Annotated in this window: 51 protein-coding genes, 1 pseudogene and 1 riboswitch (1 of these 53 running past the window's edge); of the genes and pseudogenes, 33 read left to right on the top strand and 19 right to left on the bottom strand. The window is 43.4% G+C overall.

Annotated elements, in window-relative coordinates:
* From BU200_RS01885 to glnA, 4 genes are all read left to right on the top strand, one after another.
* Positions 1-619 carry the 3' portion of a phosphoglycerate kinase gene (locus tag BU200_RS01885; protein WP_075098541.1) on the top strand. It extends 581 nt beyond the left edge of the window, so only the last 619 of its 1200 coding nucleotides appear in the window; its start codon lies off the left edge, out of view; the stop codon is at positions 617-619.
* Positions 620-932: 313 nt separating this feature from the next.
* Complete coding sequence (locus tag BU200_RS01880) at positions 933-1445, top strand: FUSC family protein (protein ID WP_167740046.1); 513 nt, start codon at positions 933-935, stop codon at positions 1443-1445.
* Between the two features lie 84 nt (positions 1446-1529).
* Positions 1530-1889 (top strand): MerR family transcriptional regulator, encoded by a 360-nt coding sequence (locus BU200_RS01875; protein WP_075098539.1) that lies wholly within the window; start codon positions 1530-1532, stop codon positions 1887-1889.
* Between the two features lie 51 nt (positions 1890-1940).
* On the top strand, positions 1941-3287 hold the full coding sequence (glnA, locus tag BU200_RS01870) for a type I glutamate--ammonia ligase (protein WP_075098538.1): 1347 nt from the start codon (positions 1941-1943) through the stop codon (positions 3285-3287).
* Between the two features lie 401 nt (positions 3288-3688).
* Here the strand turns inward: glnA and rnjA are convergent, their stop codons facing one another.
* Both rnjA and BU200_RS01860 read right to left on the bottom strand, forming a co-directional pair.
* Positions 3689-5365 carry a ribonuclease J1 gene (gene rnjA, locus BU200_RS01865; RefSeq protein WP_075098537.1) on the bottom strand — a complete coding sequence of 559 codons (1677 nt, stop codon included), beginning with the start codon at positions 5363-5365 and terminating at the stop codon, positions 3689-3691.
* Between the two features lie 3 nt (positions 5366-5368).
* Entirely contained in the window at positions 5369-5599 is a 231-nt protein-coding gene (locus BU200_RS01860) for a DNA-directed RNA polymerase subunit epsilon (protein ID WP_075098536.1), read from the bottom strand.
* Between the two features lie 383 nt (positions 5600-5982).
* Between BU200_RS01860 and BU200_RS01855 the strand changes: the two genes are divergently transcribed.
* The 6 genes from BU200_RS01855 (at position 5983) to tsaD (ending at position 12611) form a co-directional block, all read left to right on the top strand.
* A complete protein-coding gene (locus BU200_RS01855; RefSeq protein WP_075098535.1) occupies positions 5983-6882 on the top strand; it encodes an Rgg/GadR/MutR family transcriptional regulator in 900 nt (299 codons plus the stop codon).
* Between the two features lie 455 nt (positions 6883-7337).
* Positions 7338-8630 (top strand): radical SAM/SPASM domain-containing protein, encoded by a 1293-nt coding sequence (locus BU200_RS01850; protein WP_075098534.1) that lies wholly within the window; start codon positions 7338-7340, stop codon positions 8628-8630.
* A gap of 168 nt (positions 8631-8798) precedes the next feature.
* The gene (locus BU200_RS01845) at positions 8799-10385 is read left to right on the top strand and encodes an ATP-binding cassette domain-containing protein (protein WP_075098558.1); all 1587 of its coding nucleotides are present in this window, start codon (positions 8799-8801) and stop codon (positions 10383-10385) included.
* Positions 10386-10487: 102 nt separating this feature from the next.
* Complete coding sequence (gene tsaB, locus BU200_RS01840; protein ID WP_075098533.1) at positions 10488-11174, top strand: tRNA (adenosine(37)-N6)-threonylcarbamoyltransferase complex dimerization subunit type 1 TsaB; 687 nt, start codon at positions 10488-10490, stop codon at positions 11172-11174.
* Positions 11171-11608, top strand: coding sequence for a ribosomal protein S18-alanine N-acetyltransferase (gene rimI / locus BU200_RS01835; RefSeq protein WP_075098532.1), 438 nt, complete (start codon positions 11171-11173; stop codon positions 11606-11608). Before tsaB ends, rimI begins: the two co-directional genes overlap by 4 nt.
* Positions 11601-12611 (top strand): tRNA (adenosine(37)-N6)-threonylcarbamoyltransferase complex transferase subunit TsaD, encoded by a 1011-nt coding sequence (gene tsaD, locus BU200_RS01830; protein WP_075098531.1) that lies wholly within the window; start codon positions 11601-11603, stop codon positions 12609-12611. The genes rimI and tsaD overlap by 8 nt, the downstream gene beginning before the upstream one ends.
* 673 nt (positions 12612-13284) lie before the next feature.
* Here the strand turns inward: tsaD and BU200_RS01820 are convergent.
* The 3 genes from BU200_RS01820 to aao form a co-directional block, all read right to left on the bottom strand.
* Entirely contained in the window at positions 13285-14907 is a 1623-nt protein-coding gene (locus BU200_RS01820; protein WP_075098529.1) for a hypothetical protein, read from the bottom strand.
* Positions 14908-14916: 9 nt separating this feature from the next.
* Positions 14917-15615 (bottom strand): ABC transporter ATP-binding protein, encoded by a 699-nt coding sequence (locus BU200_RS01815; RefSeq protein ID WP_075098557.1) that lies wholly within the window; start codon positions 15613-15615, stop codon positions 14917-14919.
* Positions 15616-16108: 493 nt separating this feature from the next.
* Positions 16109-17290 (bottom strand): aminoacetone oxidase, encoded by a 1182-nt coding sequence (gene aao, locus BU200_RS01810; RefSeq protein ID WP_075098528.1) that lies wholly within the window; start codon positions 17288-17290, stop codon positions 16109-16111.
* A gap of 158 nt (positions 17291-17448) precedes the next feature.
* Between aao and BU200_RS01805 the strand changes: the two genes are divergently transcribed.
* From BU200_RS01805 to BU200_RS01780, 6 genes are all read left to right on the top strand, one after another.
* Positions 17449-17940, top strand: coding sequence for a DUF536 domain-containing protein (locus BU200_RS01805; protein ID WP_075098527.1), 492 nt, complete (start codon positions 17449-17451; stop codon positions 17938-17940).
* Between the two features lie 146 nt (positions 17941-18086).
* Complete coding sequence (locus BU200_RS01800; protein WP_075098526.1) at positions 18087-20129, top strand: BglG family transcription antiterminator; 2043 nt, start codon at positions 18087-18089, stop codon at positions 20127-20129.
* A 1-nt stretch (position 20130) separates the two neighbouring features.
* Positions 20131-20415, top strand: a complete 285-nt coding sequence (locus BU200_RS01795; protein ID WP_075098525.1) for a PTS sugar transporter subunit IIB — start codon at positions 20131-20133, stop codon at positions 20413-20415.
* 256 nt (positions 20416-20671) lie between these two features.
* Positions 20672-22018: a PTS ascorbate transporter subunit IIC gene (ulaA, locus tag BU200_RS01790; RefSeq protein WP_075098524.1), complete on the top strand. Its 1347-nt coding sequence runs from the start codon at positions 20672-20674 to the stop codon at positions 22016-22018.
* Positions 22019-22021: 3 nt separating this feature from the next.
* Complete coding sequence (locus tag BU200_RS01785; protein WP_075098523.1) at positions 22022-22870, top strand: transketolase; 849 nt, start codon at positions 22022-22024, stop codon at positions 22868-22870.
* Positions 22867-23790 carry a transketolase family protein gene (locus tag BU200_RS01780; RefSeq protein ID WP_075098522.1) on the top strand — a complete coding sequence of 308 codons (924 nt, stop codon included), beginning with the start codon at positions 22867-22869 and terminating at the stop codon, positions 23788-23790. Before BU200_RS01785 ends, BU200_RS01780 begins: the two co-directional genes overlap by 4 nt.
* A 517-nt stretch (positions 23791-24307) precedes the next feature.
* Here the strand turns inward: BU200_RS01780 and BU200_RS11640 are convergent.
* The 4 genes from BU200_RS11640 to BU200_RS01765 all read right to left on the bottom strand — a co-directional run bounded on the left by BU200_RS11640 (position 24308) and on the right by BU200_RS01765 (position 26743).
* Positions 24308-24430, bottom strand: coding sequence for a hypothetical protein (locus BU200_RS11640; protein ID WP_282956227.1), 123 nt, complete (start codon positions 24428-24430; stop codon positions 24308-24310).
* 141 nt (positions 24431-24571) lie between these two features.
* Entirely contained in the window at positions 24572-25846 is a 1275-nt protein-coding gene (locus BU200_RS01775) for a hypothetical protein (protein ID WP_075098521.1), read from the bottom strand.
* Positions 25846-26244 carry a hypothetical protein gene (locus tag BU200_RS01770; protein ID WP_075098520.1) on the bottom strand — a complete coding sequence of 133 codons (399 nt, stop codon included), beginning with the start codon at positions 26242-26244 and terminating at the stop codon, positions 25846-25848. The genes BU200_RS01775 and BU200_RS01770 overlap by 1 nt, the downstream gene beginning before the upstream one ends.
* A 148-nt stretch (positions 26245-26392) precedes the next feature.
* Positions 26393-26743 (bottom strand): hypothetical protein, encoded by a 351-nt coding sequence (locus BU200_RS01765; protein WP_075098519.1) that lies wholly within the window; start codon positions 26741-26743, stop codon positions 26393-26395.
* Between the two features lie 390 nt (positions 26744-27133).
* Here BU200_RS01765 and BU200_RS01760 point away from each other — a divergent pair, with 390 nt between their 5' ends.
* Positions 27134-28195, top strand: a complete 1062-nt coding sequence (locus tag BU200_RS01760; RefSeq protein ID WP_075098518.1) for an acyltransferase family protein — start codon at positions 27134-27136, stop codon at positions 28193-28195.
* Between the two features lie 103 nt (positions 28196-28298).
* Here BU200_RS01760 and BU200_RS01755 read toward each other — a convergent pair whose 3' ends face one another.
* Positions 28299-28841 (bottom strand): GNAT family N-acetyltransferase, encoded by a 543-nt coding sequence (locus BU200_RS01755; RefSeq protein WP_075098556.1) that lies wholly within the window; start codon positions 28839-28841, stop codon positions 28299-28301.
* Between the two features lie 284 nt (positions 28842-29125).
* Positions 29126-29911 carry an L-threonylcarbamoyladenylate synthase gene (locus BU200_RS01750; RefSeq protein WP_075098555.1) on the bottom strand — a complete coding sequence of 262 codons (786 nt, stop codon included), beginning with the start codon at positions 29909-29911 and terminating at the stop codon, positions 29126-29128.
* A gap of 671 nt (positions 29912-30582) precedes the next feature.
* A riboswitch (glycine riboswitch) is annotated at positions 30583-30679 on the top strand.
* Between the two features lie 148 nt (positions 30680-30827).
* Between BU200_RS01750 and BU200_RS01745 the strand changes: the two genes are divergently transcribed.
* From BU200_RS01745 to BU200_RS01735, 3 genes are all read left to right on the top strand, one after another.
* Positions 30828-32159 carry an alanine/glycine:cation symporter family protein gene (locus BU200_RS01745; protein WP_075098517.1) on the top strand — a complete coding sequence of 444 codons (1332 nt, stop codon included), beginning with the start codon at positions 30828-30830 and terminating at the stop codon, positions 32157-32159.
* A 357-nt stretch (positions 32160-32516) separates the two neighbouring features.
* Positions 32517-33299 (top strand): mechanosensitive ion channel family protein, encoded by a 783-nt coding sequence (locus BU200_RS01740; protein ID WP_075098554.1) that lies wholly within the window; start codon positions 32517-32519, stop codon positions 33297-33299.
* Between the two features lie 12 nt (positions 33300-33311).
* Complete coding sequence (locus tag BU200_RS01735; RefSeq protein ID WP_075098516.1) at positions 33312-33917, top strand: DUF4352 domain-containing protein; 606 nt, start codon at positions 33312-33314, stop codon at positions 33915-33917.
* A gap of 674 nt (positions 33918-34591) precedes the next feature.
* Here the strand turns inward: BU200_RS01735 and BU200_RS01725 are convergent.
* Complete coding sequence (locus BU200_RS01725) at positions 34592-35491, bottom strand: cation transporter (RefSeq protein ID WP_158015083.1); 900 nt, start codon at positions 35489-35491, stop codon at positions 34592-34594.
* 583 nt (positions 35492-36074) lie between these two features.
* Positions 36075-37421: an NADP-specific glutamate dehydrogenase gene (gene gdhA / locus BU200_RS01720; protein ID WP_075098514.1), complete on the bottom strand. Its 1347-nt coding sequence runs from the start codon at positions 37419-37421 to the stop codon at positions 36075-36077.
* A 297-nt stretch (positions 37422-37718) separates the two neighbouring features.
* Here gdhA and BU200_RS01715 point away from each other — a divergent pair, with 297 nt between their 5' ends.
* The 4 genes from BU200_RS01715 (at position 37719) to BU200_RS01700 (ending at position 41950) form a co-directional block, all read left to right on the top strand.
* On the top strand, positions 37719-38654 hold the full coding sequence (locus BU200_RS01715; RefSeq protein ID WP_075098513.1) for a dihydroorotate oxidase: 936 nt from the start codon (positions 37719-37721) through the stop codon (positions 38652-38654).
* Between the two features lie 344 nt (positions 38655-38998).
* Entirely contained in the window at positions 38999-40279 is a 1281-nt protein-coding gene (locus BU200_RS01710; RefSeq protein WP_075098552.1) for a CapA family protein, read from the top strand.
* A 23-nt stretch (positions 40280-40302) separates the two neighbouring features.
* Positions 40303-41157: a Cof-type HAD-IIB family hydrolase gene (locus tag BU200_RS01705; RefSeq protein ID WP_075098512.1), complete on the top strand. Its 855-nt coding sequence runs from the start codon at positions 40303-40305 to the stop codon at positions 41155-41157.
* Complete coding sequence (locus BU200_RS01700; RefSeq protein ID WP_075098511.1) at positions 41138-41950, top strand: Cof-type HAD-IIB family hydrolase; 813 nt, start codon at positions 41138-41140, stop codon at positions 41948-41950. The genes BU200_RS01705 and BU200_RS01700 overlap by 20 nt, the downstream gene beginning before the upstream one ends.
* A 728-nt stretch (positions 41951-42678) precedes the next feature.
* On the opposite strand, the gene BU200_RS01690 is transcribed toward BU200_RS01700, so the two are convergent.
* A complete protein-coding gene (locus tag BU200_RS01690) occupies positions 42679-43212 on the bottom strand; it encodes a TetR/AcrR family transcriptional regulator (protein WP_075098509.1) in 534 nt (177 codons plus the stop codon).
* Between the two features lie 269 nt (positions 43213-43481).
* Here BU200_RS01690 and BU200_RS01685 point away from each other — a divergent pair, with 269 nt between their 5' ends.
* A complete protein-coding gene (locus BU200_RS01685; RefSeq protein ID WP_075098508.1) occupies positions 43482-45950 on the top strand; it encodes a YhgE/Pip domain-containing protein in 2469 nt (822 codons plus the stop codon).
* A gap of 202 nt (positions 45951-46152) precedes the next feature.
* On the opposite strand, the gene BU200_RS01680 is transcribed toward BU200_RS01685, so the two are convergent.
* Positions 46153-47118: a S66 family peptidase gene (locus tag BU200_RS01680; RefSeq protein ID WP_075098507.1), complete on the bottom strand. Its 966-nt coding sequence runs from the start codon at positions 47116-47118 to the stop codon at positions 46153-46155.
* Between the two features lie 438 nt (positions 47119-47556).
* On the opposite strand from BU200_RS01680, the gene BU200_RS01675 reads away from it, so the two are divergent.
* The 5 genes from BU200_RS01675 to dltD are packed head-to-tail and all read left to right on the top strand — an operon-like array spanning position 47557 to position 52053.
* Positions 47557-47688, top strand: a complete 132-nt coding sequence (locus BU200_RS01675) for a teichoic acid D-Ala incorporation-associated protein DltX (protein WP_075098506.1) — start codon at positions 47557-47559, stop codon at positions 47686-47688.
* Between the two features lie 6 nt (positions 47689-47694).
* Entirely contained in the window at positions 47695-49245 is a 1551-nt protein-coding gene (gene dltA / locus BU200_RS01670; protein WP_425328993.1) for a D-alanine--poly(phosphoribitol) ligase subunit DltA, read from the top strand.
* Complete coding sequence (gene dltB, locus BU200_RS01665) at positions 49242-50486, top strand: D-alanyl-lipoteichoic acid biosynthesis protein DltB (RefSeq protein WP_075098505.1); 1245 nt, start codon at positions 49242-49244, stop codon at positions 50484-50486. The genes dltA and dltB overlap by 4 nt, the downstream gene beginning before the upstream one ends.
* Positions 50487-50498: 12 nt before the next feature.
* Complete coding sequence (gene dltC / locus BU200_RS01660) at positions 50499-50738, top strand: D-alanine--poly(phosphoribitol) ligase subunit DltC (RefSeq protein ID WP_075098504.1); 240 nt, start codon at positions 50499-50501, stop codon at positions 50736-50738.
* The gene (gene dltD / locus BU200_RS01655; RefSeq protein ID WP_075098503.1) at positions 50731-52053 is read left to right on the top strand and encodes a D-alanyl-lipoteichoic acid biosynthesis protein DltD; all 1323 of its coding nucleotides are present in this window, start codon (positions 50731-50733) and stop codon (positions 52051-52053) included. The genes dltC and dltD overlap by 8 nt, the downstream gene beginning before the upstream one ends.
* A gap of 872 nt (positions 52054-52925) precedes the next feature.
* Here the strand turns inward: dltD and BU200_RS01650 are convergent.
* Together BU200_RS01650 and BU200_RS01645 are read right to left on the bottom strand one after the other, a co-directional pair.
* A complete protein-coding gene (locus BU200_RS01650; RefSeq protein WP_244912626.1) occupies positions 52926-53750 on the bottom strand; it encodes a formate/nitrite transporter family protein in 825 nt (274 codons plus the stop codon).
* Between the two features lie 89 nt (positions 53751-53839).
* Positions 53840-54409: a TetR/AcrR family transcriptional regulator gene (locus tag BU200_RS01645; RefSeq protein ID WP_075098502.1), complete on the bottom strand. Its 570-nt coding sequence runs from the start codon at positions 54407-54409 to the stop codon at positions 53840-53842.
* A 146-nt stretch (positions 54410-54555) separates the two neighbouring features.
* Here BU200_RS01645 and BU200_RS01640 point away from each other — a divergent pair, with 146 nt between their 5' ends.
* Positions 54556-55431 carry a cation diffusion facilitator family transporter gene (locus BU200_RS01640; protein ID WP_075098501.1) on the top strand — a complete coding sequence of 292 codons (876 nt, stop codon included), beginning with the start codon at positions 54556-54558 and terminating at the stop codon, positions 55429-55431.
* Positions 55432-55500: 69 nt separating this feature from the next.
* Positions 55501-56082 (top strand): DNA-3-methyladenine glycosylase, encoded by a 582-nt coding sequence (locus tag BU200_RS01635; RefSeq protein WP_075098500.1) that lies wholly within the window; start codon positions 55501-55503, stop codon positions 56080-56082.
* Between the two features lie 264 nt (positions 56083-56346).
* Here the strand turns inward: BU200_RS01635 and BU200_RS01630 are convergent, their stop codons facing one another.
* A complete protein-coding gene (locus BU200_RS01630; protein WP_075098499.1) occupies positions 56347-56913 on the bottom strand; it encodes an LOG family protein in 567 nt (188 codons plus the stop codon).
* Positions 56910-57230, bottom strand: a complete 321-nt coding sequence (locus BU200_RS01625; protein ID WP_075098498.1) for a MazG nucleotide pyrophosphohydrolase domain-containing protein — start codon at positions 57228-57230, stop codon at positions 56910-56912. Before BU200_RS01625 ends, BU200_RS01630 begins: the two co-directional genes overlap by 4 nt.
* Before the next feature lie 319 nt (positions 57231-57549).
* On the opposite strand from BU200_RS01625, the pseudogene BU200_RS10880 reads away from it, so the two are divergent.
* A pseudogene (locus BU200_RS10880) lies at positions 57550-57671 on the top strand (IS5/IS1182 family transposase); the annotation flags it as partial.

The following is a 57671-nucleotide window of genomic DNA, read 5'->3' as shown; positions in this document are numbered from 1 at the left end:
TCGTCCATTCGTAGCGATCCTTGGTGGTTCAAAAGTTTCTGATAAGATTGGTGTGATCGAAAACCTTCTTGAAAAAGCGGATAAAGTCCTTATCGGTGGTGGAATGACCTACACCTTCTACAAAGCACAAGGTATCGAAATCGGAAACTCCCTTGTAGAAGAAGATAAACTTGATATAGCGAAATCTCTTCTTGAAAAAGCAAATGGGAAATTGATCTTACCAGTTGACTCAAAAGAAGCAAATGCTTTTGCAGGCTATACTGAAGTGAAAGATACAGAAGGCGAAGCTGTGGATCCAGGCTTCCTCGGTCTTGATATCGGTCCAAAATCAATCGCGAAATTTGATGAAGCTCTTACAGGTGCGAAAACGGTTGTGTGGAACGGACCTATGGGTGTCTTTGAAAATCCTGATTTCCAAGCGGGAACAATCGGCGTTATGGATGCTATTGTGAAGCAACCAGAAGTAAAATCAATCATTGGTGGTGGTGACTCCGCAGCGGCAGCTATCAACCTTGGTCGTGCAGACAAATTCTCATGGATTTCTACTGGTGGTGGCGCTTCAATGGAATTATTGGAAGGAAAAGTCTTGCCAGGTCTTGCAGCTTTGACTGAAAAATAGGCAGGAGCTCAAGGGTTCTTGAACCTATTGTATAAATATAAAGTGGAGTGAAGCTGGCTGATGCCCAGCTTCATTTTTTAATACCCAATACTCGTCAAAAATCAAAATAGGAAGATTTATCCCTAAAGGGAGCCATACCTGTAATCAGCTAAAGCTGAAACAGTTATATCTCTTTTTCGCACAGAGTTTAGGGTGTGTTCAATTTGGGGCATACTGCTCTTGTTTTATTCTCTCGAAAAAGCTAGCGGGAGGCAGTTTGCAAAATTAGTGGTATAATAATAGGGAAGCCGATTTGCTAGGCGCAAGAGAGAGGATTTGTATGTTTAAACAATATCGATTTAATCCCAAAGAATTTAAATTAGGAATGCGGACCTTGAAATCAGGGGTTGCCGTTTTTTTAGTGATTTTGCTCTTTGGTTTTTTCAGTCGTCAGGGGGCACAGATTGCAGCCCTGACAGCTGTTTTCAGTCTACGCGAGGACTTTGATAAGAGTGTGCATTTTGGGGCATCACGCATCCTTGGCAATTCAATTGGTGGCATCTATGCTTTGGTTTTTTTCATTTTAAATCAATGGTTTCATGAGCATCTATTGGTGACACTCTTTGTTGTTCCGATTTGTGTTATGCTAACGATTATGACAAATGTAGCCATGAATAATAAGTCGGGGATTATTGGTGGGGTGGCTGCTTTACTGATTATCACCTTATCCATCCCGTCTGGAAATGCCATTCAATATGTCTTTATCCGTGTATTTGAGACGTTTGTTGGTGTCTTTGTAGCGATTTTGGTCAATTCAGACTTTGACAAGATAAAAAAACGATTATAAAACGAACAATGTCAGGAAATCTAACATAAAATATTGACGAATGAGTAAAATTCTCCTATAATGGTAGGCAGAAAGGAGCTTATCATGAGAGAGAAAGAATTTCGTAGGTCTTTAGCAGTTTTTCCGATTGGTAGTGTGATGAAATTGACGGATTTGACGGCTCGTCAGATACGCTACTATGAGGAGCAGGGGTTGATTCGGCCAGACCGCAATGAGGGCAATCGTAGACTTTACTCGCTCAACGATATGGACCAGCTATTGGAAATCAAGGATTTTTTAAATGAGGGTCTCAATATCGCAGCGATTAAGAAAGAGTATGCTAATCGTCAGGCTAGACCTCCGAAAGAGACAGAAACCTTGACAGATGAAGATGTACGTCGGATCCTCCGTGATGAACTCCGCAACCAAGGGCGCTTTTCTAACCCTACCAGTATCTTTCGTTAGCCATCCATACGGATAGGAATCTTATATTCAAACAATAAAAGGAGACCATTTATGTCAATTACAGTAGCGGATATCAAACGGGATATTCAAGAGAAGAACGTGACCTTCATTCGCTTGATGTTTACAGATATCTTAGGAATTATGAAAAATGTTGAGATTCCAGCCACTGATGAACAAGTAGATAAGGTGCTATCAAATAAGGCCATGTTTGACGGCTCTTCCATTGAAGGCTTTGTCCGTATCAATGAGTCAGACATGTATCTTTATCCTGATTTGAACACATGGACGATTTTTCCTTGGGGGGATGAAAATGGCCGTGTAGCAGGTTTGATTTGTGATATTTATACGACAGAGGGTGAGCCCTTTTCAGGAGATCCTCGTGGGAATTTGAAAAAGGCGCTACGCCACATGGAAAAAATAGGTTTTACCTCTTTCAACTTGGGACCAGAACCAGAATTTTTCCTCTTTAAAATGGATGAAAATGGCAATCCAACGCTTGAGGTGAATGACAAGGGAGGCTATTTTGACCTTGCTCCAACGGATTTGGCAGATAATACCCGGCGTGAGATCGTCAATGTTTTGACGAAAATGGGCTTTGAAGTAGAGGCTAGCCACCACGAGGTAGCGGTGGGACAGCATGAAATTGACTTCAAATACGCGGATGTCTTGAAGGCTTGTGATAATATTCAAATTTTCAAATTGGTTGTTAAAACCATTGCCCGCAAGCATGGTCTGTATGCAACCTTTATGGCAAAACCGAAGTTTGGAATTGCGGGCTCTGGCATGCACTGCAATATGTCGCTTTTTGATAGCCAAGGCAACAATGCTTTCTATGATCCAGCAGACCCTCACGGGATGCAATTATCAGAAACGGCCTATCATTTCTTGGGTGGCTTGATGACACATGCTTACAGCTATACAGCGATTATGAATCCAACAGTAAACTCATACAAGCGTTTGGTACCGGGATTTGAAGCACCTGTTTATATCGCTTGGGCTGGTCGTAATCGTTCGCCATTGATCCGTGTACCGGCGTCTCGTGGCATGGGAACGCGCTTGGAGTTGCGTTCGGTTGATCCGACTGCGAATCCTTACTTGGCTATGGCAGTCTTGCTAGAATCTGGTCTAGATGGTATCGAAAATAAGATTGAAGCGCCAGCGCCAGTAGAATCCAATATCTATGCGATGAGTGAGGCAGAGCGCCAAGAAGCGGGCATTGTGGACTTGCCATCTACGCTTCATAATGCGATTAAGGCCTTGCAAAAAGATGATGTTGTAAAAGCCGCTTTGGGAGAACACATTTACACTAATTTCGTTGAAGCGAAGAAGATCGAATGGGCGAGCTATGCGACCTATGTTTCACAGTGGGAAATTGACCATTATTTAGATTTGTATTAAGACCGATTCTAAAGGATACCGAGTGTATCCTTTTTGATTTTTCTTGAGTATAAAATGGATATAGATAGAATGTTGTTTTATACTCGTCAAAAATCAACATCTGACGTCGTTAATTCGCCTTGCTGAGTAAAAAGCTCCAGTGGAGGTTTTCAGCCTATTTCCTAAAGAACCATCGTCAGCTAAAACTGAAACAGTTATCGCTCTTTTTTGCACAGCTCGTAGCCCTAGTTCAATTATATAGCCGTTTAGTTTATTTTTAGTACTAGGCAACGAGTCGCAGGTAGTACTGGGGTACAGCAAGACGAGTTAACGAAGTAATAAAAATATAAACTAAATGACTATAACAAAATAAAGGGATGGGCAATCGTGGCTTCAAGTGCACGATTGCCCATCCTAGGGTCTTATTTATCTGGTGTGAGAATCATCGGAATGATGATAGGTTCACGTTCGGTCTTTTCATAGAGGAAAGGTCTAAGGGCATTGACGATCGCTCCGTTGACCGATTGGATATTGGCATCTTTATTCTTCAGGGCAATGCGGATGGCATTGAACAAGATGCGTTGGCTTTCGCGGATTAGATCGCCTGATTCACGCATGTAGATGAAGCCTCGGCTGAGGATATCTGGCCCTGCAAGAATCATCTGCGATTGGAAATCAACGGTTGCAACAGCAAGAACCACGCCGTCCTCTGACAAGTCTCTACGGTCTTTGAGGACAGCAGCACCGATTTCTCCGATACGGTTCCCATCCACATAGATGTCTTGTGCATTGAAGTGTCCAGCTAGACGAGCGCTATCTTTAGTGAGGGCAAGGACGTCTCCGTTCTCCATGATGAAGATATTGTCTTTAGGAATACCAGTATCCATAGCGAGCTGGGCATGGATTTTTTGCATGCGGTATTCCCCATGGACAGGCATGAAGAATTTCGGCTTGATGAGGCGGAGCATGAGTTTTTGCTCCTGCTGTCCCCCGTGTCCAGAAGTGTGGATATTGTTGATCTTGCCATGGATCACTTCTACCCCTGCTTCAATCAAGATGTTAATCAGTTTGTTGACGCCGGTTGTGTTTCCTGGAATTGGGCTAGATGAGAAAATAACAGTGTCACCAGGCTGTAATTGAACTTGGCGGTGAGTACCATGTGCGATACGAGAGAGGGCAGCCATTGGCTCTCCTTGACTTCCTGTACAGAGAATCATAATCTCATTGGCAGGATATTCTTTAATCTCATTTGGTTCGATGAAGGTATTTTTGGGAACCTTGATATAGCCTAATTCAATCCCGTTGACGATAGCTTTTTCCATGGAGCGTCCAAATACCGCAATCTTCCGTCCAGTTTTAACGGCAGCCTCAGCTGCTTGTTGCAGACGGAAGATATTAGAAGCAAAGGAGGCAAAGATAATCCGTCCATGAATGCCTTCGATCAATTTCATAATCGATTGACCGACTACCTTTTCTGAGTTGGTAAAGGTTGGAATTTCGGCATTGGTTGAATCCGATAGGAGGCAGAGAACCCCCTCTTCTCCTAGAGCAGCCATGCGGTGCAAATCGGCAGGCTCTCCTACAGGTGTAAAGTCAAACTTGAAGTCCCCTGTACAGATGATTTTCCCTTGAGGGGTATCAATGACGATACCGAGTGGCTCTGGTATGGAGTGGGTTGTGCGGAAGAAACTTACTTTTAATTGTTTAAAGATCAGCTCGGTATTGTGGTTGATTTCATGGAGTGTGGCATCCCGTAAGAGACCATGTTCTTCCAATTTGCCACGAATGAGAGCAAGGGCAAGAGGTCCTGCATAGATTGGGATATTGGCTTGCTTGAGAAGGAAAGGAATGCCTCCGATATGGTCTTCGTGACCGTGAGTAATGACAAGACCCTTGACGCGGTCAATATTGTCAACGATATAGGAGTAGTCTGGGATGACGTAATCGATACCGAGCAAGTCGTCTTCTGGGAACTTAATCCCCGCATCAACGATAATAATTTCATCTTGGTATTCGATTCCGTAGGTATTTTTACCGATTTCTCCCAAACCACCAATGGCGAATACGCCGACTTCTTGTGATTTTAGATGAACTGACATGGATTAAAACTCCGTAATGCTAAAGTTTGCATGAGTTTTTTCGTACTCAAGGTGGTTTTCAGACAAGAGCTCGATAAATTCAATGTTGTAGGCGGTATGTGTTTCCACTAATTGGCGAGCGATGATCCGACCTTCTAATTCGTCTTTTGCGTCAATATCAAGATAGAGGGCGCGCGTTTGTTCGCGGCGCGGGGTCGCATCTTTTGCTTCTTGGTAAAATACTTTATAAATCATGTGTTTCCTTTCATTGATGACAAGTCAGGTCAAACGGCTCGGACTATAAAAAAGCAAGAGTGTAAGCAAGCTGCTTAAACTCTAATTGTCTTGTAAAGGTTGGGCGATTTGAGTGCCCTCCGAACAGACTAGGCTACCACGAAGATAGTCTAGTTGATTGGTATGTCATTTTCTAGAGTTGTCATTTTTTAATGTGATTTTTCTACTATTATATCATAAAAGGGGCTTTTGGTAAAAGGAATTGGTAGGGAAATGAAAAGTGTAATGGTTTTCATAAACAAATGGACTTAGGTGAAGTCAATATATAAAATTGACAAAGATAAAATAGTTTGCTATGATAAATGTAGGATATGTTTTTGGTGAATAGATGAAAGGGTAGGGGAATGGAAAGAGTACCACAAATGAGCTTGGGCGAATTTTACAGAGAAGTCCGTTGTTCTCGCTTGCTGAAGCAAAAGGATGTCGTTGGTGGAGATTTTACAACGGCACAATTGTCACGTTTTGAGTCGGGAAAGTCCATGTTGGCGGCGGATAAATTGATACTGGCAGTTGAAGGTATTAATATGACTATGGAGGAATTTACTTATAAATACCATAATTACAAGGAAGCACCTCATATTGAACTAGCCAACTTCATTTCGGAGTTGTATTGTCAGCAGGATAGGGAGGGACTACGGGCTTTATTAGAGTCTGATTTGTTGCAAGCGGAGGGATCACTCTATTCAAGATTAAATGGAATTGTCATTAAGGTAGCGATCGTTGCTCTAGGTGAGAGAGAGCACTTCGAAGAAGAGGATAGGAAATTTCTGTCTGATTATTTGTTTGCCATTGAAGAGTGGACAAGTTTTGAGTTGTATCTGTTTTTAAATGCCCAAATGTTGTTGAATGATGAGTTAATTATGACCCTAATTTCAGAATTGAAGCATAAATCTCATCATTATCGAAATTTGAGGAAAAATAAGCAATATTTTAAAGAAATTTTAATCAATTCAGTGACTGAAATGATAGAACGTGGGAGGTATGACTATGCCGAACAATTGCTGTGTGATTTAGAGTCGGCTTCGGAGGTTTGTGATGCATTGGAATTCATTTTTATTAATTATTTCAAATTGTGTATGGATTTCTTACGACTGGGAGGGGAGGAAACTAGTAAAAATAAAATAGAGGCATTTATAGCCTCTGTTGGACTGGTCACAAATGAAGGTTTATCTGCGTTACTGGCGAGACACTATAGACGACAGTGTCTGCAATCGGAGGGATTTGTTGAGAGGCAGGGCGGATAATAATGGGGATTGCTATTGAGAGGTAGAGAAGCAGTGCGAGTAGTTTTTTCTTCATAATTGTTTCCTCCTTTTTATTTTATTTTTCATTATAACCAATTTCTTCCATGTGTTCACTAACTTACAAATATGTAATTATTTTTTATAAAATTACATATTTGTAAGTTTTTCTAGTCGCTAAGGAACTATGTTAACATTTAGACATGACATGATATAGCTGTTTAGTTTATTTTTAGTACTAGCTCAAACAGTCTGGGGAGAGACTGTTTGAGGTGGAAAATGAAGAAAAGGAAGTTTTCGTTAAAAGTCGCAGGTAGTTGTCTAGTTGATAACTAGACAAGTGACAGATAAGAAAAGTGTAACTTTTCTCAATGGTACAGCAAGACGAGTTAACGAAGTAATAAAAATATAAACTAAATGACTATACGAAGTAAAATTGAAGCCAGGGAGGTACGGATATGAAGATGTCGCCCTACGTTCTCAGTCAGAAGTGTGATGATGGGATTGTCTATTTCAATACAAAGAATAATCATTCATTTCTAATGACAAATCAATTGTTGGAAAAACTGAAGACAGATGCGGAAACTAGAGAGCAATATAAGGCCTATCTTGAACAATTTCATTATTTTCCAGAAGACGATGAGGTAAACCAGTCTCTAAGGAAAATAGGTAAGATAGATGCTACTTTATTAGAATTTACAATTCTAACGCATGGAGATTGTAATTTTCGTTGTAAGTATTGCTATGAAAAATTTGAAAATATTTCTATGTCAAGAGAAACTGAAGATGCCATTTTAAAGTTTGCAGAAGAAAAATTGAGTACAGGCACCTATAAGTTGTTTAAAGTCTCTTGGTTTGGCGGTGAACCACTACTTGGTTATCGAACGATACAGTACCTTTCAAAAAAATTTCAAGACATTTGTAACGATTACAATGTACAGTTTTCGGCAAACATTACGACAAATGGTTATCTTTTATCTTTCCGAAAGTTTAAACATTTGGTTGAAGATTGTAAAATTCGTGGGTATCAAATAACTATTGATGGTAACCAAGAAAGTCATGACTGTCAACGGATATTAAGAAATAACAGTGGTACCTATAGTCGTATATATGAAAATTTAAAGGCAATAAAGGATAGTGACTTAGACTTTTTTTGTACAATTCGTTTTAATATTTCAAAAGAAAATGTAGAAAATGTAAAATCATTTTTATACAAAGACGGATTGTATTTTAGGGATGATCAACGATTTGGATTTTCTTATCACAATGTTGGTGATTGGGGGCAGGGTGATCGTTCTGAGAAAGATTGTGTTACTCTACTTAATTATGATGCAAGTTTCGAATTATCTACATTAGCTACTTCCATTGGTTACAGGGTCACTCTAGTCAGTTATTTTTTGAATAATCGTTTCACTTGTTATGCTAATCGAATGAATCACTACATGTTTAATGTGAAAGGAATTGTCCAGTCTTGCACAGTCGCACTCTATCATCCGAAAAATGTATTTGGCAATATTAATAAAGGTTTTATCAATCATGATAAATTGAGACAATGGGTGATTGAAGTGGAGGAAAGCTGCAAATCATGTCCATTGGTCTTAGTTTGTAAGTCTGGCCACTGCCCAATGGCCAAGCGAATTTCGAAACATTCTTCCGAGCTACTCTGTCGCAGTATGCAGAAGATAATGAATAGAAATCTAGCACTATTCGCGTTGACTAAGTCCTATCATGATATTTTAGATGTGGGTTAGAAGGAGGAATATATGGTTGTAACTACTAATGAAACTTATATAGAGGAAGATATTCTACAGCTTGCTACAAATTACGGATGTAATTCGCCATGTACACTACCGTAGACGTTATGTGATGAGAGGAGTGCTAGCCTCTCTTTTTGCTATTGGAGGTTTTATATGAAAAGAATGCTTGGGATTTATCGTTACGTTAGTAAAAAATATAAATTTTTGGTTATTTTAGGTATCTTTATGAATGGTGGAGTTATGCTAGCTCAGCCTTTAGTAATGAGTAAGATTTTACAGCTTGGGAATGGCGATTTAAGTTTTGAAAAAATTTGGCAACTATTAGTGTATGGTCTGTCTGTTTATTTGGTGATTTATAGCTTAATGCTTTTTGCAAATCATACCCATAATATCTTTAGGAGGGAAATTCATATTGGAATTCGCTCATCCTTGTTTCGGAAACTGATTGCTAACTCCAGACACAGTCAGAATGATAAGATCACTCTATTGACACAAGATATGGAATTATTGGGGGATAGGTACCTAGAACCAATTGCTGGTTTCTTATGTTGGGCATTTGTCAGTCTAGTTACAGCTCTTTATATTCTGATGCAGGATTTCCTGTTGGGTTCAATTTTTGTGGTATGTACTATTTTAAGACCGATTCCACAATTTCTCATGAACAGGCGTCTCAAGGATACTGGCAAGGAATACTCTGACTTTCGGACTAAAGTTCATGAAGAGGTTTCGGATAGCATCAATGGTAGTGAAACGCTCATTGCAAATCAAAGTCTTGAAAATAATTTTCAGCGAGTGAGCCATGTAGTAAAAGAGTATCAAGAAGCTATACAACGGTATTCTTTTACTCATAACATTGTTTTCTTTTACAATGGTTTTATGGAATTTTTCAGCCAAATATTGCCTGTGGCTATCGGCTTTTATCTGATGATGAATGGCGGGACCGTTACAATCGCCAACCTACTTACAATGTTTATTGCTGCTAACCGTCTAGCAGGACCAATTCAAAACTTGATGTATCAGGCTGAGGGCATACAGGGGGCTCAGGCTATTGCTGATAAAATTTTTGGGATATTGGAAACTCAACCGGACTTTGTAGAAGTCAAGGAGCATTACTTGACGAACCTTGATTTGCTTACTGTTGAGAGTTTGGTGAAATTTTATGGTGATAAACAAGTCTTGTCAGGCTTGAATTTATCGATAAAAATGGGAGAGAAAGTTTTGATTAAAGGTGCCAGTGGGTCTGGAAAAACAACTCTCTTTAGGCTTTTATCTGGTCAAGAAAAAGCAGATGCGGGTCTCCTCTATGTGACGGATAAAACAGGTTATCAGACAGAGGATTTTCGTGCCAATATTGGTATTATTAGCCAGCACCCATTCTTGTTTAATGATACCATCCGCTATAATCTGGCCTTGGGAGATGACTTTTCTGATGAAATTCTGCTAAAAGTGTTGGGACAGGTTGGCTTGTTGAATGAATTTACAGATATTCTCAATGTAAAGGTAAACAACAACGGTGAAAATATTTCAGGTGGTCAGCGGGTTCGTTTAGAAATTGCACGATTTCTTTTGCGGAAAAAGGATATTCTTTTGGCTGATGAGGTTACAGCAGCCTTGGATGAGAAAAATGGTAAGGCTGTTCGCCAACTTCTGCATTCCTTGCCAATTATGATAGTAGAAATTGCCCATCACATTGATGACGATATTCGGTATAATCAAGTATTGGAGTTGAAAAGAGGGGAAGAGATATAAGATACGGAGAAATAGTATCTCGGTCTTTTTCATTATTGGGATTTGAAAAAATTTTTAAGATAGCTTACAATAGAAAGGAGAATCATGTAAAGAGAGTAAAAGATGAAAGTATTAGCCCTTGATACGTCCAATCAAGCCTTGGCGGTGGCCTTGGTGGAAAATGGACAAATACAAGCAGATATGACCCTTGCGATCAAGAAAAATCATAGTATCAGTTTGATGCCGACGATTGACTTTCTGATGCAGTCAGTGGGATGGCAGCCGACCGACTTGGAGCGCATTGTGGTAGCGCAGGGACCAGGCTCATATACAGGGTTGCGGATCGGGGTTGCGACAGCAAAGACTCTGGCTTACACTCTGGGGATTGACTTGGTAGGAATTTCCAGTTTGCAGGCTTTGGTGCCAAGAGAGATTACAGGTCTTGTCGTACCAGTCATTGATGCACGAAGAAACCATGTCTATGCAGGATTTTATGAAAATGGGCAATCAGTCAAATCCGACACCTATCTTTCTTTTGACAGCCTGCTAGAAGAGGTGAGAGGCTATGAGTGTGTGACATTTGTAGGCGAGGTAACAGCCTTTATGGAGCAGATAGCAGCAAGTTTGCCAGAGGCACACTATCAAGTGACCTTGCCCTCTGCCGTTCAATTAGCCTTGGACGGAGAAGTTGCTCAGATCAGTGAGCTTATGCCGTTTGAACCTCGTTATCTTAAACGGGTTGAGGCAGAGGAAAATTGGCTCAAGGAGCATGAGGAGATAGCAAGAGAAAGCTATATCAAACGTGTATGATTGAAATTGAACAATACGAGGGGCAGACAGACCTAGCGCCAGTCCTCTATGCAATCTTGGCAGATGTCTATGCTGTCCCACCTTGGACGATAGAGCAGATTGGCAGGGACTTGGCACAGCCAGAAACGGTTTATTATCTAGCAAGGGAGGGGGAGGCTCTCCTTGGTTTTCTAGCCGTCCAGCAGTTGGTAGATGAGTTAGAAATCTTGCAACTTGCTGTGAGGAGCGATGTTCAAGGACAAGGAATTGCAGGGCGCTTGCTCGACTGTATTGAGCCGTTTTCAGGTCTAGTGTTTTTAGAGGTTCGTGCTTCCAATCAGCGAGCTAGACGCTTATATGAGCGCTATGGATTTGTAGAAATTGGTAGACGAAAGGACTATTACCATCATCCGACAGAGGCTGCCATTGTGATGAAAAGAGAGAAAGATGAATGATAGATATATCCTCGCGATTGAGACGTCCTGTGATGAGACCTCGGTTGCGGTATTAAAAAATGATGCAGACCTGCTATCCAATGTGATAGCAAGCCAAATTGAGAGCCACAAGCGTTTCGGTGGAGTGGTGCCGGAAGTGGCAAGTCGTCATCATGTCGAAGTGATAACGGCTTGTATCGAGGAAGCCTTGTTGGAGGCGGACATTGAGGCGCGTGATCTTACAGCAGTGGCGGTCACCTATGGTCCAGGCTTGGTCGGTGCCCTCTTGGTCGGTTTGTCAGCTGCAAAGGCCTTTGCTTGGGCAAACGGTCTTCCCTTGATTCCTGTCAACCACATGGCGGGTCACCTAATGGCTGCGCGCCATAGCAAGGAATTAGAATACCCCCTACTCGCCTTATTGGTGTCGGGTGGTCATACAGAATTAGTCTATGTAGCAGGACCGGGTGAGTATAAGATTGTCGGAGAAACGCGTGATGATGCAGTCGGCGAAGCCTATGATAAGGTGGGTCGTGTCATGGGGTTACCTTATCCAGCGGGTCGTGTCATTGATGAGTTGGCACATCAAGGAAAGGAGCGCTATGATTTTCCGCGCGCCATGCTAAAGGAAGATAATCTTGATTTTTCATTTTCGGGCTTAAAATCAGCCTTTATCAATCTGTATCACAATGCCGAGCAAAGAGGAGAAAGTCTGTCCAATGAAGACCTGTCAGCCTCCTTTCAAGCCTGTGTCCTGGATATTTTACTGGCAAAAACCAAAAAGGCTTTGGCGAAATACCCTGTCAAGACCTTGGTGGTTGCAGGCGGAGTGGCTGCCAATCAAGGGTTGCGTGAGCGCTTGGCAGAGGAAATCAGCGAGGTAGAAGTCATTATTCCACCCCTACGTCTTTGCGGAGACAATGCAGGTATGATTGCCTTAGCAGCAGTCAGTGAGTGGAATCAGCACAATCTGGCTTCTTTGGACTTGAATGCCAAGCCCAGCCTAGCATTTGATAGGCTAGAATAGAAGAATGATGACATTGAATGAGGAGCCAAAGGGCTCTTTTTTTATATTCTCGTATTTTGTAGAATTGAGTTCAGCCTAAAGCCTCGGAAAAAAGAGACGCAGGTGTTCTAGCTTTAGCTAGTTACAGCTGTGGCTCCCTTTAGGGATAAATCTTCCTAGCTCCAAAGGTATGGGATACCTTTGGAGGTGGGAAATAGAAGTTTGCGAAGCAAACTCTCTCTAAACTCTGCGCTGCATTTCCTATTTTCACAGTGTGCTTTATACGCTCTCGTATCTTGGCTAACTGAACACGCCCTAAACTCTGTGCGAAAAAGAGACATGACTGTTTCAGCTTTAGCTGATGATGGTTCTTTAGGAAATAGGCTGAAAACCTCCACTGGAGCTTTTCACTCGTCAAATTTGCTATTTTCACTTTGAGTTCTTAACGGGCTTTGTATCTTGTAATTGAACTCGGGCTACAACTCACTGACAAAAAGATAAATCTCATTGGGTGCAAGACACCCTGCTTCGATTTCCTATTTTGTCTAGAAGTTGCTTTACGCCCTCGTATCTTGTATAACTGAACTCGGGCTACAACTCACTGACAAAAAGATAAATCTCATTGGGTGCAAGACACCCTGCTTCGATTTCCTATTTTGTCTAGAAGTTGCTTTACGCCCTCGTATCTTGGTTTTTATTTCAATCTGAAGGTTTTTGGTGCTTTTTTGAGTAGGATGAGGTAGCCTATTCCGACGTAGAGGCTGATGCCGATTGATAGACCTAGGATATAAAGAGGGCTTTCAATTTTTAGTTGGGTATTGAGATAGGCTAGCCAATAGAGGGCACCACTAAGAATATTGTAGAAGGGATTGACGATTTCCATGTCTTGGGTGAATGGCTGGAGAATATAGTAGATAAAGAGGGCGTGGAAAGAAAAGAGAAAGGTGATACTGAACAGGAGGTAGGCGGTCAGTAGGGTGAGCTGCCAAGAGTACTGGAAATGTCCCGCCAGCATGATGATGAGAAAGAGAGTGAGGGCAAAGATACTGTTGAATTTTAGCGTCTGGATAAAGCGGTAGTTAAAGCCAGCTAGAATCGTTTTAGGCTCCCGGTAAAAAGGATAGTGGAGCATGGCAATATCACAGTTGACAAAGACCATTTGGGTGACTTGCTTGCCAAGAGAGACGGCATACATAGCCATGAGTGTAAAGGGAAGAAGGGCTATCAAGCCTTTTTCAGGAAGTTTAAACGGTTGGTGAGAAAAGAACCTAACAGTTGCAAATAGGGCAGGAATCAGCAGTAAGAAGACTAGCCGTTTCTTAAGTCCCTTTATGAGAATAGAGCGGTAACGCTGGAACAGCAGGGCGTTGAGGTAGGTCATCCCTGTCAGATGTGTCAGATCTTTTGAATTGTCCAACTTCAACTTTTCCTGCATTTTAAGCCCTTGACGGGTGTATTCGTTGCCTTGGGTCAGCTGGACGATTTTCTTATCCACAGCTAGAGATTCTTCCATACGGAAGTTAAGATATTCTGTGATTTGGTCAAATATTAGAACAGCGTGCAGGCTACGGAAAAAGAGGGGAACTTGGATGAGCAGTAGTGTCACTAAAAAGTAGCTGTTAAGAGCATCTCGCTTGAAGAAGGCTAGGAGGGCAAAGGCACAGCCGGGAAGAATAAGCGCCCAATTTTGCCATGACCAATGTTTTATAAAGATATGGCGTTTAAAGAGCCAGAAAGTGCAAGCATAGCCAGATAATTGCATGGTTGGAATGGTCAAAAGACCGACGGGGAAAAGGAGCCACTGATGAGCCAAATCGCTTAAAACAAATAAGGCTGGAATATAGGCTAGGCTATGAATGACAGGCTCTACCAGCAATTGACTCTGTAAGAATAGCTTTTGAGAGAGTTTAACGTTCACCATAAATTCCCGATTTGCTTGGGAAATAAATGGTTCAAAGCCTTGTGAGAAGCGATAGATTAAACCTGTTATACTCAACCATATAGCAAAGCCAAGTAAGAAAGCCTCAGGATGAAGAGGGAGGGGTGATGGATCTGCGTTGACAGCCAAATTGATGGCACTGGAAGCTCCGCCTACATAGATCGTCAGCCAGATGAACTTGGTCAAAAAACGCAGGGGGATGCTGAGGATGGCGAACAGACAAAAGAGAATTTTTTTACCTTTGTAGAAATGATAGACTGTTTCAGGAATAGAGGAGCCTAGCAAGGGAATTTTCCTAAGATAGTAGAGCAAACCATTGATCCGTTTGCTAAGATGAAAGGTTTCCTGATACCAAGCATAGCGTAGTATATCTTTCATGGTGCCCTCCTATTTATCTGTCAGCAAGGAAATAACTTCTTGCTCAAAGCCAGCGTCGTGCAGGCGTTCGGTTGGTAGAGCTTGCAGTGTCTGATGATGCAAGAGAACAATTTCGTCGCAGAGATCTTGCGCGAGCTGGAGAATAGGGGTGGAGAAGATGATCACGGAATCGTTCTTCGCTTCGCGGATGAGTTGTTTGAACTCGTGGGCAGCGACAGGGTCGAAAGAGGTAAGTGGTTCGTCTAGTAACAGGACAGCAGGTTGCACGATCAGAGAGAGCAGGAGCTGGACCTTGTTTTGCATACCGTGGGAGAAATCTTTGAGCAGGCGATGTTGGTCTGCTGGCTCAATGCCAACGAGGGTCAGCCAGTCTTCAGGGCTGCGCTGGTGGCGGAGTTTTTCCCTGTGAATGTCCATGTAAAAACGAACAAATTCAAAGGCCGTCATAAAGGCAGGTAGTTGTGGATGGGTCTGGGTAAAACCGATTTCGGTTGCGTCGTAATCACGGAACTGCCCCTCTTCGTCAAACTGAATATCGCCCTGTTCGAGGACGAGGTTGTGGGCAATACAGTTAAAGAGGGTGGTTTTTCCTGCCCCATTTCTGCCCAGAAGTCCATAAATTTTTCCTTGTTCAAAGACAAAGGAGGCATCTTTTAGGATGATCTTTTGGTCAAATTGTTTGGAAATAGAATTGAGGGTTAATCTTATCATGAAAGGTCTCCTTTAGGTTGGGGAGTATAGAGATAGTCTTTATAGCCGTTTAGTTTATTTTTAGTACTAGCTCAAACAGTCTGGGGATAGACTGTTTGAGGTGGGAAATGAAGAAAAGGAAGTTTTCGTTAAAAGTCGCAGGTAGTTGAAATAGTTGATAACTATTTCAAGTGACAGATAAGAAAAGTGTAACTTTTCTCAATGGTACAGCAAGAAGAGTTAACGAAGTAATAAAAATATAAACTAAATGACTATATACTCCTTAAAAATTAAAACGATACGTTCTTCCCTTAAAGCTAGAAGGGACAATTTAGAAACGCTACACTTTTCTTATCAGATAGTGAAGTCCGTCTATCTTTGATTTTTCTTGGCTATAACTTTCCTCTCCTTATCTCCCAGATAGTTGAAGTTATCTATTGCTGCTTTTGTACGATTGTTCTATCTCTATCATACATCAAAGCGCAAAAAAATTCAAGGTATTTCTTGAATTTTATGAAAGCGGTATCGGTTGCATTCCTGCGACCCAGCCAGTAGAGAGACAGTAGGTGATGTTAAAGCCACCTGTATGGGCATTGATGTCCAGAACCTCACCTGCAAAGTGCAGTCCTGCAACTTTCTTACTTTCTAGGGTTTTGGGATTGATTTCCTTAAGGTCGACACCACCCTTGGTCACAAATGATTTGGCTAAGGACATCTTTCCTGTAATGGGAATTGGTAAGGCCTTGATGGTGGTGATCAGCTGCTCTATTTCTTTAGGCAAGAGCTGCTTGACCTTGAGCGGGTAGGGGCTGGCAAAAAATTCTGCTAAGCGTTCGGGCATCAGATGTTTCAAGACATTTTTGAGGTTCTTTTCCCGTTGATCCGCTAAGAGGGTGGTCAACTCTTCCTTGTTCATCTGCGGAAGAACATCTAGGTAGGCTGTTTCTCCACCCTTGACGAAGCTGGACAGCCTTAGGGCAGCAGGACCAGAGAGCCCAAAGTGCGTAAAGAGGAGATCGTGGGTGATGACGTGTCTGTCATAACGGAGAGTGACATCATCAAGTGAGATTCCTTGGAGAGCCTTATGAGGGAAGTCGGTCAGGAGGGGGCTTTCAGCTGCTTCAATGTCAGTGACAGCCAATTTAAAATGGCGGGCAATATCGTGCCCGAAGCCAGTAGAACCCGTCGAGGGATAGGTCTTGCCACCTGTTGTGACAATCACCTTGTGGCTTGTGAACAGCTCCTGTGCTGTTTTAAGATGAAAGACTTCATCGATCTTTTTGACCGAGAGGACCTCGGTATCTGTCCGGATGTAAACTCCCAAGTCAAGCATCTTCATCTCAAGCGCTTTGATAATGGTCTGGGAACGGTCTGTCTTTGGAAAGACCCTGCCGTGGTCTTCGACTTTTAATTTGACACCATTGTCTTCAAAGAACTGGATAATATCGTGGTTGTCAAATTGTGAAAAAACACTGTAAAGGAAGCGCCCGTTTCCAGGAATGCCAGCGAGCAGATCCTCGAGTGTCCCGTTGTTGGTCACGTTGCAACGCCCACCGCCAGTTCCGGCTAATTTTTTGCCGAGTCTGCGATTTTTTTCTATGAGTAGGGTTGACTGACCGTAGAAACTCGCTGCAATAGCAGCCATCATGCCAGCAGGACCTGCTCCGATAATAATGGTATCAAACTGTGTCATAAGCTATCCTTTTCCAAAATTGTGATGCCTTGTTCTATTTATTGTATCATAAAAGGGCTTGAAGCCTGCTTTAAATGGTAGGAAAATTTGACAGGACTAGGTGGTTGTGGTAATATTTTAATGATACAAACAAGAAAAATCAAGCAATTGAGGATATTATGGGAATTGAAAAGACAGTCAGCGAATTAGCAGAGATTTTGGGAGTTAGTCGCCAGGCGATGAACAACCGTGTCAAGTCTCTTCCAGAAGAGTTCGTTGAAAAAAATGAAAAGGGTGTAACGGTTGTCAATCGGGCAGGCCTTGTCAAGTTAGAAGAAATTTATAAGACTACCATTTTTGAAGATGAGCCGATCAGCGAAGAAGTCAAGCAACGTGAGCTGATGGAAATCTTGGTGGATGAAAAAAATGATGAGATCAGCCGTCTGTATAAACAGCTGGAAGTTAAAGACAAGCAGATTGCTGAAAAAGACGAGCAGTTGCGCGTAAAAGATGTTCAGATTTCTGAAAAGGATAAGCAGCTGGATCAGCAGCAGCAACTGACCTTGAAAGCGATGGCAGACAAGGATGTATTGAAGCTAGAACTGGAAGAAGTCAAGGCGCATGCGCAGGAAAAATCAAAAGGCTTCTTTGCACGATTATTGGGACGATAGGAAGTTTGGGACGACACTTGTCTCAGACTTTTTCTTTTGTCAGAAGAACAGCCCAATGACGAGCGCCTTGGAGGCGTTTTAAATTGGGCTCAAAGAAGCTAGAATTTTAAAATGAAACGGGTTACAATAAAACCAAGGAGGATGATATGATTGATAACCGGACCATTGCAATCTTGATGGAATTGTTTGCCAATCAACAGATGAGCCTGTATGAATTGAGTATTCAGACTGGGATTGAGAAGGAACAGTTGTTGACCAGTTTGCATCAAGTCAATCAAGTCTTAGAAGCGCAGGCTTTTGCGGTGATTGAGGAGCAGGACGGGAACTATCGTGTTCCCGAAGCGCTGCTTGAGGAAAGTTATCAGATTTTTGACCTATTTCGCAACAATCAAATCTACCTGTCACAGGATGAGCGACTTGTCCTGATCTATCTCTATACCTTTATTCGGAAAGATTTTATTTCCAATGTGCATTATCAGGAACTTTTGAGCGTCAGTCGAAATACAACGCTTTCGGACATTAAGCAGGTAAAAGAACTTTGCCAGCAATTTGGGGTGTCTTTCGACTATACGCGGGCGCGTGGCTATCATCTAAATGGTCGGGAAGAAGACAAGCACCGTCTAGCTCTCTATGCGATCAGTGATTGTTTGCAGAGCTCGATCGGGCTTTGGGCTCTCGATTATGTATTGAGGTCTTGGCAGGAAATCAATGTGATTGATCTGTTGAAAAAGACTGGTCAGCAGGCGTGTCAATTTTATCAGGTATCAGCCTTGGAAGATCGATTAGACGAGTATCTCTACTTTTTGCAATTTCTAGCCATCCGTAGAGAACGAGTTCAGATCGAGATGGAGCGAGAGACGGAAACGACCTTTGCCTTTATTCAAGAATTTGTCGAGCAGCTCTGGGGTGTTTTGGCACTAAAAAAAGGCTTGACCCAAGCCTTATCGCCGAGCTGGAAAGCCTATCTAGCGCAACTCTTACAAGGGTGTTTGGAGGGCAATCTTGGGCAAAAAGACAGTCTTTTTTATCGGTTGACGGTAGAGATTGTCGAGGAGATGGAGCGGTTGTCGTTGATCGAATTTGACAATCGACTAGAGATGATTGAGGGCTTACAGCGCCATTTGATTCCAGCCTATTATCGCTTGACCTCCCACTTGGTCAATGTCAATTCCTATACGGATGTGATTAAGGAAGAGCATAAGGACTTGTTCCAATTGGTACAAAAAGCCTTGGCACCTTTAGAAGCCCATCTCGGATTTGCTGTTCCAGATAGCGAAGTGTCCTACTTTGTGATTCATTTTGGAGGCTACATTGAGGCGAAAAAAGAGCGTTCCTTTCGCTACAAAGCCCTAGTGGTCTGCCCCAATGGCGTCAGCTCATCCCTAATTGTCAAAGAAAGTCTCCGCCAGCTTTTTCCAACGATTTCCTTTGCGGATACGCATTCGCTGAAAGAGTTTGAAGAACGCCAGAGCGAAGAGTATGACATGGTATTTGCAACGATTAAGTTAGAAACGAGCCTCCCTTTCTTCTTGATCCCTCAGTTGATGACGGGTAGTCAAAAGAGGGACTTGTTTCAACTGGTCAGTGAGCAATTCCCCAATGCAGGCTATTTTCCGATTGAAATTGAGCAATTATTGTCAGTGATTGGCAAGTATGCAACGATTCATCGGGAACAGTCCTTGAAATATGAGTTGGTGCAATTTATGAACCAACAATCTTATGAACGAAGGAGACGAAGTCCTATGTTAGACGAACTTATTACAACAGAGACCTTCCAACGCTCCAGTGAGAAGCTGGATTGGAAAGAAGCGATTGCACTCGCGGCTCAACCGCTAGTGGCAAACGGTTCAGTAGAAGAAAGTTATATCGAGGCGATGATCAACAAGGTGACAGCCTTTGGTCCCTTTATTGATTTGGGAAAAGGTGTTGCTATTCCTCATGCACGTCCAGAAGACGGGGTCAATCAGATTGGGATGTCCATGCTAGCCTTGGAACACCCTGTTTATCTACTGGATGACCCGGCGCATGAAATTCGTCTGCTTATCTGCATTGCTGCAATTGATAACCAGACTCACCTAAAGGCACTTTCAGGCTTAACAGCCATTTTACGAAAGGAAGAAAATATTCAACAACTCATCAAGGCCAAAGCCTTTGATGATATTGCAGACTTAATAAAGGAGGTTAACTAATATGTTACGAATCGGTACTGCATGTGGTTCAGGATTGGGGTCAAGTTTCATGGTGCAAATGAATATTGAGTCAATCTTGAGAGACTTAGACGTTTCAGATGTAAACGTTGAGCACTATGACTTGGGTGGTGCAAGTCCAAGTGAAGCAGATGTCTGGATTGTCGGTCGTGACTTGGCAGATTCTGCAACTCATTTGGGAGATGTCCGTGTCTTAAATAGTATTATTGATATGGACGAACTAAAAGAATTGGTTACAGCAATCTGTCAGGAAAAAGGCTTAGTATGATAAGAGTGGAGCGGAAATCGTGATTTCGTAGCTCCACAAATCAGATAAGAATGTTACTCTATGGCAAGGTTGGCATGCAATACTCTTCAAAAATCATCTTATCCCTTGTCAGCATGACTTGGTGAACTTCAGTTCTAGCTTGGCTACTTTTGATTTTTTTATGGAGTATAAGCGTCAATCAGCTACCTAGAGTAATATTATCTAGGGTTCCTAGACCCAAAGAGTATGACGATCTTCGATTAGGAGGAGAAGAGGTATGTTTTTAGATTTTTTAATTGATATCGCAAAGACACCTGCCATTTTGGTAGCGCTGATTGCGATTTTGGGCTTGGTTTTACAGAAGAAGCCCCTTTCGGATATTATGAAAGGCGGTATTAAGACCTTTGTTGGATTTTTAGTTGTTTCAGGTGGGGCAGGAATTGTTCAAAATTCCCTGCAACCGTTTGGACAGATGTTTGAGCATGCCTTCCATTTGACAGGAGTTGTGCCAAATAATGAAGCAGTCGTGGCGGTTGCCTTGACAGAATATGGTACGGCAACTTCTCTGATCATGTTGCTCGGTATGGTCTTCAATATTTTAATCGCTCGTGTGACTCGTTTTAAGTACATATTCTTGACAGGGCACCATACCCTTTATATGGCTTGTATGATTGCAGTCATTATGTCCGTGGCAGGCTTCACCTCTATCGGTCTGATTGTCATGGGTGGTCTGGCTCTTGCCTTGATTATGACCTTGTCACCAGCTTTCGTCCAAAAATACATGGTACAATTGACGGGCAATGATAAAGTGGCACTGGGTCACTTTGGCTCACTTGGTTACTGGCTTAGCGGTTTCGTCGGTCGTCTTGTTGGGGATACATCAACCTCAACAGAAGATATTAACTTCCCTAAGGGTTTAGCTTTCCTACGTGATAGTACTGTAAGTATCGCTATTTCCATGTCGATCATCTACATGATAGTTGCCTTCTTTGCAGGCGGTGACTACATTAAGGAAAACTTGAGCGGTGGGACAAACGGTCTGGTCTATGCCCTTACTTTGGGTGGTACCTTTGCAGCGGGTGTCTTTGTCATCCTATCTGGTGTGCGCTTGATCTTGGCAGAGATCGTTCCTGCCTTCAAAGGGATTTCAGAAAAATTGGTACCCAACTCAAAACCAGCCTTGGACTGTCCGATCGTCTATCCATACGCTCCGAATGCTGTCTTGATTGGCTTTATCTCTAGCTTTATTGGTGGTATTGTGAGCATGTTTATCTTGATTGCAACAGGTGGTGTGGTTATCTTGCCGGGTGTTGTTCCTCATTTCTTCTGCGGTGCGACAGCAGGGGTTATCGGAAATGCTTCAGGTGGTGTTCGCGGTGCAGTTATCGGCTCATTCCTCCAAGGTGTGTTAATCAGCTTCCTTCCAGTCTTCCTGCTCCCTGTTATGGGAAATCTTGGATTTGCGGGGTCAACATTCTCTGATGCGGACTTTGGTTTGTCAGGTATTTTCCTCGGCCTTTTAGCAGATAAGGGTGGGGTAATGGCCGTTTCAGTTGGAATTGTTGCCATTTTAGCTCTGATGATTGGTTTATCAGTTATCAAGAAAGATCAGAAAGAAGGATAAGCTATGATCAAACGGCTAGAAGAATTGACGCGTTTTGCAACAGAAATTCGCTATCATATCCTTACAACTTTAAATCAACTCGGTTTTGGGCATTATGGTGGCAGCTTGTCGATTGTGGAAGTGCTAGCCGCTCTATATGGTGAGGTTCTGGACGTCAACGTCCAGAATTTCGCTTCTAAAGAGCGCGATCATTTTGTCCTTTCAAAAGGACATGCAGGGCCAGCCTTGTATAGCGCCTTGCACCTAAAAGGTTTCTTTGACAAGGACTTTCTCCACTCCCTCAATTGCAACGGCACTCGGCTACCGTCTCATCCTGATCGGAATTTGACACCCGGTGTTGATATGACGACGGGATCGCTCGGACAAGGAATGAGCGTGGCAACAGGGATTGCCTACGGTAAAAAAATTACGGCCTCGCCTTACTATACCTATACCTTGGTCGGAGACGGAGAATTGAATGAGGGCCAGTGTTGGGAAGCCGCTCAATTTGCGGCTCACCAGCAATTGTCCCACTTGATCCTCTTTGTTGATGATAATAAGAAACAGTTGGATGGGCGGACGGATGACATTTGTCAAACCTTTGATTTTGTAGAGAAATTTGCCTCCTTTGGTTGGGAAGCTGTTCGTGTGGATGGATCTAACATTGAAACGATTTTGGAAGCCCTTGAAGCGATGAAAGAAAGTGCGTCACCTCGTCCCAAATGTATTGTTCTAGATACAGTGAAAGGGCAGGGGGTGGATCTTCTTGAGGAAATGGAAAGCAATCACCATTTGCGCTTGTCGGGTCAATTGACAGACGATTTGGAAGCAGTTGCTCAATCATTCGCCAAAGAATTGGAGGTCACAAGATGAGACAAACAAAAGAAATGCGCTTGGTATACAGCGACTTCCTCGCTGAAATGGGGAAGAGCAATCCGGCGCTGGCTGCTCTGGAAGCCGACCTATCAAGCTCTATGTCGACCAATAAGTTGGCTGCGATCCTTGGTGAACGCTATGTCAATGTAGGGATCATGGAGCAAGAAATGATTGGTGTGGCAGCTGGTCTATCTATCTTAGGCTACAAACCCTATCTTCACACGTTTGGACCGTTTGCCAGTCGGCGCGTCTTTGACCAGATCTTTCTTTCATTGGGCTACGCCCAGTTGAATGCGACGGTGATCGGTTCAGATGCGGGGGTATCTGCTGAAATGAACGGTGGAACCCACATGCCTTTTGAAGACCTGGCATTGATGCGCTTGATTCCTAAAGCGCGTGTCTATGAAGTGAGCGACGACATCCAGTTCCGAGCAGTCCTTGATGAGACCTTGAAGGAAGATGGACTGAACTACATTCGCACCATTCGCAAAGCTCCGACTGCCATTTATCAAGGTGATGAAGACTTTGGTAAGGGGTATTGTGTCCTGCGAAAGGGAGCGGATGCAACGATCGTTGCGAGTGGTATCATGGTTGATCAGGCCTTGAAAGCAGCAGATAGTCTAAAAGAAGCGGGAATAGCTGTTCAAGTGATAGATCTCTTTAGAATCAAACCACTTCACCAAGATCTGCTCGGTCTGCTGGCAGGAAAACCAGTCATTACCGCAGAAAATCACAACCGTATAGGTGGTCTCGGTAGCGCCATCTGTGAACTGGTCAGCACCAGTCCAGCAACTCCCGTTTACCGTATCGGTGTGGACGAAGCCTTTGGTCAAGTGGGGCAACAAGCCTACCTCATGGAAGTCTATGGTCTTACCGCGGAAAAGATTGAGGAGCAGGTTACGACAGCCCTAGCCTAGAAAGGGTGGGTGGTATATCCCTTTATTTCAAGTTTTGATATTTTAAATACTATAGCCGTTTCGTTTATTTTTAGTACTAGCTCAAACAGTCTGGGGAGAGACTGTTTGAGGTGGGAAATAAAGAAAACGAAGTTTTCGTCAAAACAGTCTGGGGAGAGACTGTTTGAGGTGGGAAATAAAGAAAACGAAGTTTTCGTTAAAAGTCGCAGGTAGTACTGGGGTACAGCAAGACGAGTTAACGAAGTAATAAAAATATAAACTAAATGACTATAATAATCATTTTTACGCTAAGTTTAACGCTAGAATAGAAAATAATAGGGCGGTATCATGGTCGATCTACAATTTATTGATGTCGATTAGCTTCATCCTATCCGATTTTTTCGCTGGTATTCTTGCAGATCATTTTGGTATAAGGAGTAATTATTTAGTCTTTGGCAGTGTTACAGTTCTTTGTTTGCTGGCTTATTTTGTGTTAGCGAGAAAAAGAAAGCGATTTGAATAAATGAGAAAGAAATATTTATCCTTTGATAGGAACTTGTTCTGTTATAGCCGCTTTGTTTACTTCCTTACCCGACTGCTGAACGCTAGCCTTGTTGATACGAGCTAAGATTCCCAGAGGTTTATGAAAAACTGTACACATAAGAATCTCCCGCGCAGTCTTTGCGTAGGAGATTTGTTTGTATCCTCAAGAAAAGGCGATGCTCTCTGCCGATCGTCTTTTAGCACGATAGTAGTCTTCTTCTTGTGCAATCAGTCTGACGAATAGAGCCCCTCAATTCTTCTAAAGATCCTCTTTCCATGCCCTAAATTCTCCTGCCAATTGATGGTCTAAAGCCAGCTTTTCCTCCACTGCGCTATCAAGTGTGGTCTTCAAGGTGTCAAAGGTATCTGACAACTCTTCCATCTGCTTGACTTTTTCCTGCGTATAGGACTGAAAGTCGCTGACAATCTTCTCATAGGTGACACCGTTTGAGGCAAAGATCTCCTCTACCTCCCAGCGAGCGAGGTGGGTATAGCTTGAAAAGTCAATCCCTGACCACAGCCTTTCTGCCGCTTCATCTGCCTCTTGCTTCAAGTCTTTCAATTCATCTAGGCCTGTCTTTGCTGCTTCTGCCATAGAAGCCCCTAAGAGGGCACTTTGCCCCGCGTCAAGGAAGAAGGTCTCATTGGTGCTCAAGCCTCCACCTAATTTTTCCCATTTGGCTTTCAAGGCTTTGAGCTGTAGCATCTGGCGGGAACTCCGGGCAAAGGCTTCTGTCGGACCACCAATGATGGGCTTACCTGTTTTGGTATCCAAGACCCGTCCCGTCTCTGGGTCAAACGTCCAATCTCCTATATCGTGACTGGTACCGTCTGTCCAGTATATCGTCCCGAGACTTTCGTCATAGCCAGCGTTTTTGGGATGGTTAATATCATTTAGAAAGACAACGGTATCCTTGTTTTTGCGATAATCGATAAAGAGACCGGGATGCTCTTTGATAAACTCTTTTTCTTCCTCACTTAGTGACCCGTAGTGAAACCAGGCATTAAAAGTAGTGGTTGGAATCCCGAACTTGGCTCCAACCTTAATCATATAGGAGGATTGGGAGTAGCCGGACAATTGTGTGACCGCATGAACTCTGGGATCATCTAGGACACTTTGGACAAACTCTTCAGCAGGAGTATATTGCCTAGATAAATAGTAGCCCTGACTTTTTTTACCATCTGTATCTCCAAAAACAGCCGTCATTGTATCAACGGATTGAATATCTGTTGCGGCAGCAATCACCGCTACACTGCTAAAATCAGGCTCCCCATTCACAATGGGTGCTACCGCCATCCCATCAAAGCCCGTCTCGGGATCGGAGGAGGTTTTGATGACTTTGAATTGTTGATTACCGGACATCCGAATTTTATTTCTTTCATGGGGTAATAATGTATCATCTGGTTTAGCTACGATATGTTGATAATCTTTACCTTCTTTTATTTTTCTATCAACGAAATCAGCATTGACACTATAAACATTTTTTCCCCTATTTAAATAATTCAATTGTTCATCAGTATAGTTAAATGTCATTACTCAATACTCTCCTTACCATCAGAAAAAATGACCTTTATATTGCTCTCTGTACTTCCTTCATGTGAAGTCAGTATTTCTGACTCCTCCGTAGTCACAACTCCTGAGCGATTTATTGTATTAGATAAGCTATGACTTAGTCCATACTGTACAACCTGTTCATCTGAAAAAGATAGTCGGACTGTACAACTCCAATCCCCTGGTGGAACAGAATAATCGGGACTACTAATCTCGATCTTCTCAAGATCTCGATAGCTATTTTTTAAAGCCTTAACCAGACTAACTTCATATCGTCGGTTCCGTTCTGCTTCCTTGTTTTTTTGTATGTTACCATTTAGACTAAATGCCATGACTAAACCTCCTAAAATAATAAGTAAAATGAATAATTTCTTTTTCATGCTCTGTCCTCCATGGTTTATCTACCTATCGTTGAACTGCTTTTATATTATTATACACCATTTTCTGTGGAATTGCTATAAGATTTTGATAAAATTTGTATTGATATGTAAAAAATATTTAGTTGTTCAGCCATATACTAAAAGAATGTTATTCTACACTCTCTTTACCATCAGAAAATATCACTCTCACATTCCCCCCTGTACTTCCGAAATGTGAAGACAGTATTTCCGATTCTGCTGTATTCACAACTCCTGAGAGGTTTATTTCGGTGGATAAATTGTGCCTTATCCTATCCTTTATAACCCGTCCATCTGAAAAGGATAGTTGGACTGTACAACTCCAATCCCCTGGTGGCTTTGCATAATGTGGACTACTAAACTTTATCTCGTCAATATCCCGATAACTATTCTTCAAAGCCTTGACCAGACTGACTTCATATTGCCGATTCCGTTCTGCCTCCTTGTTTTTTTGTAGGTTACCATTTAGACTAAATGCCATGACTAAACCTCCTAAGATAATAAGTAAAATGAATAATTTCTTTTCATGCTCTATCCTCCACGGCTTATCTACCTATCGTTAAATCACCTATATATTATTATACACCATTTTCTGTGGAAATGCTATAAGATTTTGATAAAATTTGTATTGATATATAGAAAAGATTCAATTGTTCAGCCATATATTGGAATGGTGTTATTCAATATTCTCTTCACTATCAGAAAGTCTAGCTCTGATAGTGAGGAGAAAGATTCGAATCTCTATTTGTGTGGAACTGTAATGTCAAGAAGAAGGAGGCTATAAATAGCTTTTGCTAGTGGATACTTTTTCCTATTCGCAATTTGTGATATAATACAATAGTTTATTAACAAATTATTAGGAGAGTATGTGATGAATCAGCAGCGAAACTATGGAATTGATTTACTTCGATTAGTTTTAATGTTTATGGTGTGTATGTTGCATGTGCTTGGGCAAGGTGGAATATTGGCTACGGTGCCGGTAGGTTCTTTGGGTCATAGAGTTTTTTGGTTGATAGAAATTGCTTCGTATTGTGCAGTTGACTCTTTTGCAATTATCAGTGGTTACACTGCAACCAACCGTAGACATAGGTATGAAAGAATAGTTTCTATGTGGTTTCAAGCATTTTTTTATTCTTTCATTCTTACTATTTTCTTATCGATTCTTGGTGTGGGTGAGGGATTAGATAAGCTAGACTTTACACGCAGTATCTTTCTAGTGACTTTTGGAAATTTTTGGTATTTTACCGCTTTCTTTGCTTTGTTTTTTGCAATGCCAATTCTCAATAAGTTTTTATTCTCAATTGATGAAGCGCAGGGGAAGAAAACATTTATTATTTTCATATTATTGTTTTCAATGATGGGAATCTTCGGAGATCCATTTAAGTCACATACTGGCTATTCAGCTATCTGGCTAATGGTGCTCTATTGTCTTGGTGTGTTAATGAAAAGGTTAAATCTGTTTGTACGGAAAAAGTCAATGACGTTGATAATAGTATGGATACTATGTATCTTGATTACCTGGTTTACATATATCCAGAAAGGTGATGTATTTTATATTAGCTATATCTCACCTACTATTGTATTATCAGGGTTAATAATGGTTATTCTCTTTTCTAGGCTCCAACTTCCACCTAATATTATTGCAGCAGTATCGAGGTTATCCCCATATGCTTTTGGCATTTATTTATTTCAGTCTAATCAAGTGATTTGGAGTCATGTCCTTAAAGGTGCGACAGTATTTGTTGTTAACAAATCGATAATTGTAGGAATTCTGTATGTATTCTTCTTTGCATTTTTAGTTTTCATTTTAGGGTTACTGGTGGAGATGGTGAGAAGTAAGATTGATAGACTGCTAAACATTTCAAGTTTGAGTCAAAAGATTGTGAATGCATTTGACAAACTATTTTTACTACTCTCTAGGTTCTTTGTTTAATTTTGAAGATCTTTGTCTGTTAGCGTACAAAAAAACACCCCCGATACGACTGTACTTCCGAAGCTAGTCATATCGAGGGGGTATGTGATGGAGGAGAGTAAAGCTAGCGGATATTTGCCTGTTCGTTCCATTCTTCCTTGAGGATGCCGTATTTGACGGAGTCGTAGTAGACGCCTTGCCAATAGCGGACTTTTCGGATTTGAGCCTCTTTCGCCATCCCGAGTTTTTCAGCAGCTCTCATCATACGCTGGTTGCCACTCCAAGTGGTGAGACCGATATGCTCAAGACTTGGGATCGTTTCAAAGATATGCCGAATCCACAAAGTCATAGCTTGAGTGCCGTAGCCTCCACTCCAGTAAGCAGGGTCAAAGATGATAATACCTATCTCGAGCCATCTAGTATCTTCACTTTCCCAATAGTAGGACACCATGCCAATAGGCTTTTGATCAATAAAAATTCCCTGAACGGTTGCAGAATCTAAAAAGGAGTAGATAGCTGATTGCTGAAAGGTTTCAAACTCCCTAAAGGCTCGATAGTCATCAAAATAAGGTGCGTCCCACTTTTTCCATTCGGGCTGTTCTTCCCGATAGCCAATTTCCCAAATTTGCTGGAGGTCTTCCTCGCTAAAAGGTTTTAAGTGAAGCATGCTAGCCATAGTATCAATCGTCCTCTTAATTATTGTATTTATACTCGTCAAAAATCCCAAAATCTGACGTCGTTCATTCACCTTGCTGAGTAAAAAGCTCCAGTGGAGGTTTTTAGCCTGTTTCCTTAAAACAAGATAGAACGAGTGGCACTCGTGTCGCCTAGTCTAGGAATAGCCTGTTGAAGGTTGGAAGTAAAACGAGTGCAACTTGTGTCAAGTGTGCCCCTCTTTGGGACATAACTGTTTCAGCTTTAGCCAGTTCCAGATTTTGGTTTTATAGAGTATTAGTAATACTCACCTTGGCGGTAGTCCCATGAGTTGAAGTGGTCTGAAAGGTGCATCATAATCTTGTCAATGTCAAGCCCCTTGCGGATGACGACTGGGCATGGGGAAATGGAGCGGCTGTCCTCGCCTTGTTCGGGAATAAGTTTTCCGTCAGCGTCAACCATAGAGACCATGACACCTTGTTCGTAGCGGGTCTCAACTGTCTTATTAGGCTGGATAGAGGCGACATAATCGTCTGCTTCAATCACAAGGTCTACCTTTGATTCGATCCGCTCACCGATTCCGTCTACCTTGCCACGATTCCCTTTTCCAGAAGGGTTGGCAGAAGAAGCGTAGACCATACGATCTTCTGTCTCCCACATCTCTTTGGCGATTTGCTCTCCAGCGACCCCAAACTTGATGACAAAGCAAGAGGTACCACGACTATCTGTCATCAATTCCTCGCGACCGTCACCATAGGCTTTGAGCTTGGCATAGGCCTCCTCTCGCCAAGGCAGAATACAGCCAAGCAAAATATCTTGGTCCCAATGTTTTTGATAGAAAGCGTCAATTTCAGGAGTTAGTTGAGCCAATTCACGGAGTTCTTCCATGCTACCGCAAAGGACGACACCGGGTTTAGTGCGCTTGCGCTCCTTGGCATCAAATTTTCGCTCTAAGCCAGCCTTGTCAGCAGTCATGATAATGTAGCCAACCTTGGTAGGGCAAACAATGACACCCCCTTCGCCCTTGATGATGTCAAGTCCCTCTTGTGACAGTTGCCCATCCCAATGGATATGTTTTGTCATAGCATTACTCTCCTTGTCTAAATTTTCAGATAATTCAATTATATCAGAATTTTTATGAAAATCAAGTCTATTTTCAGGAGCAAGCATTCAAGAAAAAAAGGGTGATGATGTAGCTACTTCCTATCCTCTTTTCTGCTGTCAAAATCAACAATAGCAAATGCGAGATTATCCTGTGGTTTCATATAAATAGATTGTTTGATTTGGAAATGGCAGGCATAGATGATAATGTGAATATATAATTAAGGTTTCGACCTTTGGCTACTGGTGATGAGAAGAGGATACTGTCTTGCTTTCTTCTCTCCCAATTCGTGAGCTGATCCAAGAGCATCACAGAGCAAGGTTGGGCGGGAGTGCTGGAGTGGAAAACAGGGGAATGAAAAGATAGCAGGAAATCAAGAGGCATCCTCTTTATGAAATTTTCTAAAAAATGTTCTTGCCTTTTTTCATTTTTTCGATATACTAATAGTAATACTCAAGAAAAATCAAAAATAGATCGAACATTTTTTAAGGGAACAGACTGAAAACCTCCATTGGAGCTTTTCACTCATCAAGGCTCTTGACAAAGTGTCGTTTTGATTTTTAAAGAGGATAACTCATCTCAGCATTAGCTGGGGATACAAAATGAATACCGGTTGACATCTCATAGGAGGATTTAGATCTGACTGTGGGAAAGACGGGACTCTGGAGAGACCGTAATGGCGCCGAAGGGGCAAGGTGAAGCGTGGATGTTTCACTCAAACTCTCAGGCAAAAGGACAGAGCATAGGATATTGGAAAAGCATTTCCCCTAGGCTATTGGGTAGCATAGTTGCCTGAGCGTATCGCTCGGTACCCTATTCTGATTATGGTTAAAACAGAGTTTGACGTCTTCGTCAGGCTCTTTCGTTTTGATTGAAAAGTATATGGAGGAGATATAAATGTTAGAAATATTGCAGCAGCTCAACAGTCTGGTTTGGGGCGCGCCCCTGCTCATGCTTTTGGTGGGGACGGGCATCTATTTTACGCTTCGAATGGGGCTTTTCCAAGTTAGAAGATTGCCACGGGCATTTCGTCTCGTTTTGTCGGATGACGCAAGCGGCCAAGGGGATGTCTCTAGCTTTGCGGCTCTCTGTACAGCCCTAGCAGCAACGGTCGGTACAGGAAATATTGTCGGTGTTGCTACTGCCATTAAGACGGGTGGTCCGGGGGCTCTTTTTTGGATGTGGGTTGCAGCCTTTTTCGGTATGGCAACCAAGTATGCCGAAGGCTTTTTGGCGATTAAATACCGGACCAAGGATGCCAATGGTCAAGTGGCAGGAGGTCCGATGCACTATATCACGCTCGGTATGGGGGAAAAATGGAAACCTTTGGCGATCTTCTTTGCTATTTCAGGGGTTCTGGTAGCCTTTCTTGGTATTGGTACCTTTGCACAGGTCAATTCCATTACCTCTTCTCTGGAAAATAGTTTTGCCTTTTCACCGCAGTTGACGAGTGTCATTTTAGCAGTGGTTGTCGCCATCATTATCTTTGGTGGGATCGAATCCATTTCCAAGGTTTCGACCAAGGTTGTACCTTTTATGGCACTGCTTTATATCACAGCGACCATAGCGCTATTGGTCATGAACGCAAGCCAAATCTTACCGACCCTTGCCTTGGTAGTGAAAAGTGCCTTTACTCCGACTGCGGCTTTCGGTGGGTTTGCAGGGGCGAGCGTTCGTGCGGCTATTCAAAACGGGATTGCGCGCGGTGTCTTTTCAAACGAATCAGGTCTCGGTTCAGCCCCGATTGCAGCAGCTGCCGCTAAGTCTAATCAACCTGTTGAACAGGGCTTGATTTCCATGATTGGTACCTTTATCGATACGATTATCATTTGTAGTTTGACAGGTCTGTCCATCTTAGTGACAGGTCAATGGACAGTAGAAGGATTGCAGGGTGCGCCTTTGACTCAGGCGGCTTTTGCGACCTTGTTTGGAAATCCTGGTGCCCTTGCTTTGACCTTTAGCCTCGTTCTCTTTGCCTTTACGACGATTTTGGGTTGGAGCTATTACGGGGAGCGGTGCTTTGAATTTCTCTTTGGGACACGGTTTATCTTACTGTATCGGTTGATTTTTATTGCCATGGTCGCCCTAGGAGGCTTTCTCCAGTTAGATGTCATCTGGGTCATTGCGGATATTGTCAATGGGCTTATGGCGCTACCGAATTTACTTGCCCTCTTAGCCTTGTCGCCGATTATTATTCGTGAAACCCGTCAGTATTTCAAGGGGAAGTAGAAAAGAACATGTAAGCCACTCAGTCATAGTGAGTGGAAAAGATGAGGAAGTTAAGGATTGTCTAGTGGGATTGGGTGGTTGAGGCTGGGCTCAAGTCCAGCCTTGCTTCTCATGGTTCGTGTCAACATCTCAGCGCAGTGGTTGATTGGCAGATTTGTTCGTGTTTCTCACTCCAAATCTGACCTAATCAACTGTGCGGAGGTGGGAAGACGAACTCTTTTTCAACCAGTCGAGTTCTTTCCCACTCCCTTCTAGCGAGTGTTGCCTACTTTTAAATAATGTATGGTATAATAACAATAGAAGGAGGCGCATGTGGATTTTTTAACCAAATACCTAGCCCAATTTGATGTGGAAGCGATGTTTATGGAGCTGGTGAGCAAGGTGTTATCGCTTGTTCTATTAGTGCTTGTTTTTTACGTGATTAAAAAGATGGCGACTTTTTCTGTCAAAAAATTGTTTCTATCCCCTCTTCGAGTGCCAACGCAGGATGTAGGACGGCAAAAGACGCTTGCGCGTCTTCTGGAAAGTGGCTTGAACTATGTCTTGTACTTCCTTCTGCTGTATTCAATTTTGACGATTCTGGGGCTTCCGGTCTCTAGCCTCTTGGCAGGAGCAGGGATTGCTGGGGTTGCAATCGGGATGGGGGCTCAAGGTTTCTTATCTGATCTAGTCAATGGCTTTTTCATCCTCTTGGAACGCCAGTTTGATGTGGGAGAGGTGGTTGGCTTGACCAATGGTGCCATTAAGATAAAAGGCACTGTCACTAGCGTGGGGATTCGGACAACCCAAGTGCGAGATGCGGATGGAACTCTTCACTTTATCCCTAATCGCAATATTCTCGTTGTCAGTAATCAATCGCGGGGAGATATGCGGGTGGAGCTAGATCTACCCCTTAGCTTAACCGCTGATCTGGCTAAGGTTGAGCAGGTGATAGAAGCGGTCAATCAGAAAGAGGTGAGCCGCGTGCCCGCCATTCAAGGTCTGAAAATGGTCGGTCCACAAAGGATTGAAAATGGGCAATTTGTCTTTCGGGTACACTTCTTTGTGACCAATGGTCAGCAGAGTAGCGTCTACCAACAGTTTTACACTCTCTATCAAGAAGCCCTGCTGACAGCAGGTATTGATCTGGTCAATCAGTAAAAAGGAGAAATCATGTTTCCAAAAGAATGTATCATTGAAGATGGTCAGGTGTACTATCGAAAAAAAGCGCTCTACAAACAGCCCCTATTCTGGACAACGATAGCGGGAGCGATTGTAGCCCTTATCATGGGAGTTTTACTTTTTTTAACAGTCTTGGGCGTAGCAAGTTCTTCCTATTCTGATAGCGACATATATGAGACCTATGAGAATACAAGGTCAGAACTGTTTACTGAAAAAGAAATAGGGGAAGAGGTGGAATTGCAGATGGGCTTGATGCTAACCGTGCAATCCATGGAAGTGGATGCTAAGATAGACTTGGATGATCCCTACTATGACCAAGCCTTGGTTGTGAAAGTACAGGTGGAAAACCCGACCAAGAAAGCCTTGTATTTTGATGAGCGCGATAGCTTCTTATTGGGAACACAAGATCGTTACAGCGAGGAGTTTGAAACGATATACAGTCTTGATAATCGAACTTATGATAGCGCTTGGATCAAGAAAGTCAATCCTGGAGAAAAAGTAGAATACACCCTAATCTATGGGGTGGATAACATTCCCAATTATCGTTTCATTTATGAAGAAAATGCGTGGAATCTCCTGCAAGAACAAAGATTATAAGCAAATGAAAAGAGGAGTGGACTCAAACCTGATTTCGGAGAAATCAATGCTAGAGTTCACTCCCCTTTTTGACGTAGAATTTAGGGCGCGTTCAATTGTACAAGATACGAGAGCGTTTGACACGAGTTTCACTCGTTTTATCTCCAACCCTCCCCAGTCTATTCCCAGACTGTGGAAGCAACTCCTAGACAAAATAGGCGGCCGAACAGAAGCGGTTCGCTTCGTCGTGAGACCCCCACAAAGGCATCTGATTGTAGTGATAGCTACAATCAGATGCCTACTGTGTCTTATCTAGGGCTACTCAACTTTCTGACTACGCTTTGTCAGTGAGTTGTAGCTCGAGTTCAATTACCCAAGATACGGGAGCGTTTGACACGAGTTTTACTCGTTTTATTTCCTACCTTCCCCAGTCTATTCCTAGACTGTTGAAAATTGGAGATAAAATAGGCGACCGAACAGAAGCGGCTCGCTTCGTCGTGAGCCCCTACAAAGGCAACTAGATTGGCGTGTTAGCGGCAATCAGGTGTCTACTATGTGTTAATTTAGGGTTACTCAATTTTCTGATTACGCTTTGTCAGTGAGTTGTAACTCATGTTCAATGATAAAAGATAAACTAAATGACTATACAACTCTTGACCAAGTCTCTTTTTGATTTTTGACGAGCATAAGGAGTATTAGGCGTAGATAATAGCTGCCTTTGCATTGGGATAGAGTTCTTGTAATTTTTCGATAAAGCTAGGGTGAGGGGCTAGCATACGGGACAGTAAGGTTTCGTCGTGGTCTTCTACATAGATTTTGACACGTAGATCCATGCCGACTTTGATAATTTGATAATTGAAATGAGGTAGAAGGGGGCGGAAATGCTGTAAAATCAAATCATCAATGGGGTCTGTAATCTCTTGATCGGTTGTCAAACCATGGGATAATTCGATAAAGGCTGTATGGAGCATTTTGGCAGGTTCGGGCAGGAGACAGATAACAGAGATACTCGTGATAAAGAAGTCTGCCGTATAGTGTAGGAAGCCGAGTGCTCCATTGATGTCAATGATATAGAGCAGACAAAAAGCAAGCCCTGCTCCCAGAGACTGGAGGCCATCAATCAGACTGCCCTTGGTTTCAGCCTTTAAAATGGTACTGAGGAAATGGATTTTTTTATTTTGCGAATGGTTATAAAAACTGAGTGCAAAACATAGCGAGACGACAAAGAGAGTATAAGGGAAGATGGGGCCTACAAGAAGGGGATCTCCCTCACCCGTAATCATATAGTGCAGGGCGGTCTCTGACGCATTGATGAGCGCCAAGATGAGGAGCAGTAAGATTAAAATAGACTTAAAAATAGCATAGAGAGGCTCTAAAAAATGAAGACCATGTGGATAACGCGTGGTCTTTTTGTGGCTAATACGTGAGATATAAATACCGATAATGGCGGATAAAAAACTGATAAATGAGAAAAATCCATCCAGCAGGAGCGCTTGGATATCGGTGATAAAGTAGACAATGATGCCCGCGAGCGACACAATAAAGGTCATGATAAAATTAACAATGAGAGACCTTTGTTCAATTCTTTTTTGCAATACAGTTCCTCCTTTATTATACTTCATAGTTCTATTATACAGGAATTGTGCAAATTTCACAAATTACCCAAGATACGAGAGCGTTAAGCAACTCCTAGACAAAATAGGAAATCGAAGCAGGGTGTCTTGCACCCAATGAGATTTATCTTTTTGTCAGTGAGTTGTAGCTCGAGTTCAATTAAGCAAGATACGAGGACGTTAAGCGAGCAAAGCAAAAATAGGAGTTTTGACGCAGAACTTTTAGATGAGAGTTTGCTCTGCAAACTTCTATTCTACTCACCTCCAGAGGTATCCCATACCTCTGGAGCTAGGAAAAACTATCCCTAAAGGGAGCCATATCTGTAACCAGTTAAAACTGGAACAGCTACGTCTCTTTTTTGCACAGCTCGTAGTCCGAGTTCAATTCCACAAGATACGAGGACGTTAAAAGCACACTGTGAAAATAGGAAATCTGACGCAGAAACTTATGAAGTAAAAAAAGCCAGACCTGAAATAGCAAAGCTAAAACAGGTCTGGCTTTTGTTCGAGCGTTTGGCTCCTATTGGATTTTTAGGAAATCCAAAGGTTAGTACAGGGTTGTGGCTTATACCAAGCCTTGTGCGATCATTGCATCTGCAATCTGTTCAAAGGCAGCAATGTTAGCGCCAGCAAGGTAGTCTTTGCCAAGGTTGTATTTTTCAGCTGTTTCTTTTGCAGTATTGAAGATGTTTGCCATGATGTCCTTCAAGCGGCTATCCACTTCTTCAGCTGTCCATGAGAGGCGGAGGCTGTTTTGGCTCATTTCCAGTGCAGATACGGCAACACCTCCAGCATTAGCAGCCTTGGCTAGTCCGTAAAGGACACCATTTTCTTGGTAAGTGTGAATAGCATCCAAGTTAGATGGCATGTTGGCACCTTCGGCAACACAGTAAACACCATTTTTCACGAGGCGAGCAGCAGCTTCACCGTCAATCTCATTTTGAGTTGCACATGGAAGGGCGATGTCTGCTTTTCCGTCATAAGACCAGACAGAGCCTTCGTGGTAAGTAGCAGTTGCCTTTTCAGCAGCATATTCTGTCAGACGAGCGCGGCGCTTGTTCTTGATGTCGCAAAGGAGATCGAAGTCGATACCAGTCTCATCAATGATATAGCCGTTTGAATCAGATACGGAAATGACTTTGGCACCAAGTTCCGTTGCTTTTTGAACGGCGAATTGCGCCACATTACCAGAACCAGAAATCAGAACAGTTTGGTCTTTGAATGATTGACCATTTGCCTGAAGCATATTGTCTGTGAAGTAGACAAGACCGTAACCAGTTGCTTCTGGACGAATCAAGCTACCCCCAAAGCCGAGAGGTTTACCAGTCAAGACACCTGCATCGAATTGGCGGAGGCGCTTGTATTGGCCATACATGTAGCCGATTTCGCGCCCACCGACCCCGATGTCGCCAGCTGGCACATCAAGGGATGGTCCGATATGTTTTTGAAGCTCGGTCATGAAACTTTGGCAGAAACGCATGATTTCTGCATCAGTCTTGCCTTTGGGATCGAAGTCAGATCCCCCCTTACCGCCACCGATTGGTAGACCAGTCAAGACATTTTTGAAGATTTGTTCAAATCCAAGGAATTTTAAGATGGACTGGTTAACGGTTGGATGGAAACGAAGTCCGCCTTTGTAAGGACCGACTGCTGAATTAAATTGAACGCGGTAGCCACGGTTGACTTGGACCTTTCCGTCCTTATCTGTCCAAGGTACACGGAAACTAATGACGCGCTCAGGTTCGACAATGCGTGCCAGAATGTTTTCAGTAATGTATTCTGGATGTGCTTCGATAACTGGTTCAAGGGTGTTGAACAATTCCTCAACAGCCTGTAAAAATTCTGTTTCATGTGGGTTGCGTGCTTTTACAGCCTCAAATGATTGCTGGATATATTCTTTTGCAGTTGTCATAAGATAATGTCACCTTTTCTAATTGGAATGATACTCCCAACATTCTCCTCTCTTGTTGTCGCTCTTTTCCAATGGGAAAGCTGATCAGAGATTGAGTGTTAGGGTGCATGGGTCTAAATATTAAATTTTCAGACAATTTAATATTCACGCTTGCTATTATAGCACCAAGTGGTGAAAATGTAAAGCAAAATAGTAAAAATTCTGACAATTTTTGTGACAAGGAAAAAGGGGGACTAAGGCTATTTTTTAGCACCATTTTATGATAAAATGGATAAAATAAGGATTTTGGAGGACAGTATGCCATCAACCAAGACACAAATTGCGGGAGTTAGCTTTGAAAACTGCCTGATGAATGCAGCAGGAGTTGCCTGCATGACCATTGCGGAGTTGGAGGAAGTGAAAAACTCACAAGCAGGAACCTTTGTCACCAAGACGGCGACCTTAGAAGCGCGTGTCGGAAATCCAGAGCCGCGCTATCAAGATGTGCCGCTCGGCTCCATCAACTCGATGGGCTTGCCAAATCAAGGCTTGGACTACTATCTGGATTATCTCTTGGATTTGCAGGAAAAAGAGCCAACTCGGACTTTCTTTTTATCGCTTGTCGGTCTGTCTCAAGAAGAGACGCATACGATTTTGAAAAAGGTTGAAAAAAGTGATTTCAAGGGCTTGACGGAGTTGAATCTGTCCTGTCCAAATGTGCCAGGAAAACCTCAGATTGCCTATGATTTTGAGACGACAGAACGGATTCTGAAAGAGGTTTTCAGCTACTTTACCAAGCCTTTGGGCATTAAGTTGCCACCCTATTTTGATATGGCTCATTTTGATCAGGCAGCAGCGATTTTTAACCAATTTCCGCTTGCCTTTGTCAACTGTGTCAATTCGATTGGAAATGGGCTTTACATTGAGGATGAGTCGGTGGTAATCCGTCCTAAAAATGGTTTTGGTGGGATCGGTGGAGAGTATATCAAGCCAACAGCTCTGGCGAATGTCCATGCCTTCTACCAGCGGTTAAAGCCAGAAATTCAGATTATCGGAACAGGTGGTGTTTTGACGGGGCGTGATGCTTTTGAGCATATTCTTTGCGGGGCTAGCATGGTACAGGTAGGAACTACTCTTCATAAGGAAGGTGTTGGAGCTTTTGAGCGCATCACAGCAGAATTACAAGCCATTATGGTAGAAAAAGGCTATGACAGCCTAGAGGATTTCCGCGGGAAAGTGCAATACCTAGATTAACTTTGGATGTATGGTGATAGAATGCGCAGCCGTACTAGAGAAGATGTGATGTTGAACTACCGTTAATCGGTGAGGACGCAGAATAGAAGTTTAAAAAAGGGGCAATGATAGTCATTTCATCTATCTATTTGATTTTCGACGAGTATGGCTACCTGCGATTTTTGACGAAACCCTCGTTTTCTTTATTTCCCGCCTCCCCCAGTCTCTTCCCAGGCTGTTTGAGCTAGTGTGATGGCTTTTAGAATGAACGGGTGAAAATCAAGGAATTTTCACCCGTTTTTCATAGAGGATGCCTAGCTTTTTCAGTAAGAATAGCGTATACTGGAAGAAAGGAGGAGGATATGATGAGGAGAAGACAAAATCGTATTGGTAAGCGTAGGCGGCAGCAACAGAAAAGATGGGTTGGTTCCATTCTTTTATTGTCACTGCTAGTGGCTGGATTAGCAGGAGTTGTCTATGGTGGGACAGCTCTTTGGTCTCGTTTTTCATTTGCAAATCCAGAGAGCTCCTCTTCTAGTACAACTCGTACAACTTCAGCAGGAGTAAAAGAGCCGATAAGGCAGGAGCAAGGGGTTCAGACTGCAAGAGTGATGGCGCACGGGGACTTACTCTACCATGATGTGATCTATCAGAGCGCCCTAAAGCCGGATGGTCAGTATGATTTTACGGATAATTTTACCTATGTCAAACCTTGGATTGAGCAGGCGGATCTTGCAATAGCAGACTTTGAGGGCACGATTTCGGCGGACTACCCCTTGGCTGGCTATCCCTTGTTTAATGCCCCTGCATCAGTTGTCACTGCTATTCAGCAGACCGGCTATGATGTAGTTGATCTAGCCCACAATCACATTCTCGACTCACACCTGCCAGGTCTAATATCGACAGTTGATGCTTTTAGACAGGCTGGTGTGGATACAGTGGGTGTGTACCGTGATGGCAATCGAGGAAGGGCACCTATTTATATCAAGGAAGTCAATGGGATTAGGATAGCGATTCTTGCCTATGCCTACGGCTTCAATGGTATGGAGACCAACCTATCCCAAGAAGAATATGGAAACTATATGTCTGACCTAAACCTCGAGCGGATGAAGGAAGAAATCGAGCGAGCAGAAGCAGAGGCAGATCTGACAGTCGTCATGCCGCAAATGGGAGTAGAATACCAGCTAGAGCCGACAGAAGAACAGGTCAGCCTTTACCGACAAATGGTGGACTGGGGAGCAGACATCATCTTTGGTGGACATCCCCATGTGGCAGAGCCAGCAGAAATCCTTGAAAAAGATGGGGAGCGCAAGCTGATTGTCTATTCAATGGGGAATTTCCTATCCAACCAGCGTATAGAGACCATGGAGGGTGTTGCGAACGCTCAATGGACCGAGCGTGGGGTTCTGATGGACGTGACACTTGAAAAGAAAGATGGGAAAACGCGGATTCAGATGGCGAAGGGGCATCCGACCTGGGTCAGTCGACTTCCTAAAGAGGGGACAGACTTGTTCACCTACCAAACCCTTGTACTGGAGGATTTCATTGAAGGGGGAGCACATCGCCACTTACTAGATGACGAAACCAAGGCGCGAATCGATCTTGCCTATCAAGAGATGAAAGATTTTATGGGCTTGAGTTGGTGATGTCAGAAATAAGGGGATAAACAATGACAATAAAAGCAGTTGTAACGGATATGGATGGAACCTTTTTAGATGATCGTGGAGGATTTGATCGTAAGCGGTTTGAGCGGGTTCTCGTGCGCTTAGAAGCAAAGGGCATTCCTTTTATCGTAGCAAGTGGCAATGGCTTGCAACGTTTATTGGCTCTTTTTGCAGGGTTTGAGGATCGCGTCATGTTTCTGGCAGAAAATGGTGGTCTGTTTTACCATAAGGGAGAGGTGCTGTTTCGTAAGACCTTAGAGCCCAGTGTCGTCGAAAACCTAATTGAATATTACAGGGAGAAAGCGGCAGAATATTGTCTAATGGTTTCAAGCGACCGAACTATTTACATAGATGAACGTGCTCCTCAACCTTTTGCTGGGACTGATATAGCTATTACAGCAGCGCAATTGCAGGCCTTTTGGGATAGGATTACCCGTCTGAGAGACTTGCGTGAGATACCTTCTGGTACTACTATTACCCATGCAGGTTTTTGGGTGAAAGAGGAGCTAGTGGATAGACTGGTGGCAGACTGCAACCAAGTGTTTGGTGAGCAGGTGCTTGCTGTGACCAGCGGCTATGGTTCGGTGAGTATCTTGCCCAAAGGTGTACATAAGGCTTGGGGCTTGGAGCAGATTTTGCACGGACTGGGAATAGAGGCTCGGGATGTGCTTGCCTTTGGCGATAGCGACAATGATTTGGAATTATTATCCTATGTGGGGCATTCCTACGCCATGGCCAATGCGACGGATCGGGTCAAAGTAGCAGCTGACAACCTTGCACCCTCGCATGTTGACCAAGGGGTTCTGGTGGTGATAGAAGAATATTTAAAGGGAGAAGAAGATGCAACAAGCCAAGATTAAGTTAGTCGCTTTTGATATGGATGGAACCTTTTTAAATTCGCAAAATGACTATGATCGGCAGCGTTTTGCGCGTATCTGGCAGCAACTGCAAGAACGTGGCATCCGTGTGGCAGCTATTTCTGGCAATCAGTATCAGCAAATCAAATCTTTTTTCCCGGATTTTCATGACCAGATGACTATTGTGTCGGAGGTGGGATCTGTTATTGTAGAAAATGGAGAGCGGATTGCAGCCTATCATTTTGAAGCAGAAACGGTGGCGGACTTGCTTGCCTTAGTGGCAGAGAAAAATCTTTTAGATCGTTGTTCTATCAGTGGTTTTAAAGCCCTCTATTTTTCTCGGAATGCACCTGAGGATTTCAAGCGATTGATTACCAAGCACAATTATGAGTGGCAGGAAATTGAGGATTTGAGGGATCTACCAGATGATGAGGTGACGATTTTGACCTTGGATGTGCCGGAAATGGATATTCAGGCTCTGGTGGCAGACTTAAATGCAAGAGGAAAAGGGAAGGCGCGTGCAGTGTCGAGTGGTTTTAACTTTATTGATATTGTACAACCAGACGTTAATAAAGGAGTTGCGCTTGATTTTCTCGCCAAGCGTTGGCAGATAGAAGCGTCTGAAATCATGGCTTTTGGTGACAGTGACAATGATTTGGAGATGCTGGCCTATGCAGGTTACTCCTATGCGATGGCAGGTAGTCCTAAGAGCGTCTATCAGGCAGCTAAATTTCAAGCTCCGTCTAATGATGCCTCGGGCGTCTTTCAAGTGATTGAAGAAGTGGTCTTATCCTGATGTGGTAAGGCTTTTTTAGTTCCTGCTAGTTGGTATAGTCATTTAGTTTATATTTTTATTACTTCGTTAACTGGTCTTGTATAATTGAACTTGGGCTACGAGCTGTGCAAAAAAGAGCGATGACTGTTTCAGTTTTAGCTGATGATGGTTCTTTAGGAAATAGGATGAAAACCTCCACAGGAGCTTTTCACTCGTCAAAACTCCTATTTTTGCTTTGCTCGCTCCCACAGTCTAGGAATAGACTGTGGGAGGTTGGAGATAAAACGAGTAGTGCTCGTGTCAAACAGTCTGGGAATAGACTGTTGAAGAAGGTTGGAGATAAAACGAGCAGTACTCGTGTCAAACAGTCTAGGAATAGACTGTGGGAGGTTGGAGATAAAACGAGCAGTGCTCGTGTCAAATGTTCTCGTATCTTGTTTAATTGAACTCGGACTACAACTCGCTGACAAAGCGTATTCAGAAAGTTGAGTAAGCCTAGATAGACATCACAGTAGGCATCTGATTGTCGCTAACACGCCAATCTAGTTGCCTTTGTGGGGGTCTCACTACGAAGCTAAAGCTTCTGTTCGGCCGCCTATTTTGTCTAGGAGTTGCTTAACGTCCTCGTATCTTGTGTAACTGAACTCGAGCTACGAGCTGTGCAAAAAAGATAGTTTTTCCTAGAACTTATAGTTCTGCGTCAAAACTCCTATTTTTGCTTTGCTCGCTTAACGCTCTCGTATCTTGTGTTACGGTAATAGTTTTAAGACTAATTCGGTCATTTCGGTTGGGGATTCGGTTTTTCCTTTGTTAATCCAGGCTTGGACAATGCCGAAGAAGGCGTGGGCGAAGTAAATGCTGCGGTAGTCTTTTTCTGTGTCAGATAGGGGATCAAGACCGATACGGTCTGCTAGGTCGTTGTTGATGAAGAGGCGGACCTTATTGATGAGAAAGGCTTGAATTTCCTGACTGCCATTGTGGGTGAGAAGGGCAGATAGGAGCTGTTCACGGGAGAGGAGGACGAAGATTTCATGAAAAACCTTTTTTCGACCGCGTTCATACTGGCTAACGATATCTTCAATCTCGATAAAGAGCGCCTCTTGGTAGGCTTCAATCAGCTGGTATTTGTCCCGATAGTGGGTGTAGAAGCCAGAGCGGCTGACGCCTGCTGTCTGGGCGAGGTGGGTGGTAGTAATCTCATTGAATTGCTGGTGCTGCAAGCAGGTCACCATAGCTTCTAAGATAGCCTTTTTGGTTTCTTCGCGTCGTGTATCTGTCCCCATGATTCTCCTTTTGTACATTCTTGGACAATCTGTCTAAAAATGCTTTTTGAAACTTGATTTTGCTTTCTAGCTTTGTATAATATACACTATATCACATTTTGGACAGGGTGTCTAATACTCGTCAACAAGCAAATCTGACCGTGCTTCTCACTTTTTTGAAAGTTTTCAAGCGGGTGAGGTTAGTAGGATCTAGCTTTTTCTTGATTTTTATCATTGAGAATAGGAAAGCTGGCTAGATCTTGTTTTGATAGGGTGTAAAGGAGAAGATCATGTTAGAACAATTGAAGTATGTCTTAAAAAAACCAAGCCTGTGGGTGGTAATGATAGGGGTTGCCTGTATTCCTGCTCTTTACAATTTGAGCTTTTTAACCTCCATGTGGGATCCCTACGGCAATGTCAAACAGTTGCCTGTGGCGGTGGTCAATGAGGATCAACCGTCTGAATTTCAAGGAAAAGACTTGAAGATTGGGCAGGACATGGTAGCGTCAATGAAAGAAAGTGAGAGTCTTGATTTTCATTTTGTATCAAGGAAAGATGCGGAAAAAGGCTTGGAAGCAGGGAAGTATTATATGGTGGTAACCTTGCCAACGGATTTATCACAAAAAGCTGCGACCCTTTTGACGGATCAGCCTGAGCAATTGAAAATCGAATATCAGACATCAAAGGGGCATAGTTTTGTCGCTGCTAAAATGGGCGAGTCAGCCATGAATAAGCTGCAAGAATCCGTGTCCGAAAATATCACCCAAACCTACACGAGGGCGGTCTTTTCGAGTATGTCACAATTGCAAGATGGCTTAGGGCAAGCTGCGGACGGGGCAGGTCAGCTCAACCAAGGAAGTCAGGCTCTTGCAACAGGTGGGCAGACCTTAGTAAATGGGATAGGGACGCTTGCAAGGGCTACTCAAACCTTGTCAGACGGGGCAGGTAAGCTTCGGTCAGGTCTTGTTCAATATACGGATGGTGTGGGCAAGGCAGCAACGGGAGGGGCTAGTTTGGAGAGTGGATTATTGCCTTATACAACCGGTGTAGCAAACCTAGCTGGAGGAGCAAGCCAGCTCGACAGCAAGTCAGCTGAATTACAGGAGGGGGTCAAGCAATTACAGGCAGGTCAAGACCGGATCCAAGAGTTAGTTGATGGTGCTGATCAAATGAGCAATGCTCTGTCTCAATTAGCTAGTGCAACAGCTTCGTCAAAAGAGCAGGAGGAAAACCTAGCCATTTTGACTCAAGGGCTTTCCAGTCTGCAGGCAGGAATCAATGACTTGAATAGGCAGGTGTCGGCTTTGACTGTTCCAAGCCTTGATACAGGAGCGATTACAGCTAGTATGCAGACGATTGGAGCGCAAGCGCAGGCGGTAATTGCTGCTGGCCAGTCAGATAAGGAAGCGAGTATAGCAGCCTTGCAAGCAACAGCTGCCTATCAGGCTATGGATGCTGGACAACAGGCAGAATTAGTGGCAGCTATTGAGACAAGCCCATCTTCGACTGTGTCACAGGCACAGGTGATTTTACAAGAACTCGCTAGCATGCAAACCACCCTCACTGCTTTAGGAAGCGCGGGTGAGATGGCAGGTCAGGTGTCAGGCTTGAAAGCAGGAGTGCAACAATTAGCGGATGGTGCCAATCAAGCCTTACCTGGTGCTACTACGGCTATTACAGAATTGTCGGGCGGTATCCGTCAAGCAAACGGCGCTCTTACTCAATTAGCGTCAGGTAGCCAAGTCTTATCAGGTGGAGTAGGACAGTTGCAGTTGGCGCTAACCAGTGGTGGTGATCGCCTCGCTCAAGGTGTGACCCTCTATACGAATGCAGTTTCCCAATTGAGTAGTGGGGCGAACCAACTGGCTGCAAACAATGCCAAGGTCATGGCAGGAGCGGATCAATTGGCATCTGGCCTTGCCACCCTAGAGAGCAACTCTGCTAGTCTTGTAACAGGTGCAGGACGACTAGCTGATGGTTCGAGCCAGTTGCAGGCAGGTGCAGGACAATTGCAAAATGGTGGGCAAGAACTGGTCACTGGGGTTGATAAACTCCAAGTAGGAACGGATAACTTAGCGGGCTCCTTAAGTCAAGCGCATGAGCAATTATCTCTTGTTTTTGTTGAGCCGACAAATGCAGATAGGGTATCAAAACCTGTCACACTATCTCATCGAGATGCTGACAAGGTTCCAACCAATGGGGTGGGGATGGCGCCCTACATGGTGTCGGTTGCCTTGATGGTCGCGGCGCTTTCAACCAATGTCATTTTTGCCAAGCGCATTGATGGAAAAGAGTATGAGTCACGTTCAGAATGGGCAGTGAATAAGTTAGCAATCAATGGGATGATTGCCACACTGGCCAGTGTGATATTGTACGGCTTGCTTCGTGTGATTGGGATTGAACCAAGTCATCCTCTTGCGACCCTTGGTCTGATTCTCCTTGCGGCGTGGACCTTCATGGCATTGGTCACAGCCCTGCTTGGTTGGAACAACCACTTGGGCTCGTTTGCAGCCTTGCTTCTCTTGCTGTTGCAGTTGGGTTCCAGCGCAGGAACGTATCCGATTGAACTAAGTCCAGACTTTTTCCAAAAGGTTCAACCCTATTTGCCAATGACCTATACGGTCTCTGGTCTCCGTCAAACTATTTCTATGAGTAATCAGATTAGTCACCAAGTGGCGATATTGAGCCTATTTCTGGTCGGCTTTATGATACTTGCTCTCCTCATTTTCCGTCCAGCGCAAGCACAGGATGGGAAGTAGAAAGATGGCGGAATAAAGTGTCTTATATCAAAACCAGTCCTCAATAAGATAGGACTGGTTTTTTATGTACGATTCTGTGTTGTGAGTTCTTAACGGACTTTGTGTCTTGGAATGGAGTTCGGGCTAACAGCTCGAAAAATAGACAATCTTTCCTAGAAGCAGTTGCTTTTGCGTCAAGATTCCTAATTTCCGGTCGCTTTTTTCACGCCCTCGTATCTTCTTCAACCTGCACGGTCATGGTCTGGGTGTCTACCCGAACTCTTGCTCCGATTGTAATAGTAAAAAGGGGTTGGGTGTGGGCAAAGTCCATATCGTAGATGACCGGAATGGTCTCTAGTACAGGGTATTTATCTAGGATATAGAGCAGCAACTCTTCGGTCATGCCACATTCTTTGGGAAAACGCCCGATGAGCACAGCTTTTGGCCTTGGGTAGGCTTGGAGAAGGGCGGCTAGCGCTCGGTCAAAGTTGTAGTAATCATCTTCTTCGGCTTCTTCTAAGAAGAAGAGGTAATTGTTTTCCTCTGGTGCATAGGGTGTTCCACGTAGAAGTGAGAAGGTTGATAAATTGCCGCCGAGAGCAATGGCATCGGCTTGTCCTTGGTGATACACTTTCCACTCGGTCTTGTGGAAGGTTAGTTCTGCATCAGGGAGATACCAGGCATTGCTTCCCCATTCCTTGCTCGGGGTCAAGTCATAGGAAGTCTGGGTCAAGGCTTTCAGCCAACTCTCGGTCTGGTAATCTTGAAGGGATTCCATTTTGAAGCTCGAATAGGCAGGACCCATGTAGGTTTGAAGCCCTGTCTTAGCATAAATAGCGTTGAGTAGGGCTGTGGTGTCCGAATAGCCACAAAAGGGTTTGGGATGCGTTTTGATTAAGTCATAGTCTAGGTAGGGGAGGAGTTCATTGCAGTTAAACCCACCGATTGTGGTTAAAATCATGTCCACACTATCATCTAAAAAGGCCTCGTGCAAGTCTGCTACACGGCTTTCGATAGAGGCAGAATCGAGCAAATCATGCTCGTTGTAATGTCTTGAAAATGAGAGCTGAAAACCAAGACTTTCCAAACGATCTTTTGCTGCACGATTAGCGTCAAAGCCGCCCATTCGCTCGATCGATGACGATGGACTGACAATGCGAATATGGGCATTTTTTCTAAGTTTTTTCATGGGTTAACCTCCTTGTTGATACGGTCGTTTCGTTTGCTTTTAGCCCAAACCCCATTCCAAGATACAAAGCCTGTTAAAGACCCCAAATGTGCCCTTTAAGGTATTAACAATCACTTCGGATTATGCCCGCTTACGGATAAGGCAAACTAGGAAATTTGACGAGCAAAAAATTCCAGTGGAGGTTTTCAGTCTATTTACTAAAAAAGTTAGGCAAAACTGTATTAGCTAAAAGTAACACAGTTTTTGTGCAGAGTTTAGGGTGTGTTTAAGAGAAACGAAACAACTAGGTCTTGTCATTATAGGCTTTTTTATATGAAAATGCAAGGTCACAAAAAGAGAATTGTTGCGAAGGTTATGGGCAATCGTTTTATAATTGAATATTTCCCATAAAACATGGTAAAATAGAGTAACTATTTTTGAATAGAAGAGTGATTTGAAATGAAGAAGCGTCAAACCCTATGTAAGTTTGTAGGACAAACCCTACTGTACTTCGTGATTTTTCTAGCCCTATTGTACTTTTTCTCTTACCTTGGACAAGGACAAGGTGGCTTTATTTATAATGAATTTTAGAGGTAAATGGTGACACAATTGATGATAAAGGATATGATTGAAACAATTGAGCAGTATGCAACGACCCAACCCGACTTTCCCGTCTATAATATCTTGGGTGAAGTGCATACCTATCGAGATTTAAAAGAGGATTCGGATAGTCTCGCAGCAAAGATTGACAGCCTTGATTTACCGGCAAAATCTCCAGTCGTTGTCTTCGGCGGACAAGAGTATGAAATGCTTGCGACCTTTGTGGCGCTTACCAAGTCTGGTCATGCCTATATTCCGATAGACAGCCACTCTGCCTTGGAGCGTATATCGGCCATTTTAGAGGTAGCAGAACCCAGCTTGATTATCGGGATTGCTGATTTTCCTTTGGAGGTGGCAATACCTCTGCTAGGTCTCTCGGAGCTTAAGGATACCTTTGCACAAAAAACGGGTTACGACATCACGCATGCGGTTAAAGGAGATGAGAACTACTACATTATTTTCACCTCTGGTACAACAGGTAAGCCCAAGGGCGTGCAAATTTCCCATGACAACCTGCTTAGCTTTACCAACTGGATGATTAGGGATAAGGAATTTGCGACACCCAGCCTACCCCAGATGTTGGCACAGCCTCCGTATTCCTTTGACCTCTCCGTCATGTATTGGGCACCAACTCTAGCCTTAGGGGGCACCCTATTTGCGCTACCAAGCAGCATGGCGCAGGACTTCAAAAAATTATTTGCGACGATTTTAGAATTGCCGATAGGCATTTGGACTTCAACACCCTCTTTTGCTGACTTGGCGATGTTATCGGAAGATTTTAATGCTGAGCAGATGCCACACATCACGCATTTCTATTTTGATGGTGAGGAGTTGACGGTTAAAACAGCTCAAAAGCTCCGCGAACGCTTTCCGAATGCACGGATCATCAATGCCTATGGTCCGACCGAGGCGACCGTTGCGCTTTCAGCAGTAGCGGTGACAGATGAGATGTTGCAAACGCTCAAGCGCCTGCCAATCGGCTATACCAAAGAGGATTCCCCAACCTTTATCATTGATGAAAATGGGAATAAATTGCCCTTTGGCGAGCAGGGAGAAATTATCGTCACGGGTCCTGCGGTCTCTAAAGGCTATATAAACAACCCTGAAAAGACAGCCGAAGCCTTCTTTGAGTTTGAGGGACTACCAGCCTACCATACAGGAGATGTAGGCTCGATGACAGAAGATGGACTGCTTCTATATGGCGGTCGAATGGATTTCCAAATCAAATTCAACGGTTACCGCATAGAGCTAGAAGATGTCTCTCAAAATCTCAATAAGTCGCAATATATCAAGTCTGCTGTCGCTGTCCCGCGCTACAACAAGGATCACAAGGTACAAAATCTGCTAGCCTATGTGATTCTGAAAGAGGGGGTGCGCGAACAGTTTGAACGTGATATCGATATTACCAAGGCCATCAAGGAAGACTTGGAAACTGTCATGATGTCCTACATGATGCCGTCCAAATTCCTGTATCGGGAGAACTTGCCTTTGACACCAAATGGGAAGATCGACATCAAGGGCTTGATTAGCGAGGTAAATAACCGATGATGGATTTTCTCAAGCAAGTACCGCATTTGGAACCTTATGGGGAACCCCGGTACTTTGTCTATTTGATTGCAGCAGTGTTACCCATTTTTATCGGTCTCTTTTTCAAGAAGCGTTTTGCCTGGTATGAGGCATTGGTGAGTCTTGCTTTTATCATCTTTATGCTGACCGGGGATAGCCCTGCCCAACTCGTAGCTCTCTTCTTTTATGTGACCTGGCAGTCCAGCTGGGTCTTTAGCTATAAATGGTATCGGGCGAAGAAGGACAATAAATGGATCTTTTATCTCCATGTTTTACTAGCAGTCCTACCCCTAGCCTTGGTCAAGGTCATGCCTACCATTTCAGGTCACCAATCGCTCTTTGGTTTTCTAGGGATTTCGTATCTGACCTTCCGTTCGGTCGGAATGATTATTGAAATGCGAGACGGTGTTTTAAAGGACTTTAGTCTTGGGGCATTCTTACGCTTTCTACTCTTTATGCCGACTTTCTCTGGAGGTCCGATTGATCGCTTCCGCCGGTTTGAGGAGAATTATAGAACGATCCCTGATCGCGATAAGCTACTCGATATGCTTGAAGTGGCTGTGCGCTATATTATGCTGGGATTCTTATATAAATTTATCCTAGCCCACATCTTTGGTTCCATGATTTTGCCACCGCTCAAGCAGTATGCCCTATCGCAGGGAGGCTGGTTTAATCTACCGACTTTGGGTGTCATGTATGCCTTTGGTCTTGATCTATTCTTTGACTTTGCAGGCTATTCCATGTTCGCTGTTGCGATTTCCCATCTGATGGGGATTGATAGTCCACGAAATTTTGACAAGCCCTTCTTGTCACGTGACCTCAAGGAGTTTTGGAATCGTTGGCATATCAGCCTATCATTTTGGTTCCGTGATTTTGTCTTTATGCGCTTGGTCATGGTATTGATGCGCAATAAGGTCTTTAAAAACCGCAATACAACGTCGAGTGTGGCATACTTGCTCAATATGTTACTGATGGGCTTGTGGCATGGTGTGACCTGGTACTATATCGCCTACGGTCTCTTTCATGGTCTGGGCTTAGTTGTCAATGACGCTTGGATTCGCAAGAAAAAAGCGCTCAATAAGGAACGAAAAAAAGCAGGACTGGCACCCCTGCCTGACAATCGCTGGACACAAGCTCTAGGAACGCTAGTGACTGTCCATGTTGTAATGCTGTCATTTTTAATCTTTTCAGGATTTTTAAATGACCTATGGTTTAAGAAATAAAAGGAGTTTTCTATGGATATTAAAGCAGAAGTGATTGAAATTATTGATGAATTGTTTATGGAAGACGTATCAGACATGATGGATGAAGACTTGTTTGATGCGGGGGTTTTAGACAGTATGGGAACGGTGGAGCTGATTGTTGAAATTGAATCTCGTTTTGACATCCGCGTACCTGTGTCTGAATTTGGACGTGATGATTGGAATACGGCTCAGAAAATAATCGAAGGAATTGCGGAGTTGAGAAATGCTTAGGCGTCTGTGGCTGATCTTAGGCCCGGTCTTTTGTGCAGCCGTGTTGGTGCTTCTCTTGCTCGTTTTTTATCCGACCAAGCTTCGCCACAATATTGAGGCAGAAAAGCGCTCTGCTGTGACACTGACCGCCACCAGTTTTAAGGGACGGTTGCAAAAAGTTCAAGCACTGACAGATCCCGACTACCGTTTTGTTCCTTTCTTTGGCTCGAGCGAGTGGTTGCGTTTTGATAGTATGCACCCATCTGTCTTGGCAGAGAAGTATGACCGCAGTTATCGTCCGTATTTGTTGGGACAACGTGGTGCAGCTTCACTCAACCAATACTTTGGCATGCAGCAGATGTTGCCAGAACTTGAAAATAACACGGTTGTCTATGTCGTATCCCCCCAGTGGTTTACCAAGACGGGCTATGATGCTAGTGCCTTTCAGCAGTATTTCAACAGCGACCAGTTGACCAGCTTCTTGACACAACAGGCAGGTGATCTACCAGCCCATCATGCAGCAGAGCGGCTCTTGCAGCTCTATCCCAATGTTACCATGGCAGATATTGTCAAGAAAGTGGCAGATGGGACAGACCTATCTGCGTCGGAAAATCAGTTGCTTGAGTTGATGGCGCGTGTCAATAAGCGTCAGGATATTTTCTTTAGTAGCTTGATCCCTAGCTATAATCATCATTATGATCGCCGTGTCTTGCCAGAATTGGAACAGCTACCAGCAGAGTTTTCCTATGAAGCCCTTGAGGAAGTTGCCATTCAAGAAGCGAAAGAACATACAAAGACCAATGATTTAGGTATTGACGACCGCTTTTACAAGAAACGATTGAAGTCAAAAATCAAGCAATTAGAGGGAAGCCAGAAAAATCTATCCTATCTCAAGTCTCCTGAATATAATGATTTGCAGCTAGTCCTACATCAGTTTGCCCAATCAAAGACCAACGTCCTCTTCGTTATTCCGCCAGTGAATGCCAAGTGGATGGCATATACCGGTCTACGTGAGGGTATGTACCAGCAGACTGTTGAAAAGATTAAGTATCAATTGCAAAGTCAGGGCTTTACCAACATTGCTGATTTTTCAAAAGATGGTGGCAAACCCTACTTTATGCAGGATACCATTCACATGGGCTGGCTCGGTTGGCTCGAATTTGACAAGGTCGTTGATCCCTTTGTCGCCAATCCCCAACCAGCCCCGACCTACCAGCTAAATCCAGCCTTCTTCAGCAAAGAATGGGCAAATTATGATGGGAATCTAAGATACGAGGACGTTAAACAACTCCTAGACAAAATAGGCAAACGAAGCAGATTGTCTTGCAATCAATGAGTTTGATCTTTTTGTCAGTGAGTTGTAGTCCGAGTTCAGTTAAACAAGATACGAGGACGTAAAAAAAGCGACTGAAAATTAGGAAACATGACGCAGAGATTAGAGAGAGTTTGCTTCGCAAACTTCTATTTCCCGCCTCTCAAGGTATACTATACCTTGAGAGCTAGGAATGTTTATCCCTAAAGGTAGCCGCAGCTGACACGAGTTGCACTCGTTCTATCTCCAACCTTCAACAGTCTATCCCCCCAGACTGTTGAAGTAACTAAAGTTGCAACTGTTGCGTCCCCCTAAAGGGAGCCGTATCTGTAACCAATTAAAATTGGAACAGCTACGTCTCTTTTTTCCGAGCTGTTAGTTCGATTTCAATTACCCAAGATACGAGGACGTAAAAAAAGCGACTGAAAATTAGGAAACATGACGCAGAGATTGGAGAGAGTTTGCTTCGCAAACTTCTATTTCCCGCCTCTCAAGGTATACTATACCTTGAGAGCTAGGAATGTTTATCCCTAAAGGTAGCCGCAGCTGACACGAGTTGCACTCGTTCTATCTCCAACCTTCAACAGTCTATCCCCCCAGACTGTTGAAGTAACTAAAGTTGCAACTGTTGCGTCCCCCCTAAAGGGAGCCGTATCTGTAACCAATTAAAATTGGAACAGCTACGTCTCTTTTTTCCGAGCTGTTAGTTCAATTTCAAAATACAAAGCCCGTTAAAACTGACAGCTACCTCAAGCAGTTTGTCTTTGTATAAGAAGCAGATTTGAGTTAGAAACTATACCAAAAATAGGAGTCCGCAATCGCGAACTCCTATTCATTTTTTTCCATAAAAAGGAACTGGAGAGATAATGGTTTTTGACGAGTATAAACTGTAATTGTTAGTCCACATAGACAGTTGATTGCGCATTCAACCAGCTATAAAGCAGTCCCATGATCAAGCCGCCACCGACAAAATTTCCTAGACCCGAGAAGAGGAAATTAGATAGGACAGATAGGATATTCATGCCTTCAACGGGACCACCTGTCGCAAAGATAGCAAGCGAGAAGCTTGAAAAGTTTGCAATAACGTGTTCAAAGCCAAAGAAAGCAAAGATAAAGATGATGAAAATGACAGAAATGGCTTTTCCAGCATCGTCTTTTATTTTCAGAAAGGCAAAGACAGCGATATTGACGACCATATTAGCGAAAATCCCTTCGATAAACTGGGTCAGAGGTGCTTTCGCGATTTTTGCAATCGTGCCTTGTATCAGATAGCTATCAGTTGCCACATGCCCGATTGAAAAAGGAACCGTGTGGCTTAACAAGAAGCAGATCAGTACCGCTCCAACAAAGTTAAAGAGAATACAGGTAGCTAAGATTTTCAGGGCTGTCTTGGTCGGAATAACCCTGCGGTAGATAGCGACCGTCATATACATCATATTGGAGGTTCCCAGTTCTGCATTCATGTAGAGAATCATGAGAAGCCCCCAGCCGAACAGGAAGCCATAGCTAAATTTTCCTAGCCCGGGGACCACATGTTCCAACTTATCTGCTGTATAGAGTGAAATCGTAATCCCCAGCGCCAAATAGACGCTTGCAAAAATAGAGCGTAGCGCATAGGCCCAGTAGTTGCTTTCAATCAAAGCTGCTTTTTTCTTGATACTTTTATCAAGCGTATACATTAGGGTTTGATCTTGTGTTGCCAAAATAGATACCAACTTCATATTTAATTTGATAGTTTTATCACAATCTATTATACTATACCAAAAAAAGTCAGAAAATGTAAGGGCTTTTACAGAGAAAATTCATCTTTTTATGATTTCTTGTGTTCGGCTACCTGATCAAGCGCATAGGGAGAACGACTACCAATCACTTCTAAGAAGTAGCTGGCAATGGTCTGCTCATCAATCAGTTGCCGTTGCTGCAACCACCAGTTAATGGTTTCGATAAAGGTCGTTGAGACAAAATGTTCTAAAAAACTTTCAGGAATCTGCTGTTTTTGGCGGATGAGCGGTGTGCGGACAAGTGGAAAGACATAGCGGTGCAACTCTGTTTTGAGACGTTTTGTAAAATATAAATTATTAGACAGTAAAAGGGTGGCAACCTTGTCTTGGTTATGTTTAAAATGGTAGAAGATATGGGCAAGGGTTCCATGAATATCGCTTTGGGCATGAGGTTTGGCAAAGCTGTGGGCAAAGAGGTCCTCGCAGACCTCCTCCAGTAATATCTCCTTGCTTTCAAAATGGCTATAAAACGTTGAGCGCCCCACATCTGCCAAATCGATAATCTGCTGCACTGTAATCGTATCGTAGTGCTGCTGGTTGAGCAAGTGGATAAAGGCTTGGTAAATAGCTGCGCGTGATTTTTTGATTCGTCTGTCCATAGTTTTCGTACAAATAAGGCAGATTGTCTGATAACAAACACCCAGACCAATCTGTACCTTGTTTCTTTCTCTAGAATGATGGATAATATTATCGAACAAGCTGTTCGTTTTTAACCATAGTATACATCATTTTGGAGGAAAAGACTATGTCTACCCATAAGAATATTTGGATCGCCTGCTGTTTAAATCTTGGCTTTGCCATCTTGGAAGCAGTGTTTGGAGTTCTCTTTCACTCCAGTCTCATTCTGGCTGATGCTGTCCATGATGCAGGAGATGCCCTTGCGATCGGGCTTTCTGCTCTCTTTGAATCCTATGCAAGAAAGAAAGCAGATGACCGCTATACCTTGGGATACAAACGGTATAGCCTACTGGGAGCGCTCCTTGTGTCCATCATTCTGATCACGGGCTCGCTCTTTGTGATCCGTGAAAATATCCCCAAGCTATTAGCACCAGAAAAGGTAGATCACCAAGGTATGTTTGTCCTTGCGCTTTGTGCCATTGCAGTGAATCTTGTGGGCAAATGGATGATGGAAAAAGGTCATAGCCAACATGAAAAAATCCTTAGTCTACATTTTCTTGAAGACCTATTAGGATGGTTGCTGGTGCTAGTGCTATCTGCTATTTTCCAATGGACAGACTGGTATATCTTGGATCCCCTCTTTTCTCTGCTTATTGCTGGCTTTATCTCATATAAGGCGCTGGGGCAATTCTGGGAAAATATAGAGCTGGTGCTTGAAGCGACACCGAAAGGAATCAATAGGGAAAAACTGGCACAGGAATTGGAGACTATTTCGGCTCTTGAAGCTGTCTTGCAGCTACAAGTCTGGACCTTGGACGGCTTAGAACATTGTGCAATGGTGCACATTCAAGTGAAAGATGGAGAGGATATGCGCGAAAGCAAGCGGTTGGTTCGCATCAGATTACAGGACTACGGTATCCGTCAGATAAGCATAGAATGTGACAGTAGTTCCACAACACATGGGTCTCACGAGCAGGTGAGTGAAAACATACTCAATAACTAGCAGAGTATCCTTTTGCTTTGGGGCAGACTATCAATAGGAGTTGTTCTTACTTTATGCTATAATCAAAGCATGTTAGCCAAGGAATTTGAAATCATGATGAAGACAGATACAGTTGAGACGGCCAAAGCCCTGCTAGGTATGGATCTGTATCTGGACGAGCAACTACTAGGACGAATTGTGGAAGTGGAAGCCTATCTTGGAAGTGAGGATAGCGCCTGCCATAGTGCGCGTGGCAGACGGAGCAAGAAAAATGCCTCCATGTACTTAGCAGCGGGACATTGGTATGTCTATCAGATGTATGGCTATGCCCTCTTAAACCTCGTGACCAAGCCTGAAAATGAGGCGGAAGCCGTCTTGATTCGGGCGCTTCAAATGCCAGACGGACAAATTCTTGGCAATGGTCCGGGAAAAATGACACGTCAAACAGGGATTTCCATGCAGTTTGATGGAGACTATATGCCGAACTCCCGCCTACAAGTGAAACCCGGTGCTATGCCCTGCAATATTGCCGCCCGTCCCCGTATAGGGATTACCTGCCAAGATGAATGGAAGCTGGCGCCACTTTGCTTTTACGTCGCTCATAACCATCATGTTTCCAAAATTTCCAAGAAAGGCCTACTGGAAGACTGGGAGACATGGTTATTGGACTAAGAACGTTTTAGAAGAGGCTGAATGGCTTTAAGTATCGATAGCTGGTACGACGAGCTTGTTCGAGGGGGATGCTTTGCCGCTGGACTGTTAAGCTTGGAGATAAAATGGGTAGGACGTGTGTCAAACGTTCTTGTATCTTATAATTGAACTTGGACTAAAACTCGGAAAAAAGAGCCGTAGCTGTTCCGGTTTTAAGTGGTTACAGATACGGCTCCCTTTGGAGAATAGGCTAAAAACCTCTACTGGGGCTTTTTAGTCTATTTCTTATTTTCGATATTCACGCGCAGTGGGCGGCTGGTAGGTCGCGATAAACTGTTCTATTTGTTCCAGATTGTCGGAAAAGAGGGTCTTTTCACGGTCTTCTTGGGTTAAAAAACCTGCGCTTACCATGGTATCAAAGAATTGTTCCAAGGCGTGATAGTAGCCTGCACTATTAAAGAGGATACAAGGTTTGTCGTTTTTACCAATCCTTGCCCAAGAGATGACCTCGCTGATTTCTTCCAAGGTACCCGGACCTCCAGGAAGAGCGATAAAGGCATCCGCCTCTTGGATCAAGGCCAGTTTGCGCTCTGACATCGTATCGACCGTACGAAGCTCTGATAGATGAGGATGAGCGAGTTCACGCTCTTTCAAAAATTCTGGAATAATCCCAATGACCTGACCGCCGTGTGCTAGAACAGTATCTGCAATTACCCCCATCAGTCCTGTATTTCCACCACCATAGACGAGTGTGTGCCCGTTTTCGGCAATCCAATTTCCGAGAGCAATTGCTCCGTCTTGATAGACGGTATCCTCTCCCAAACTTGCTCCACAATAGACGGTTACTTTCATGCTTCCTTAAACCTCTCTTCTAGTTTTCGTTTATGACTTGCCATGATTTCCTCGAGAGAAATCTGGTATTTATCCGCGATGATAAAGAGGTTGTCTAGGACATCACCTAGCTCCTCGCGAATATGGAGGAGATTTTCTTCCGGATTGCTGACGGGCTCATCTGGTCGATCGCGCCCAATCTCCATTTTTCGAATGGCCTGCGCCAATTCTCCCACCTCTTCACAGAGAAAATTTGCCCGAATGAAAGGATTGTAGGCATACCAATTACGCTCCTTGTAAAAGCGACTGACCCAATCCTGATATTCCCGAATGTCCATAGTGTCTCCTACCCATATTTTCTTTTCTAATAGTATAGCATAAGTAGATAAGGATAGCGAGAGAAAGTGAATATAGGAGACTGACTAATGATGAGGTTATCACTTTTGATTTTTATTGGGGAGTATAAAGCATACCATACCAAAAAGGGGCTGGGACAAAATGCGCCCACTGAAAAGTCATCTCTGACACTTTTATAGAAGCGTGATCACTCGTCCAGCGAGTAGTCATGATTTTTTCTTTTTTGGGGACCTCTAAAAACTTCCTAAATTTCCCCAAAATGAGATAATTGGGGAATAAAAAGTAATGAGGAGATCTGTCATGCATTTATTCACAGACGATGAAAAAATCTTGTCAAAACTATCAGAGAAAGGCAATCCCTTAGAACGTTTGGATGCCGTTATGGATTGGAATATCTTTCTTCCTTTGTTGTCAGAGTTATT

This window comes from Streptococcus acidominimus (assembly GCF_001921825.1).
Taxonomy (GTDB): domain Bacteria; phylum Bacillota; class Bacilli; order Lactobacillales; family Streptococcaceae; genus Streptococcus; species Streptococcus acidominimus.
This window is presented reverse-complemented; position numbering and strand designations above follow the sequence as displayed.

Coding starts and splice junctions, on each gene's coding strand:
- BU200_RS01625 (WP_075098498.1), bottom strand. CDS start 57,230: ATGGACATTCGGGAATATCAGGATTGGGTCAGTCGCTTTTACAAGGAG.
- dltC (WP_075098504.1), top strand. CDS start 50,499: ATGGATATTAAAGCAGAAGTGATTGAAATTATTGATGAATTGTTTATG.
- tsaB (WP_075098533.1), top strand. CDS start 10,488: ATGAAAGTATTAGCCCTTGATACGTCCAATCAAGCCTTGGCGGTGGCC.
- BU200_RS01770 (WP_075098520.1), bottom strand. CDS start 26,244: ATGAAAAAGAAATTATTCATTTTACTTATTATTTTAGGAGGTTTAGTC.
- BU200_RS01785 (WP_075098523.1), top strand. CDS start 22,022: ATGATCAAACGGCTAGAAGAATTGACGCGTTTTGCAACAGAAATTCGC.
- BU200_RS01635 (WP_075098500.1), top strand. CDS start 55,501: ATGTTAGCCAAGGAATTTGAAATCATGATGAAGACAGATACAGTTGAG.
- BU200_RS01795 (WP_075098525.1), top strand. CDS start 20,131: ATGTTACGAATCGGTACTGCATGTGGTTCAGGATTGGGGTCAAGTTTC.
- ulaA (WP_075098524.1), top strand. CDS start 20,672: ATGTTTTTAGATTTTTTAATTGATATCGCAAAGACACCTGCCATTTTG.
- BU200_RS01855 (WP_075098535.1), top strand. CDS start 5,983: ATGGAAAGAGTACCACAAATGAGCTTGGGCGAATTTTACAGAGAAGTC.
- BU200_RS01650 (WP_244912626.1), bottom strand. CDS start 53,750: ATGAAGTTGGTATCTATTTTGGCAACACAAGATCAAACCCTAATGTAT.
- BU200_RS01755 (WP_075098556.1), bottom strand. CDS start 28,841: ATGCTTCACTTAAAACCTTTTAGCGAGGAAGACCTCCAGCAAATTTGG.
- BU200_RS01675 (WP_075098506.1), top strand. CDS start 47,557: ATGAAGAAGCGTCAAACCCTATGTAAGTTTGTAGGACAAACCCTACTG.
- BU200_RS01780 (WP_075098522.1), top strand. CDS start 22,867: ATGAGACAAACAAAAGAAATGCGCTTGGTATACAGCGACTTCCTCGCT.
- rimI (WP_075098532.1), top strand. CDS start 11,171: ATGATTGAAATTGAACAATACGAGGGGCAGACAGACCTAGCGCCAGTC.
- BU200_RS01715 (WP_075098513.1), top strand. CDS start 37,719: ATGCCATCAACCAAGACACAAATTGCGGGAGTTAGCTTTGAAAACTGC.
- BU200_RS01630 (WP_075098499.1), bottom strand. CDS start 56,913: ATGAAAGTAACCGTCTATTGTGGAGCAAGTTTGGGAGAGGATACCGTC.
- BU200_RS01640 (WP_075098501.1), top strand. CDS start 54,556: ATGTCTACCCATAAGAATATTTGGATCGCCTGCTGTTTAAATCTTGGC.
- dltD (WP_075098503.1), top strand. CDS start 50,731: ATGCTTAGGCGTCTGTGGCTGATCTTAGGCCCGGTCTTTTGTGCAGCC.
- tsaD (WP_075098531.1), top strand. CDS start 11,601: ATGAATGATAGATATATCCTCGCGATTGAGACGTCCTGTGATGAGACC.
- BU200_RS01735 (WP_075098516.1), top strand. CDS start 33,312: ATGTTTCCAAAAGAATGTATCATTGAAGATGGTCAGGTGTACTATCGA.
- BU200_RS01800 (WP_075098526.1), top strand. CDS start 18,087: ATGATTGATAACCGGACCATTGCAATCTTGATGGAATTGTTTGCCAAT.
- dltB (WP_075098505.1), top strand. CDS start 49,242: ATGATGGATTTTCTCAAGCAAGTACCGCATTTGGAACCTTATGGGGAA.
- BU200_RS01750 (WP_075098555.1), bottom strand. CDS start 29,911: ATGACAAAACATATCCATTGGGATGGGCAACTGTCACAAGAGGGACTT.
- BU200_RS01875 (WP_075098539.1), top strand. CDS start 1,530: ATGAGAGAGAAAGAATTTCGTAGGTCTTTAGCAGTTTTTCCGATTGGT.
- dltA (WP_425328993.1), top strand. CDS start 47,695: ATGGTGACACAATTGATGATAAAGGATATGATTGAAACAATTGAGCAG.
- BU200_RS01850 (WP_075098534.1), top strand. CDS start 7,338: ATGAAGATGTCGCCCTACGTTCTCAGTCAGAAGTGTGATGATGGGATT.
- BU200_RS01765 (WP_075098519.1), bottom strand. CDS start 26,743: ATGGCATTTAGTCTAAATGGTAACCTACAAAAAAACAAGGAGGCAGAA.
- rnjA (WP_075098537.1), bottom strand. CDS start 5,365: ATGTCAGTTCATCTAAAATCACAAGAAGTCGGCGTATTCGCCATTGGT.
- BU200_RS01740 (WP_075098554.1), top strand. CDS start 32,517: ATGTTTATGGAGCTGGTGAGCAAGGTGTTATCGCTTGTTCTATTAGTG.
- BU200_RS01710 (WP_075098552.1), top strand. CDS start 38,999: ATGAGGAGAAGACAAAATCGTATTGGTAAGCGTAGGCGGCAGCAACAG.
- aao (WP_075098528.1), bottom strand. CDS start 17,290: ATGACACAGTTTGATACCATTATTATCGGAGCAGGTCCTGCTGGCATG.
- BU200_RS01820 (WP_075098529.1), bottom strand. CDS start 14,907: ATGAAAGATATACTACGCTATGCTTGGTATCAGGAAACCTTTCATCTT.
- gdhA (WP_075098514.1), bottom strand. CDS start 37,421: ATGACAACTGCAAAAGAATATATCCAGCAATCATTTGAGGCTGTAAAA.
- BU200_RS01760 (WP_075098518.1), top strand. CDS start 27,134: ATGAATCAGCAGCGAAACTATGGAATTGATTTACTTCGATTAGTTTTA.
- BU200_RS11640 (WP_282956227.1), bottom strand. CDS start 24,430: ATGTGTACAGTTTTTCATAAACCTCTGGGAATCTTAGCTCGTATCAAC.
- BU200_RS01805 (WP_075098527.1), top strand. CDS start 17,449: ATGGGAATTGAAAAGACAGTCAGCGAATTAGCAGAGATTTTGGGAGTT.
- glnA (WP_075098538.1), top strand. CDS start 1,941: ATGTCAATTACAGTAGCGGATATCAAACGGGATATTCAAGAGAAGAAC.
- BU200_RS01690 (WP_075098509.1), bottom strand. CDS start 43,212: ATGGGGACAGATACACGACGCGAAGAAACCAAAAAGGCTATCTTAGAA.
- BU200_RS01680 (WP_075098507.1), bottom strand. CDS start 47,118: ATGAAAAAACTTAGAAAAAATGCCCATATTCGCATTGTCAGTCCATCG.
- BU200_RS01745 (WP_075098517.1), top strand. CDS start 30,828: ATGTTAGAAATATTGCAGCAGCTCAACAGTCTGGTTTGGGGCGCGCCC.
- BU200_RS01700 (WP_075098511.1), top strand. CDS start 41,138: ATGCAACAAGCCAAGATTAAGTTAGTCGCTTTTGATATGGATGGAACC.
- BU200_RS01860 (WP_075098536.1), bottom strand. CDS start 5,599: ATGATTTATAAAGTATTTTACCAAGAAGCAAAAGATGCGACCCCGCGC.
- BU200_RS01845 (WP_075098558.1), top strand. CDS start 8,799: ATGCTTGGGATTTATCGTTACGTTAGTAAAAAATATAAATTTTTGGTT.
- BU200_RS01645 (WP_075098502.1), bottom strand. CDS start 54,409: ATGGACAGACGAATCAAAAAATCACGCGCAGCTATTTACCAAGCCTTT.
- BU200_RS01685 (WP_075098508.1), top strand. CDS start 43,482: ATGTTAGAACAATTGAAGTATGTCTTAAAAAAACCAAGCCTGTGGGTG.
- BU200_RS01775 (WP_075098521.1), bottom strand. CDS start 25,846: ATGACATTTAACTATACTGATGAACAATTGAATTATTTAAATAGGGGA.
- BU200_RS01705 (WP_075098512.1), top strand. CDS start 40,303: ATGACAATAAAAGCAGTTGTAACGGATATGGATGGAACCTTTTTAGAT.